The sequence below is a fragment of the Dinghuibacter sp. genome, assembly GCF_035492835.1.
Lineage (GTDB): Bacteria > Bacteroidota > Bacteroidia > Chitinophagales > Chitinophagaceae > Dinghuibacter.
Window position 1 is genome coordinate 1 of the sequence record NZ_DATJIY010000145.1, and the last position, 45,450, is coordinate 45,450.

The window sequence follows — 45,450 nt, forward strand, 5'->3', positions numbered from 1 at the left end:
GGGACCGGAAGCGAAATACGTGGTCAGGAACTGCCGGATATTGTCCTGCCATCCGGCCGTCATCGATATGCGATCCGCGAAAACGATGCCCTGGCGGGTACACTCGACGGCGTACAGGGCTTTTGCTCCGGCAAAGAATGATCGCATGGATTCCTTATCGTTTGTGAATATATCGCCCCAGGTCGCCGCGGCATCGGCCGCCGGGTTTGCGGCGTCGCCCTTTTGCCCCGCGGCGCCGCTCCGCACTTTTTTCCGTAGCGTCTCGAGCTCCCACTGGACCTGTTGGTACCGGGGGTCTTTCTTTTCCCCGTAATAAACGAGGGCCCGCTCGAGGAGGAGTATCCGGTGATGGAGGCTGTCGGGACGGGCCAGTTGGTCCTGCTGCCGCACCTCCTGGAGCAGCAGCTGGGCTTTGCTGCTCTCCATGAATTCCAGGATCGACTGTCGGTATTTTGGCTGCCCGGTAGCCCTCCAGGCGTCCCAGGCCAGTTCTATCGCCGTTTCGCGGCGTGCGCGGCTTTCGGTGACGGCCCTTTCCCGCGCCGGGCCCGATATGAATTCGTTGCGCAGCTCCTTTTCAGCGGAGAAACTAAGGCGGTAACAGCGCAATGCCTCGTCAACGGAGTCCCTTGCCGCAAAGACGCGACCCAGGCTGAAAAGGACGTCAACGAGGGTGTTTTCCGCGTACAGGTCGCTGTCCTGCAATGACGCCAGGGGCTTTCCCCCCACCAGGACCGCCAAACAGCTGTCCAGCCAGGGCTGTGCGGTTAGCCCTGTTTCACGGCGGACCCGCGCCGGCGGCGACGTTTTAGGGTAGGCCCGCGCTGGCGGCGACGTTTCCAGGTAAAGATCCCCCAACCTCAAATACAACTTCGCCCTTTCCCGCCGGCGCATCAGGCTCCGAAGACCCCATGCCCGCCGGTAATAAGAAAGCGCGAGCGCCGGTTCGTCCAGGTATATGTCGCCCGCCTGCTGGTAAGCCACCGGCAACCACTGGCGCGCATCGCTCTGCGATAAAAGCCCGAGACCCTCCTGGATAATCGACCGCGCGTCGGCGACCCGTCCCAAAGCCTTGTAGGCATCCGCCTCCTGGGACAGCAGCAACCCGCGAACCGAGGGCCGCGCGGCCATGGCCAGGCCCTTACGGCAATAATCCAGTGACTGTTCCGGATTACCCCGGTTGCCTTCCGCAGCCGCCAGGTTGCTGTACGTCCCCGCGATCTCTTCGTTATTCCCCAGGGCCAGGGCGATCGAGAGCGCCTTTTGGTGGATAAAGAGCGCCTGCTCATAATCGCCGAGCCGCGTATAGTTGTTACCGAGGGGTTTCAGGATATTCTCGAGCACCAGCGAATCATCCTGGATGTCCTGGTGTCCGCGGGCCCATTGGAACGCCGACGTATACGCGTCGGTAGACCGGACGATATCGCCCGCCTGTAGCAACGCGTAGCCTTCGTTGACCAGCATGTCCTGCCAGGCCTGCGCCTCGTCGTCCCCGCGCGGCGGACGCCACGCGTCCGCCACCGCCCGGAGCAGCACCGGGTAACGGGTGGACGGCGCTGCCGCCACCCATTGGAGTTGTGCGTAAATCCAGCCGGACAGGTCGTCCTTTTGCCGGTACGTTGACAGGTGTAAAGCGGTGGCGCCCGCGGGCACCGTGTCCTGCGCCCGGACGGGGCCGGACGCCAGCAGGCACAGAAGGAGCGGGAACCATTTTTGCATGGCTGAAATTACGCCGGGCGGCGCACATTACGCGTGGCCGCCCGGCAACGCGGGGCGGCTCGCCGACGTCGGGCGCCCCCGCTCACAACTTGAACCCCGCGTATAAATAGAACCTGTCAGACAAATTCCCCCGTAACGGCCGCAGATACCGGAGACCCACGACCGGTCCGGTCCTGACACGTCCCACCTGTATGTCCACGAAGGGTTCGGCGTCCCAGCTCCCGATCCAGTGCGTCGAGCTCCTGACGCTGGTCGCGGAAGTCATAAGGGATAATGGCGGCAGCTGCGTCTGGAAGTACACTTTGTTGGTGGTCGTGACCTGTTCCGTGAGGCTGATGCGCGCCGTGGCGCCTATCCCGACGCCGATCCAGTTATTCAGGTTATACCGGAAATGGATCGGCGTCGCTTCCAGCGAATTTCGTTTGGTCACCGTCTGGGTCTGCCGGCCGGTAATCACGTACAGCGACCCCAATATGCTGGTGTCCTTGTTGACCTGGACGAGCACGCCGGCGTCCTTTTCCTGCTCCAGGGCCGTCACGCTGGCCTCCGCCTGGAAATAAGGCCGGTACGGCGAAAACGGAGCCAACACGTACCCGATTTGAACGGGCCCGCTGGTCGAATAACCGCCCTGGCTGGGCAGGTAGTTGTAGCCCACCATGATACCCGGCGACAACCCCTTTATGAATCGCGCCGTCGCCGGGTTGGTCACCAGCGGCGGGCTGCCGTCGAATGCAATCGCCGCGTTAGTCCGGAAGGGGATCTTCTTAGGCTTGCGCTTGAACCGGATCGTAAACTCCACAAACCCCTTCGTCGAATCGGGGTCGCTGACGATCCCCTGCTGGAGCCCCGGCAGGTAGATATTATGCAGTACAAAATAGATGCTGTCCGCCCTCCGGAAAGTATCCAGGCAACTGTGCCCCCGGTACGTCGAGTCGCACCAGGGACAATACGGACTTAGCGCCCGGAGCTGGATGCTCTGCCCGTTCAATTCCGAAGGGATGCGCACGCCGATCGAAACCTGGTGGGTGGGCCCTTTACCCGTATTCTGAAAACTCACCCGGTAACGCAATTCCTTTTTATCACCCATGAACCGGTAGTTGATTCGGTGATGGATGAGCTGCATCCGGTTGGGGTCGTGGGAAGAGACGATCGGCACGTCGAGCTCGCAGACCTCCGGAGGCGCCCCAGGCTGGTCCGGGACCAGCATGGCGATCAGGGATACGGTGGTGTTCGTATCCTTGATCATTTCCGGGAGGGTGGTCATTTCCACGAAAAGGAATTTCTCCGGGTCCTGGCCGGTCGCCGGGAAGTGTAGTACCGTGTGCTGGCTGAACTGGCTTTGCAGGGTGTGCAGGATGGACAGGGTCTCTCCGGCGGCGCCGTCGGACACATCCAACCCGGCGCGCGGGCCGCCATAAGCCACGTCCCCACCGCCGGCCCAGGGTAACCCTGCGAGCAACGCCTCCATCGTGGATGGCGTCTCGCCGTGGTACGTCCGCTCGTCCGCCAGCGCAAACCCCTTCCGCACGAATTGCCGTTCGTTATAAAAAAGGACGATCGACCCCGCCTGCTGATTCCGGTAGCCAATCAGGGCCACGAAATTTTCCCCCGGTTTTGGATTGCGGTTAAGCTTCATCCCGATGTTCCCTTCCCCGTGAAAGAAGTGTGACGCCCATACGCCGGTCCCCTTCCGGCGGACCCTGACGGGACGCGGCCGGGTGGTGGGCGCCTTGCCGTCGTCGTAGTTGTTGGTGGCAAAAAGCCGCACCTGGTAAACCCCCGTGTCCTTGTAAGACAGCACCGGCGATCTGTCGAAACTGAAGCGTCCGTCCCCCAGCTCCCAGAAATAGCTATAGTAAGCCGCGGGGGCCCCCGCCAGTTGGCGCAACGGCCTCAGACCCGCCGAAAAACGCACGCTATCCCCCACTTCCTCCGTATGGATAGTGGGCGGTAGGGTATCCTGCGCTTTACAGACGACGGTCGCGGACAGCATCAGGAATAAGGCCAGGGCTTTACACATACTTATATATAGGGCGGTGCATGCTTTTGTTACCCCCTTTCCCCGGTTTTTTCGATATTCGCTGGAAACAACCTATCCTGGATGCACGCAGATCAGCGCTATCTCGAAGGGTTACTACACAACGACGGCCGGGTGATAGAGGAAATATACCGCCGTTTTGCCCCCGGCATCAAGCGTCATATTCTCCTAAACAAAGGCAGCGAAGCCGACGCGGCGGATATTTTCCAGGAATCCCTGATCGACATCTATAATCAGACCAAATATAAAGGACTTGTCCTTACCTGCCCTTTCGAGCCTTTCCTCCTCCTGGTGTGCCGGAGGAAATGGCTCAATGAACAAAAAAAGAGGGCCCACATCCGGGTAACAAAATCCACAGACGATGTATTTGACTACGGAGAAGACGTATTCAAGACTGCGGAAGAGGCGCTCCGACAGGAGGACCGGGTACGGGTTTTTATGGTCCAATTCGAACGGTTGGGGGAAAAATGCCGTGAAATCCTATCGCTGAGCCTTAGCGGAGAACACCAGGAAAAAATCGCGGCTGCCCTGGGCGTCACCTATGGCTACCTGCGGAAGAAGAAATCGGAATGCATGGCTACCCTATTATCATTTATACAGGAACATTATGGCGACCCACGATAAAGAAACGATCATCCGATATGTGGAGAACGAGCTGTCCGGGGCCGAAAGACAGCAGTTCGAAGCGGACCTCCGGACGGACCCCGGTCTGGCGGCCGAGACCGACTTGTACCGGGAATTGAGGGATACTCTTACGCAGCGGCTGGCGCCGGACCCCGCGGCGGAGGGGCTGCGCAGGACCCTTACGGAGATGAATCGGGAATATTTTGCGCCGCCGCGCCTGAGCCCGCACATCGGCCGGCGATACTGGATCGGCGCCGCCGTGGCCGCGGCCATCGCCATCGCCGTGGTGGTGTACCTGCCCACGTGGCGCAGCGGCGACCTCGGCGAACTGGGACGGACCCAAATGATCCCGACGGCCGAACGGGGCAACGACAGCGATACCCTGCTCCAGCAGGCTGCCGTTTATTTTAACGCCGGCCAATTCGACAAAGCGCTACCCATCCTGGATAAAGCCGTACAGGCTGACAGCGCGAGCCAGCTCGCGTTGTTTTACCGCGGCGTATCCGAGATGCATACCGGCGCGTTTGCCACCTCCCGAGCCGACCTGGAAAAGGTATTTGGAGGAACGTCCATCCTGCAATACGACGCCGCGTTCTATATCGCCCTGGGATACGCCCAGACCCATGATAAGGCGACCGCGCTCCTATGGCTCGGGAAAATCCCCGCCGACGCCCCCGTAGCCGCGCGGGCAAAAAAGCTCGCAGAAAAGCTGGCGAAAGGGGGGTAACAAAATTCCGGGTCCGTTGATATAGTAGTGTAATCATTACTAAACTATAAAAACGGACATTATGAAGACCTTTATTTTCAGCCTGATCGCCGGCACATCCCTTTTGATTGCCGATCATTCCAACGCCCAGATCCACATTGGCGGCGGCGCCGCTGCCCACCTGAGCTCCAGCGCCAGCGTAGCGACGCCCGGCATCAATAACGCCCTGAGGGCATCCACCGCCGCAGCCAGCGCGTCCGTAAGGAGCGCCGCCCATACCAGCGTACAGGCCGCCGCCACGGGGCAGCAGGCCGCCGTTAAGACGGCTAACGCAGGCGCGCACATAGCGGGCAATACGGCCGCCGCGACCGCGTCTACTTCGGGCGCACAATCGGTGACCGTCGGTAAGACCTCCGCATCCGCTAATCAATCGCTCACGGCATCTCGCAATAAGGTAAGTGGCAATGTCGGTATCACCGCCGGCAAACAGTGATTCGTTGCAACCTATGAAGCCTGTTTTTGACCTATGAGGACGCTCGTTTTAACGCGGCCGCTGTAAGGCGGCCGCCTTTTTAAAACCTCGTTACTATGTTACATCGCTTATTCTACCTCAGCCTCTTTATCGCGATAACCGGATCATGCATCGCCCAGGTCGGGGACTCGACGCGCCAGGCCGCCAAAGATACCGTGGCGCGGAAAAAGACCCACCTGGTCCTCGGGTTCACCTACAACTCCGACATGAATTACTATGGCCGTACCGACAGCCTCGTGACCGCCGGCGTCTGCCCTTTTATCGGCATTTCCTTCAAGGATGGGCTGTACCTGAACTCCACCTTTGTATTCATCCGGAACACGGCGGAGTCCCGGTACGCTGCCACGCTCCTGGAAGGCGGGTATGGTTTTGAAAATAAAAAAGAGACCTGGGCGGGTAACATTTCCGTTACCCAGTTCTTCTACCAGTCCGGCACCGGGCTTGTCGCCTCCGTGATAAAACAAGACGCCGCGGCGAGCATCACACACCTGAACAAAATCGTCGACATCACCCTGGGCGCCGACGTCAAGTTCAGCAATTCCACGGATCCGGGCGCCCAGGCGGGGTTGGACCACATCATCCGGTTCACCCGTTTGCTTGACAAAAAAGACGTCCTGGTCCTCGATCCCTCCGCCTATGTCTACGCCGGCACGCAGCACTTCATACAGACTTTCTACCAGCAACAGCACTTCCTCCTGTTTCCCACGGGGGAGACCCAGCAGACCCAGAACGTCGATCAGTTCAACGTCCTCGCCTATGAGTTCAGCATGCCGGTCGTATACGCGTATAGGAAATTCAACCTGATCGTCACCCCCGCCTACATCCTTCCCCAAAATGTGTCCGGACCCGGGGTAGCGGGGCCAAGCCTTTTTTATGTGACCGCTACCGCGAAATTTACTTTGTAAACCTGGTGTACCGGCTTTTCACCAAAAGATTATCATACACCTCCGTCTCCTCATGCCGGAACGAAAGCTCACTACATTCCCCGAATAATGGTAGCCCGGAACCCAGAACGATCGGCACGCGGGTGATGATCATTTCATCGATCAGGTCCTCTTTCAAAAAGGATTGGATCGTTAATCCTCCGTCGACATAAATGTTCCGCAACCCGCGGGCCTCCAATTCCGCCAGGGCCTCGCGGGGTGTCGCATTAATCAGCTCGGCGCCGCCGGCCAGCGGCGTCTCCAGGGTCCGGCTGAGCACAAACACCGGCTTGGTATACGGCCACGGGCTGAATCCCAGGACCACCTCGTACGTCCCGCGTCCGATCAGGTGGGCGTCGATCCCGGCGATGAATTCGGAATAGCCATAGTCGCTGCCCGTGGGATTGGGAATATTGTCGAGCCAATCGATCCCCCCGTCCTTGCGGGCGATAAAACCGTCGAGGCTGGTGGCGATATAGACGAAGTTGGCCATGGCAAGCGATTTATGCGAATGTATCGAACCGACTGAGGTTTAACAAAAACTTTTCATGTCACCGACTATCTTCAGCAGCAAATCCCCTCATAATGCTGCGAAACCACCTGCTCGTCGCCTGGCGTAACCTCGTAAAACGGGCGAGTTTTTCGGCGATTAATATTCTCGGCCTCGCCATCGGGATCGCGGTTTGCCTGTTGATCTATCTCTATGTACACTATGAGCTGACGTACGATCGGTACAACGAAAAGGCAGACCGGATCGCCCGGTTGACGGTCGTGCTGCACACCCCCGAATCCGACATGAAGATCGCCGCCTGTCCGATGATAGTAGGGGATGTATTGAAACGGGATTTCCCGGAGGTAGAGGATGTAGCCCGGTTTGGGTTCGAGGGCGGGATCGTGAAACGGGGCACGACCGTTTTCAATGAACCACACTGGTACACCGCGGACCAGAGCGCTATCAACGTTTTTACTTTCAAATTCCTCGCAGGCAATGCGGTAACGGCGCTTACCCAACCGAACAGCCTGGTGCTCACCCACAGTATGGCCATCAAATACTTCGGAAGGGACAACGTCATTGGCCAGGTGTTGACCGTTAACAAATCACAACGCGCCATAACCGGCGTCGTCGAAGACCGGCCGGCGAATTCCGACCTGCCGATCGATGCCCTTATGTCGGCGGACCTTTCCAAAGGCAGCACCTGGGTGGACCTGGACGAATCGATGTCTTACAGCTTTGTACTCTTCAGGCATACCCCTGACCTGGTGGCCTTTACCCGGAAGCTGCGGCAGATGTCCAAACGCCTGGCGCAGCCCGAGTTCGACAAGCAGGGCGCCACGGCCTATCACCTTTGGTTCACGCCGGAGCTGCTCAAGGACGTGCACTACAGCGAGGACAAGATGGGGGATACTCCCAAAGGCAACCGCTCCTTCAATACGATATTTTCGCTGCTCGCCATATTTGTTTTGCTCATAGCCTTGCTGAACTACATCAACCTTTCTACGGCCAAAGCCACGGAACGGGCCAAAGAAGTGGGTATTCGAAAAGTCAATGGGGCCGGGCGGGGGCAACTCGTCCGGCAATTTTTGTTCGAGTCGCTGTTGCTGGTATCCTTCGCCTGGTCGATAGCGCTGGGGCTGGCGGCGCTGGGTCTTCCTTTGATGAACAAGCTGCTGGACATCCGGCTCCCGTTACATTGGGCGGGTAACCCCTGGTTGGCGGCGAGTGTTTTCCTGGCGACCGTTTTCCTCGCGGGTACCTATCCCGCGCTGGTGCTTTCGTCGTTCAAACCGGCGCTGGTGCTAAAGGGAAGCATAACGACGGGACGAAACAAGCTGTTGCTCCGAAAAATCATCACGGTCGCCCAGTTTACGATCACCGCGGTATTGATCACCGGTGCACTGGCCATTTTCTGCCAGGTCCGTTATCTTGCCCACAAGGACCTTGGGTTTGACAAGACACGGCTCATCAATATCGTCCTGCCGGACTCAGCGCCCAGTGAGCCCATACCCGGCTTCCTGCAAGCGTTGCGGGTACAGTCCAATATAGCAGGGGTATCGGCGGGCGCAACGTTCCGGTCGGAAGATGTTCAACCCATGGCGACAACCTTTGCGGAAAAGAACGGCGGGGGAAGGGAAGAGTTTGTCAGCGACTATTTTTTTATCGACACCACTTTTATATCGCTGGTGCATATCCCTTTGATACAGGGACGGAACTTTTCAGCGGGCATGCATACCGACAGCGCCCAAAGCTTTATCGTCAACCAGGCTTTCGTTCGTAAAATGGGTTGGAGGAATCCGATCGGCAAAACCCTGGAGGGTTTCAACCACAAAGGACCCGTGGTCGGCGTCGTCGGTGATTTTTACTACCGTTCGCTACACAACGCGCTGCAGCCGCTGGCGATCGTGTTGAATACGACACCGCCCTCCAACATCCTGGTAAAGGCCACGGCCGCTTCGCTCCCGGCCATCAAATCGATCTGGAAGACCTATTTCCCGGATATACCGATCAACTACGGCTTCCTGGACGAACAATACGACGCCCAGTATAAAAAAGACAAACAAACCATGGCGTTGTTTAACGTCTTCACCCTGCTGGCGATCGGCATCTCCTGTCTGGGTCTGTATGGCCTCGTATCGCTGGTGCTCGCGCAGCGCACCCGGGAGATAGGCATCCGGAAGGTCCTGGGCGCGCCACTGCCGGATTTGGTGGTACTGCTGACGAAGGGCTTCCTGTCGCTGGTGGCGCTTTCTTCCCTGATCGCCATCCCCATTGCCGTCTATGCCCTGCACCGCTGGCTGGAGACCTATCCCTACCACATACCGCTGGCATGGTGGATGTTTGTAGCTCCGCTGTTATCGACGGCGTTGATCGCTGTTCTCACCACCGGCTACCGGGTCCTTAGGGCGGCGACGGCCAACCCCGTCATCAGCCTGCGCACCGACTAACCGTTACATCGTCCGTGTTATCGTCCTTCTCCCCAGCGAATCCGCCGGCCCAAACACCTCGTCCAATTTTTTGTTGTAGTCGGCACGGGTTATACGCTTGCTCCCGGTGGGCGGCGCCAGGTCCCTGGCAGAAGGCGCCGGGCGCCACTCCACCGCCGTATAGACGACGGCGCCGTTGTCCTGGTCGATCATCAGGATCAGCCCCGGCAGGTCGCAGAAATGATCCGGGCCGGCCGGAACGGGCATATCGACCGCATACCAGGCCTCGACCACCACGCCCCGCTTCCCCGTGGCGGTAGCCTTTTTACAGGGGTGGCCCAGGATGGTCTTTGTATCGTCGGTGAGTTTCCAGACATAGGAGTGGATGGTGTCGGCAATGACGTAAGACTTCTCATCCAATATTGTCTCTTCGAGCAGGCTGTTGTTCCCGAAGTTGTGGAACAGGACGCCTCCGTCTCCCGGTCCGTTGAACCGGATGACGACCCCGTGTCCGCCACCGCCGTCAAAAGGATCGGGGGCTTCGTCCTTCGGCACCGCCTTGTACGCCGAAACACTGTCGCGGAAATCGAGCTCGTACCTCGCCGTCTGGAACTGCGGTACCATGGCCCGCATCTGGTCGTTTTGCAGGTGCCGGTAGACGTCCATTTTCCTTTCGAATATGACGACGCCCTGACGGGTTTGGGCAAGCGCGGCAGCGCCGCAGGCCAGCAGGATGTTTAATAGTAGTACATGCTTCATATTGCTAAAGCTACCCTGGCGGCCCGTTAAGCAAGCTTGCTTTAATGTTAATTAAGGTTAATCCGGCGGCCGGCAGGCGCCGCTTTGTATATTTGGCGTTGAACTTTACGGATGACCCCTCCTTCCAAACTCCGGCTCTCGGCCCTGCTGATGGTCTGCACTACGCTCCTGATCGCGGCCTTCCAGACATACTGGATCGGCCGGCTCTACCACCAGGAGCGGGACGGGTTACAACGCAGCGCCGATGTCGCCTTCCGGGACGCGCTCTACAACCTGCAGATGCAGCGGTTTCACGCCGACACCATGCTCTTCAGGACCAACGTACCCGACAACCTTTTTACGTTCAACATCCTGGACAGCATAAGGGATCGCATGCAAGACTCCCTGCTCCGGGAGGTCAACGGCAACAAAAAGCTGATGATCACCATCCGGACGGATATACGCAGGGATTCGCCGGTTTGGGGCATCGACACGGTATTGCCGGCCGCGGCACACGTCGCCGTGGCGAAAGCGTTGCCCAATATCCAGATCCATCGCCTCCCCAGCGTACCCATCGATCTGCGCCAGCTCGACTCCGCCTACGACCATGAACTCCGCAAAAGCCATATACGTATCGCCTATACGATCCGGAAGACGGATAGGGCGGATACCGCCGGGCCCACCGGCCTGCTCACCACCAACACCGTTTATCTCGGTATTTCGCGGAAAAGCGGCTACCAGGCCACCCTCCTGGACCCGGGCAGCTATCTCTTTGGACGACTGGCCATCCCGGTACTCGTCAGCGCGCTCCTGTTGGGAATCACCATCCTCACGTTCGTGTTCATCTACCGGAACATGGTCGAGCAACGACGTTTGTCCGTTCTCAAAAACGAGTTCATCAGCAACATAACCCATGAATTGAAAACACCCATCGCCACCGTGAACGTGGCGGTAGAGGCCCTGCTGGCCTTCAACGCCCTCGAAGACCCCGAGCGCACCAGGGAGTACCTGGACATCTCGGTCCAGGAATTGAGGCGCCTGTCGTTGCTGGTCGATAAGGTGCTACGGCTTTCGATCCTGGAGAACCGGGACGTGGACCTGGCCTTCGAGCCGGTAGACTTGGGACGCCTGACGCCCGCCGTAATCAACGGTTTCCGGCTTCAGGCCGAAAAGGCCGGCGCCACCCTCCGGCTGCACCAGGAAGCCGTGGACCTCCGGGTGAATGCCGATCCCTTCCACCTGACCAGCGTCCTAATCAACCTGCTCGACAACGCGCTAAAATATGGGGGCCGGACCATCGAAGTCCGGCTGGAGCGCGCCGGCGACAAGGCGATCGTTTCGGTGACGGATTATGGCCGGGGCATCCCCAAGGCCTATAAGGAAAAGATATTCGAGAAGTTCTTCCGCGTGCCCAGCGGGGATCACCACGACGTCAAGGGTTATGGACTCGGGTTGAGCTATGTCCGCCAGATCGTGCAGCGCCATGGCGGGTCCATCGCCGTGGAAAGCGAGCCGGGCAAGGGCAGCACCTTCACCCTACAACTACCAGCCGCATGACGCGTATAAAAATCCTATACGCCGAGGACGAGCCCTTTTTGGGGAAGATCGTCAAGGAAACCCTCGAAGAAAAGGGTTTCGACGTCATCATGGAGACAGATGGCGCGGCGGTGCCCCTGGTTTTTCAGCGGACCCGGCCGGACGTCTGCGTCCTGGACGTGATGATGCCCCGGCTGAGCGGTTTCGAGGCGGCCGAGGCCATCCGTGCGCTCAACCGGGATGTGCCCATCATTTTCCTTACGGCCAAAACCCAGACCGAAGACCTCGTAACCGGTTTCAGGAAGGGGGGCAACGACTATATCCGGAAGCCCTTTAGCATGGAGGAGCTGATCGTCCGGATCGAAAACGCGCTCCGCGGCCGGCCGGCGCCCTCCACCCCCGAAAGCCTGCCAATAGGGCGGTATGTATTCGATACGCATAGGCAGGAGCTGTTGCCCGGAGGGCCCGGGGATTCCGCGGGTTCCGCGCGTAAGCTCTCCTTCCGCGAAAGCGAGCTGCTCAAGTACCTCTGGAACCACCGCGGCCAGGTCATCGACAGGGAAGACATCCTGCGGGCCATCTGGGGCAACGACTCCTTCCTGAACAGCCGCAACCTGGACGTATATATCACCAAGCTCCGGAGCTATATCAAGGACGACGACGCCGTCGAAATCCTGACCATCAAAGGCGTGGGTTATCGCTTCGTCCTCCCGCGATATTAACCTTCATTAACCTTTCATCTACCTTGGTAAACACGGGTCGCGCGGGGGCGGGGGTACATTTGGCTCATGCGCAAGATGCTACTGCTGGCGGGTCTGCTTCCTCTGACCGCCGCTGCCCAACACGTCTCCGGTCGCGTCGTCGACACGCTTGACCGGCACGGTCTTCCCTTTGCCACCGTCTCCCTCGTCTCAGCCGTAGACTCCACGCTGGTCACCTTCGCCGTCGCGGACTCCACCGGTCGGTTTAACTTGACCGCCATCGGTCGCGGGCCCTTTCTGCTTTCGGCTTCCTATGCCGGTTACGCGCCCCTGTGGAAGCGCCTGTCCTCCGGTGAACAAACCCTTTGCCTGACGAGCCTCAGCCATCTCCGCGACATCACCATCAATGCCCCCCGTCCCCCGGTAGAGATCAACAATGACACCCTCGAGTTCAACACCGAGAACTTCAAGACCCAACCCAACGCCGTGGTGGAGGACCTGCTCCGGAAAATGCCCGGGGTCACCGTCGAAAGCGACGGGACCGTCAAGGTGAACGGCCAAACCGTCCGGCGCGTCCTGGTCAACGGAAAGGAATTCTTTACAGGGGACATAAAAATGGCGACCAAGAACCTCAGCGCCGACGCCGTAGACAAGGTCCAGGTATTCGACCGGAAGAGCGACCAGGCTTCCTTCACCGGAATCGACGACGGCAACAGCGAAAAAACCATCAACCTGAAATTGAAAAAAGACCGCAACAACGCCCTCTTTGGAAAGATCACCGGCGGGGCGGGGGACCAGGGACGGTACGACGCCCAGGCGAACGTCAACCGGTTCAGCGGGGACAAACAACTCTCGTTCCTTGGCATGGGCAACAATACGAACCGGCAGGGGTTTTCGCTGATGGACGTGCTCAACTTCACAGGCCAGCTTTCCAGGGGATTGCGTAACGGCGGGGGCGCCATCCAGATATCCACCGGCACGGGCGGGAACAGCGGGAGCGGTCTGCCCGTGACGGGTCTCGGCCAGAGCCAACAGGGCGTCGCTGCTACTTTGGCGGGCGGCGTGAACTACAATAATACCTGGAACGGGGGGAAGACGTCGGTCAGTACCAGCTACGCCGCTAGCCATGTCCGCTTGGCCACCGATCAGGCGACCTACAGCCAAAATCTGTTTCCGGGGAATGAATACAATACCGTCGACACCACCCACACCATCAACGACGTCACCCAACACCGGTTCAACCTGGCCCTCGACCAGCAGGTCGATAGCTCATTCTCGTTACGGTTCACGCCGGTGCTCACCTGGCAGGACAACCACAAGGACCAGAACGAACGCTACAACAGCCTCGACATGGACGGCCAGCCGCTCAATAACGGCTACAACCACACGAGTCCAAACAGCGACGCCTTTGACGCGGAAGGGACCCTGCTGCTGCGCAAACGGTTGCGCAAAAAGGGACGCACTTTTTCCGCGAACATCGACCTTGCTTACAACCACAGCACCCTTTCAGGCAAACAACTCTCCGGCGATACGTTATACACATCCGGTCAACCGCCACTGGACTCCGCCATCGATCAGGCGACCAGCCGGAACGCACATACCTATAGTATAGGAGGCAATGTCACCTATACGGAACCGGTAGGCAAACGATCGCTCGCGAGCCTGAGTGGATTTGTCAACACCAATGTCGGCCACAGCGTCAAACAGACATATAATAATGACGTCGTTTTCGACTCCCTGCTCAGCAACGACTTCACCAGTCGCTATACCTATTCCGGCGGGACCCTGAACTTCAGGGGCAATCGCCGGCACGCCAGCTTCACCCTGGGCGCCACCCTCCAAACCGCCGGGCTTAACGCCCTGGACAACACCAGCGGACGGGATATCCGGCAATCCTTTACCGACCTGCTGCCCAGTGGCCTGTTTCAATACCAGTTCACCCAAACCAGGAACCTCCGGCTGGAGTACAACACCTATACCACTCAACCCACCATTGCCCAGCTCCAGCCCGTACCCGACCTGACCGATCCCCTGGCGGTGACCACCGGAAACCCGTCCTTGAAACGGTCGTACACGCATAGCGTCAGCCTCAACATGGTCTCCGCGAGTCCCGCCCAGAGGCGGAACCTGTTCGCCTTCTTGACGTTCTCCGAAACCCTGAACGCCATGGTGCAGAGCGACTCGGTCACCCCATACGGTACCCGCATCAGCCGGCCGGTAAATGCCCCCGGCTCAACGGCCCTGACGGCAGACGTCGACTATGGGTGGCCGTTGCGCAAACTACTATCACAGGTAGACGCGGGCAGCGGCCTGACCTACAGCCAGGGTCTGTCGTATATAAACGGCAACCGCAATAGGATCACCAGCCTGAACCTGGGCCCGAACCTGTCCTACAGCTTCAACCCCAACAAGCGAAACAGTGTAACCTTAAGTGCTAACGTTTCACTAAACATAGCCCAATATTCCCTGGAGCCCGCCCTCAACACGGATTACATACGTCAGAATTATGGAGTCGATCTGATCGACGACCTGCCCCTGGGTATATCCCTCCACAACAATTTCAATTACATTGTGAACACCGGCCGCATTGGAAGTTACAACATCAACATACCGCTGTGGAATAGCTCCGTATCAAAATACGTATTCAAGAATGACCGCGGGGAGCTGCGGCTCAGCCTCATGGACGCCCTCGGCCGGAACACCGGCATCACCCGAAATGTAGACCAGACGGCCATTCAGGACGAACGATACAACGTCCTGCAACGCTATATCCTCCTTTCCTTTACATATAGTCTGAACAAATCGGGGCTGAAGACTGGCGGTGGTACGAACGTCCGTGTGCGCACTTTCGGTCACTAGTAGACGCAGTTTTACTCCATCAAGACGCGCGCCAATCATCCATAAAACATACACCACCTTCGCACAACTTTTTGCTGCGTCCTGTGGAAAAGTTCATCGACCGGAAATTGGTTGAGGTTGATATTCCGATTTTTTAAAATCGTAATATCGATTATAACCTAACAGCTACCCCTGGGGTCATTTGCATCCAGGGCCGCTACTCTGAAACCAAAAACCAAGTCCGATGAAAAAAGGCGTCCTTGTCGAGGTCTGTTCGTTCCTCCTTATCCTGCTTTTCGTGTATGCCGCGTCCAGCAAGCTTTTCGGGTTCGAAAAATTCCATGGCCAACTGTATCTCTATCCCCTTGTAAAACACTTCCCCTTATTAACCGCCATCAGCGTTATCAGCGCTGAACTGATAATCTCAGCCCTGCTCCTTTTTCCTGCCACCCGGCTGTGGGGCTTCGCCGGCTCCGCCATCCTGCTGGTCTCCTTCACCGTTTACCTCTCAGCTTCAATAATGTCACATAAACACCTCCCGTGTTCGTGCGGCGGCGTTATCCAGTACATGTCCTGGAAGCAGCACATCGTATTCAATCTAGGCTTCCTCGCGCTGTCGCTAGCGGGCGGCGCGTCTATCATAAACAACAGGAGTAGCCGAAAACCTGTAGAATCGAGTAGGCAACAAAATCAAAATCCAACCGTAAAATTATTTCAAGCATGAAAAAAATTGGCTTTGGCATTTTAGCCGTGGCATTGGCCGTCGCAGGATCGGCGTTTACTGCGCCGAAGAAGGATTTAAACAATGTTTACTATTTCCCGCTTAACAATCTAGGTCAACCGCAAAGCATTTCCACGCTTCCGCAGACTGAGAACCCTTTTAGCTGCCCAGGTCGGGCCACGCCCTGCTCTGCAGGATACGCCACCTACGTGCAAAACCCCGATAATTCTTATTCTGCAACCGGCACTATGGTAAGCGGAACAGAAGAATATGTAGGTGATTAATATTTGTTGGTGCCGCTCCCCGCCAAGGGAGCGGCACCCGCCCAATCATTGGGGATTTTGAATCCATGTAGGATTCGCGGACATGACATTGTCCGGTATCGGGTAAGTATATCTATTGCTGTTGGGTAATAACGTATAAGGAAAACCTTCGCACGTGCGATGTAAGGTCACTTCGAATGTCGGCTCAAAATTTAGCCGCCTAAGGTCCATCCATCGGATGCCCCTCATAACCAGTTCCTTCCTCCTCTCGGAAAGCGCCAAAGCCAGGACATCCTTGACAGACGTCACCACCGGGGAAATATATTTGTGATACCTGTAACGCTTAGACAACAGCGTGCGCAAGTCATTCATGGCGGTGCCCGTGTCGTTATTTCTTGCCGCACATTCTGCATGCATCAGATAGACTTCGTCAGTGGCAATACCTCCATATGGATTAAAAGAGCCGTCATAACTCTTTTGGAGATAGCCGGGATTCCCGCCATAAAAAATCTTCGGTCGCAAATCACCATTGGCGGTATCATAACTTCTGAATAGACTTGAATCTACAAAACCGAATAAAGTTGGACCTGAACGGAGCAATAAACAATCGAACAAATTTTCCGGGTTTGAGCGCTGAACGGTTTGATTTGCCGAGTCCAATGTGTAGAAATCCATTAAGGTGCTATTCTCACCAAGCGAGGCTTCTGCATACGTGTAGGCAGAGTCATATTTTCTCATAGACATAAACACCCGAGCAAGCAGGGCATATGCGGCGGGCCGGCAAGGGCGCGTCGGATAACTGGCCTGAACTGGAAGCAAGCTCAAGTATTGTTCCAGGTCTTGAATGATTTGTTTATATGTATCGGCAACTGTCGATCGGTGCAATGATTCGTTGATGTCGGCTGACATGCGGAGTGGTATACCATATGTCTTGTCAAGCACCGAATCCTGATAAGGGGGCGAAAAAATTTGCGCAAGGTTGTAAAAGAAAAATGCCCGGTAAAAATGCGCACTGCCCATTAAATTGTTCCATTCCGTCTGTTGCGCGGCGGGTACGTTCATACCACTGATTCCGGTTATGACTTCGTTGGCATAAAGTATAGCGGTATATGGCTTGTCCCAGTCGGCGATGTCAGCACCGGGATATGGATTCACGGCCCAAATATATTCCAGCTCCTCTTGCTCATTAAACTGCTTGTAATAATTAGAATCTGAGATATAATAGTCTGTCGTAGCTATTTCTCCCAAGCTTGGCGCCACCCCCTGATTCAATTCGCCATTCATCGCATTGTCGTTGTCTAAAATCGCTTGAAAGTCCTGGAGTGTCGTGGGCACTACGAGGGATTGATCGGGTTTCTGAGAAAGAAAATCCGATTTGCTGCAGCCTGCTAGCCATGCGGAAAGTAGGACCGCGGTGCCCAAGTTTCTAATCATCTGCTTTACAATCATGCTAAAAATTGAATGATGTCCCAATTGATAGAGATGCCGCAGTCAGCGTATTATTGTTGTAGTAAGGGTCTATATTATATTTGTTCGCTCGCCAGATAATACCCAGATTGGAGGCATAGACATAAAATTGAAGATGCTCGAAGGGCAACCGCCGCCATTGGCTTTTCCCCAAATCATAGCTTAATCGAATATCTTCAAGTCGTATATTATCCGCCCTGTTTACCAAGACACTGGAAAATGCATAAAATACATCCCGGTTTCCCTGGTATTGCGGCGCCGACGCGGAAGGCACATATGTCCGCTTTTCATCCCCTGGCTTCTGCCAGCGGAGGCTATAGTCCGAACTTCCCAAATTAGTTTGATATAGATTTACATAGTTAATCGAGGTGCGCCTAAAATAATAGTCGAACTTGTAACTAACATTCACGGATAAAGACACGCCCTTATAACTGACATCATTCCTTAATGAGCCGAAAAATACCGGTTCGGCCGATCCATTGTACACCATATCGCTCAGCGCCGTTTGCGACGTTATTGTCGCATAGTCCTCAGAAGTGTGTGCTGCAATGTAACCTTGGGGATTGCCGACAGAATCCAGTCCTTTCCAGCGATAGCTGAAGTAGGCAAAGACGGGTTTCCCCAATACTGGGTTAATGTTGGTAGACGCCTCGTTCACATAATTGATCCCCACCGCCGGTGCCGGCATGTCGAACTTCGTAACATGGGTGGTAGAATAACTGAAGACCAATGTAGAATACCATTTGATCCCGTCAGTCAAATTACGTGATGTTAGTCGAAGATCAATGCCTTTGCCCTTCATCGAGGCTACATTACCGTAAAATGTGGATACACCGAGGGTCGGATCGACCGGAGCCTGGGCCATAAGGTCGTTGTCATGTTTTACATACCATTCGATGCTACCGTCAATTGTTCGGTTCCTGGTCGAAAAATCAATACCGATATTCATGGTGCCAATGCGTTCCCAACGGAGCTTTTCATTGGGGGGATTGTTGATCGAACCCCTGGTGATCGGGTTGGTCAACGAAGGAAAGTTAGTAATAGTCGTTAAGGCAGAAGCCAACCTGCTTATGTTGCCATTGTAACCATATGACGCCCTTAACTTTAGAAACGGAAGCCAACCGGCACGGTAAAACGGCTCCCGGCTAACGAACCAACCGGCTCCGGCTGACCAAAGGGGTGTGCCCTTTTCATTGGTATTAACCCCAAATAGGTTTGCCTCGTCCTTTCGGGCGCCAGCAGAAAAGGTAAGTCGATTGCTATAGGTATAAGAAGCGTTAGCGTAGTAAGACAGAAAATCGTCCTCAGTCTGTGAAACACCAACTGGGTTTTGTATCGTGGCGTAAGTGTTTAATCCAAATTGTTTGTATGACGTGTTGAAATCCATGTTGCTAACATATGACTCGGAATTCGGATCGTACCCGTAGTTTCGATGAGCATTACCGGAAGTGACAACACGCCTGATCTCCCATCCCGCAAGGAAGTCTAAGTGGTGTACTTTCCAGGTGTTGTTGTAATTGATTTGAGCTCTGCCTTGTTGGCTGGTCAATGCCTGGCTACTTAGGTCAAGGATACCGCCAATGGGGATCGGGTAAACGAGCGTGTTGTTTGAGCCTAACTGCGTGAATAGGTTTATGAGGTTTCGGACAGTGTAAGAGGAGTCGTTCGAGTAAATGTTTTGATCCATCAATTGGTTTTCAAATTGATACCTCAATTCCACATTCAGCGACTTGGAAAACTTATACTGAATCGCTCCGTCTAACAAATAGTCACGGGTTGTCGTTGTGTTTTTTACATTATACAAATCTGCCACCGGTTCATATTCCCACGGGAGCAAGCCCGAGGCCTCCGCCGTTTGTATGAATTGTTGGGAATAATCAAGGTATACTGGAAGTGGGTTGCCCTTCGTATCCACAAGATGAGTATATGTTGGCATCGCCTGGCGACTCCTGCTTGGAAAACTTTGATTGGGATTATTGCCTTTCTGATTTATATTTTCGACATAATTGACTACAGCGTCGACCTTTAATTTTGGGGAGATCTTAAAAGTATTCTTGGAACGGAGGGTTACACGATCATCCTTGTCTGTAACTACGTTAGGCACGTCATGATCCCATCCAGCCGATAAATAATAATTGATATTCTCTGTATTGCCACTCACGTTAACAGAATGCTGCTGGTTAACGCTCGTCTGGTAGAAATATTTCTTCTCGTCGTTACGCACATCGTGTGAACGCATCGAATTAAAAATCGCATTAGTATCCGCCGCACTAATGGCGCCTGATTTTAATTGGTCGAGAATATATGCAGCCTGAGGCAATGGATAGTAGGTTGGCGCCCCGGAATTGTAATACCCCTGCCAATACAACTGCTGCTCGAGGTTGACCGCGTCCGCGCTCGAAATCCAATCCAAATTAAACAACCCCGGCCTCCCCTGGACCGTAACGGAAGAGTTCACGGAAACGAGCGGCCGCGACGTCTTCCCGCTTTTAGTGGTGATCACGATCACCCCGTTGCCGGCGCGGGCGCCCCATATGGAGGCGGAGGCGGCGTCTTTGAGGATGGTGATGCTTTCGACGTCGTTGGGGTTTATGTTGGACAGGCTACCGTCGTAGGGGAAGTTGTCGACGACGACCAGTGGGGCGGCGTTGGCGAAGAGGGTGCCGCGGCCGCGGATCAGCATGGCGTCGTCGGCGGCGGCGTCGCCGTGGTTGACGAGCAGGCCGGGCGTGAGGTTTTCGATGCGATCCAGGATGTTGGTGGTGACGGAGCGGTCGATGAGCTCATGGTTGATGAAGTCGAAGCTGCCGGTCTGTCGTTCCTGCGCCAGGGTCTGGTAGCCGGTGGACAGCTCGACGGACACGTTGCTCATCGACTGCATGACCGGCTTCATGGTGAGGACGACGGTGGCGATGCCTTTGGTTTTGACCAGCTGGCGGCCGTAGCCAACGTGGGTGACCAGAAGGACGGCGTCGCCGGGAACGGCGGGGAGGGAGAACCGGCCGTCGGCGTCGGTGGCGGTTGCCCCCGCCGAGCCGTAAAGGGAAATCGACACGCCTTCAAAGGGATCTCCCTTTTCGTCCATGACCCTGCCGCTGATGACCCGCGGGCCATCGCTCAGATCGGGCGGGGAAACGGTGAGGGGAACCGGGATGATGAGGACGGTCTTGTCTTCGACGGCCACCTTGTAGGTCAGTGGCTGGTCCTTGAAACAGCATTGCAGGACCTCGTCGATCGTGGCGTCCCTGATCGTGAAGGTCACGGGATGAGCCGCCGCCACGTAGCGGGAAACATAGCTGAAGTGATAACCTGTTTTCTTTTCAACCTCCTTTAGCACCTGTTTTAGAGGGGTATGGAAAAAAGACAGACTGATCGACTGGGTGTATCCCTTGCCCGACATCACTAAGCAGCATAAAAGAAGGAATGCTTGCAACAGTTTCATAGCCCATAATGTCAACCCCGGCGAAGGAGAACCCTCGCCCCCTTGCTTAGGGTGCGACGGTGACCGTCCGGCCGTCCAGCGTTAAATGACCGGCCTTGATGATTTCGAGGCGGTGCAGTAAGCTGTCCAGGGAGATCTCACGGGAGGCGTTGACCAACATGGTGTCAGAGAAAACCGCGCCCGGTTTTAGGGCAATGTCCACGTTATACCACCGGCCGATTTCCCGGGCGATCTCATCCAGGGTGCCGTTAATATAAAAATATCCTTGCTTCCATGCAACCGCCTTTTCCACGTCAGGGTCGGAAATTTGGGAAAAGCGGCCGGGAAGGGATACCACGACCTGGCCCGGTGTAAGCGCCAGGGTTTTGCCTTGGGCTTCGACCTGGACGGCGCCGTTAACGAGGCCGACGGTGACTTTGGCCTCGTCGGAGTAGGCTTTGACGTCGAAAACGGTGCCCAGAACGACGGTTTCGGTGCCCCTGGCCACCACGTGGAAGGGCAGGTTTTTGTCGTGGGCGACCTCGAAGTATCCTTCACCGTCCAGCTGGACCTTCCGTATGGCATCACTTTCCCCCATCCGGGAGAAATAGCTCAGCCGGCTGCCGGCATTCAGCCACACCTGGGAACCGTCGGGGAGGACCACATGAAAACGTTGTCCCTTGGTCGTGGTGAGGGTATTGGTGAGCGTCGAGGCTCCTTTGGCAGCAACATACGTGAGAGTGCCGTCCGGCGTTACACCGATGGAATTGCCGGCCTCCGTAGCCACCACGCCCCTGGCGCCGGCATCAAGCGGCAGCGAGCGACCGTCCGACAATTGGAGCGTGGCCCCATACCGGGCGGGAGGCACCGCAGCCGCCAATGTGTCAACGGGAGCATGTACGGGTTTGGGCTGGAGCATAAAATAGCCCGCAACCGCCAACAGGACCGCGGCCGCGGCGCCCGATATATAATAATAGACGGGATTGATCCTTCGGGTTGGGGACAACTGGATACGCCTTAGGAGTTCTTCATAGGCCTCCTTGGTTTCGATCGAGGCCCGTTCGTAGGCCTCCATCTGTTCCTGGATAAAGGCAGGGTCCTTCAGCCGCTCTTCGAGACTGGCGGCGGGGTTTCCGGGAATCGGCCCTTCGGCCATCGGGGGATCTTGTTTTTCCGACATAAACAGCTGCTGTTCTTCTAGGAACGTGTTACTCCAAAAATCGTTGTACGCCAGTCCATCGTATTTTTTATCTACGTATTTTTCTTACGTACTTATACATACGGAAGAGCCTCTCGTTGCCATCCAGTCCTGCGCCATAGACAACTTGCCGGTGTGGTGGCAAGCGCGTAAATGTACCTGAAGGATGCATACGTAAGGGGCCCGACGGTGGATTTCTTAAGTGGCCGGATTACTATAGCGCACGGGAATATTTATCATACTTGTCCAGGAGCGCCAAGCCGCACCTTTTGCCCCGTCCGCGCCGCATGGTAGATCGCGTCGATGATGGCGAGGTCCCTGACCGCTTCCTGCCCGTCGACCGGTACGACGGGTTGCTTCCCCTCCAGGAGTATCTGCGCCATCTCATCCATTTGCACGGTCTGGTGCGTCACGACGGGCGCCTGCAGCTCCCCTTGGTTCGTCCTTCCCTGGATCGGCCCGTAACCCGTGGCCGGGAACAGCTCCGCAAAACCCTTTTCCCCATCCAGGAAAAAGCGGTCCAGGTTGTTCAAATTATACGTGGACAGGCAAGACGCTACCGCACCACCGGGAAATCCCAGCTGGAATTGAATGGTTTCGTCTATGCCCTCCTTGAATTTGACGGGGTCCGTTTTGGTTTCCTGGGCGGTCACCCAGACGGGCTCTTCCCCGATCATGTACCGGGAGCCGTTGATCGAATAAATACCGATGTCCATCATCGCGCCGCCCCCGGATAGCTGGGGGTTTAACCGCCATTGCGTGGGGTCTCCTATGATGAACCCGCTGAGGCCCTGGAAAAAACGGATGCTTCCAAACGCCCCCTCCTTCCGCATTCGGATCACCTCGAGCGTGTGGGGTTCGAAATGCATACGATAACCCACGAGCAGCCGCACACCGGCCGCTTTGCAGGCGTCCACCATCGATTGGCCCTGGCGGGCGTTTACCGCCATCGGTTTTTCACATATGACGTGCTTGCCGGCTTTTGCCACGCGGAGCACCGCGTCGTGGTGGAGTGCGTTGGGCGTGATCACGTACACCGCGTCGATGTCCGGGTTGTCCTTGATCGCGTCGTACGTCTCGTAGTTGTAGCAATTTTTTTCGGGAATGCCATAGGTCGTCTGCCATTGCCTGATCTTGGCGGGTGTGCCGCTGATGACACCGACCAGCTTGGCGCGCGTACAACCGCGCATGGCCTCGGCTACCCGGGTGCCGTAGCTGCCAAGACCCATGATGGCGACGCGGAGGACGGGTCCGTCGGGGGTTTTAGGATCGGGAGACAATTCCTCCGCCCACCCCATACGGGGCAGCACGGAAAGCGCCAGCACCGAACCAGTGATCTGGTGCAGGAAAGAACGACGGGTGGTCATGATAGGGGTTTACCCTGAATGTAGACAATTTACCGGAATGTATACCGGGCCGCCATGCCAAAGTTCCCCACATAAAAATCGTCGTAATAATCATAGGGTTTGATAATGCCGACGGTCGGCCGGATGTCGGCGGATACGTCCAACGGGATCTTCGAGAACTTGTAGTCGACGCCCCCGGTAGGAAACACCCCCAGCCCAAAACCCCTGTAGTCGGAGTAGCTCGAAAACGTGTTGAAAGCGGTTACGCCCGCGCCCACGAACCAACGGAGACCCGGTACCGGTTTGATGTCGAAGTGGTACTGATAGCTCAGTGAGGCCGACACGTTGAACCAATTGTAGCCGATGACGCCGTAGTCGCGAAACCCTACATTGAGCTCCAGCGCCCCGGGGCTTTCTCCCAGGAAGGTCTTGAACGACGCCGAAACCAGGTCATAATAACCGTCGCCGATCCGGAGACCCAAGGCACTTTTGTAGGTGTCCTGGGCCTTCACGGAAGCGGCGGAAAGGAGAAACATCAGAGCGATAACGAAGTGCGGTATTTTCCTCATTGGGTGTGTTTGTTTTGTTAAAACTAGGGGCTCCTTCCCAGGGCAGGGGGAGTAACCGACGAACGACGCGATAAAATCGCTTACCAGCCTGTTATAAATATGTTATAACCGCACGCGGGATGTTGCTTTTGCCTCCGGCAGCGTTCTAAGAGGTATAATTAAAATGTACGGTTATGAAGAAGCTCATGATGATTCTACTCGCAGCTGGAATGGTATCGGTGGCTTCCGCCCAGCACGTTCATGTGGGCGGCGGGTATGGCGGGTATAGAGGTGGTTACGTCGTAAGAGGCTATGCGCCGGCCGTCGGATTTGGCTTTTACCCCGGTATGTATTGGGGCTATGGCTATCCTTACTGGAACTATCCCTATGGTTACCCCTACGGGCGCGTCCCGACCAAGCTCGAAATGCAGGTTTCCGATATCAAAGCGGATTACGCCGACCGGATCGCTTCGGTAAAGGCTGACAATACCTTGTCCGGTAAAGAAAGGAGACAGCAGATCCGTGACCTGAAGCACCAGCGGGACGATGCCGTTGCTAACACGGTTCGCAACTACTGGAAGACACCCGCCCCCGGTGCCCAGGCCCCTGTCCAGGCACAACCTCAGGCTCAGCCTCAGGTACAGCCTAACTCCTAGATCGGACCTTAAAACACCTAAAGTAAAAGGGCTTCCCGTGTAGAGGAAGCCCTTTTTATGTCAAGGCCGCAACGCGACGCCATCGTCGACGCGGCCGTGTCTATTTTTTACCAAACCAATACGCGTACCCGATCATCGCCGTGGCCGCGCCCGTATTATTCTTCCCGTTGGCGGAGCCCTTCTGGATATTGAGGAAGCCGTAATTGCCGCCACCCTCGACAAAGATGTCGTTCGTGCCAAAAGCATAGCTCAACCCGACGTTCCCCTCGATCCCGAAGTTGAAGGTGTGGATCTGGTCCTTGATGTCTGTGGTGCCGTCGAACGATTGCGGACCGGGGGAGATCTGTTGCTGCATTTCGGGGTCGAGATAGACGTTGCTGTTGCCGCTGGTCACCTGTTTCGCGGAAACATTGAAGCCTGCAAAGGGGCCGGCGTCGACGTATACGCGCCAGGGTGAGGTCTTGCCGAAGTTCCAGCCGAACTTGGCCAGGATGGGGACCATCAGGTAGTTCAGCTTGGCTTCGCTATTGTACGTCGCATAGAGATACGGGGGGAGCTGCGGATTCTGCTGGTAATACTCGGCGGGTGTCGTCAGGGCCTGGTACCCGTTCTTCTTGCCGCCCTGGGACGAATACTCGATCATTACCTCCAGGGAAAACAATTTTGAAACCTTGTACTCGCCGAAAACCCCGAAGTCGGGTCCCAGCCGGGAGGAGTACCCGCTGTTGAGCGGTGTTTCGGCGCTGCCTCCGGCAGACAGGTTCGGGATACTGAGACCGCCGCGGGCGCCAAGGGAAAAATTTTGTGCATTGGAAATATAACCGGTCAATAGAATGCCACCAAGGAGGAAGCAACGAATAGGAATTTTCATTTGAGCGCAGTTAAGTGAATAATGCACAAATGTAACGGTATCTCAGAAATCCACGGTATACCGATAATTCTGGTCCAGGGCGCTTTCCCCGAAAATGCCGATAAAAACCTTCATCATCCATTCCCCCAAACGCTCCTGGAGCGGGCTGACGGCCTTTTTGCGGTCGCGCTTGCGGCGGCCCTGGGCTATGATCTTGTCCACCCGGGGACGGCGGGCCCGTTCGAACTGGTCGAAAACGCCCGAGTAGCTTTCCTGACAATCGCGGAAAAGCCGCGCCAGGTAAAGAGCGTCCTCGAGCGCCAGCGATGCGCCCTGACCCGAGCTGGAAGGGACCGCGTGGGCGGCGTCCCCGATCAGGAGGACCTTTCCGGAGTGCCAGCTGGGCAAACGGTCCAGGCTAAGGTCATTCAGACGGAAGGCGCGCCCGGTCTCCCGGATGAGGTCGCTTACGGGGGAGGGATAGCCGGCAAAGCGCTCCAACATATCCGGGCAAACCGCTTCGGCCGGCAATTCCCCGACCGCCGCGTCTCCCAGCGGACGGTCCGCCTCGATGGTGCTCCACCACATCATTTGTCCATCTCCCGCACCCGTGTAGCCAAAGAAACCGGCGGAGCCGGGTATATAGGTAAGGCTGTGCTGCTCGACGCTCGTCACCGCCGGCACCGCGTCCGTCGGGACAAAACCACCCACGCCTATGAAGCCGGAGAATGCCGGTTGGGGCGTGTCCGGGAAGACAAGCGCCCTCGTACGGGAATGGATGCCGTCGGCTCCGATCAATACCGCGCCCGCGGCGCTCGAGCCGTCGCTGAAGTGCGCCACGATCTGCAACCCTTCGTCGGTGAGGCCGCTCAATTTTTTGCCATAGTGTATCTCAACGCCCTTTTCGCGGATCTCGTCCGTCAGGACTTCATAAACGGCGGCCCTGGTAAGGCTCACACCCGGTTGCTGGTACCGGTTGGGTTTGCCGTTGCGCATATGGGCGATAACCTTTCCCTTGACGCTGCGGAACCAATGGTCGTTGACCACCGAGCCGCGGGCGATGACACGGTCGGCCAGACCCAGCGTACCCAATATCTGCATGCCATTGGGCGCGATGTTAAAACCGGCGCCGCTGCCTTGTTTGTATTCCCGGGCCTCGTATACCGCGCAGGGGATGCCCGCTTTTTTTAGCGAAAGCGCCAGCGCGAGGCCGCCGATGCCGCCACCTATGACCAGGACTTTCGAAGAAGAATGGTAGTGTCTCATAATAGCTCGATTGTACGGGCAAAAGTAGCGGCGCGTCGTACCCGGGACAATGTCTATTAGGCGGATAAACGGGTAGGATCGGTGAGTGACGGCTTTTCGCCGGCGAGGCCGCCCGCCGTCGGCGCCGCGCGTATCTATCGCCCGAGTTGCCCCAGGAACGTCTCCAGCGCCTCGTTGAACGTCACCGGTGTCTCCATATTAGGCAGGTGGCCCGCCCCGGGAATGGTGACCAGCCGTGCGCCGGGGATGCGTGCCCGCATGGCTTCCATGACCGCCGGGGGCGTAAAATGGTCTTCCGCTCCGACGACGAGGAGCGTGGGCACGGCGATCGACGCCAGCGCCGCCGTGTGGTCCCTGCGCTCCGCCCGGCCGCGGTGGGCGGCGATGGCGGCCTCCGCGCGGGTGCCCGCCATCATGGCAAAGAGCGGGTCGTATACCACCCTGTTCTTAATCGAGGCGGGCGCAATGTACTCGTGTATGTGCTCCTCGGTGTATTGACGCATCCCGATGCGCCCGATGAGGGCGATCAGGTCCATCCGCCGCTGGTAGGTTTCGGGCGTCTCGCCGCGCGCGTCCGAGTCGGCAATGACAAGCGCCCGTACGCGCGCGGGGAACAACCGGTAGAAGTCCAGGGCGACCTGCCCCCCCATCGACAAACCGCAAACGACCGCCTTGTCGACGGCCAGCGCATCCAGGAGGTACGCGATGTCCAGCGCCATTTCGTCCAGCATGGTCCGGTATCCCTCACCCCCCGACTGACCGTAGCCCCGCAGGTCGGGCAGGATCAGCCGGTAGCGTTCCGCCAACGGCGCCTGGGCGTCCCACATCCTATGGTCGAAGGGGTGCCCATGGATAAAAACGATGGGGTCACCGCCGCCTATGTCTTTGTAGGCGATACGGGCGGCGCGGAGGGTCAGGAAAGGCATGCGGCTGATTTTGCGTGCAAATTAGGCCACAAATCGCAAGCAAAACAGATGCAGAGTTCGCAAAAATTAACAGAACAGATTCGCCGCACGGCGTTGCGGCCGAGCGACCAAACGCCGCGCGGGTCGCAGGGCGCGGCCGCCGGGCGACCCGCTAGTACACCTTTATCACCTCCCCGGTCCTCCGGCCCAGCACGCTCTTCGCGTATGCCTGTACCAGCCTGTCCATCGCCACCGGCGTATGTCCCGGAAAGTAAGGGAAGTACCCCGGAGAGTCTTCCACGACGCCGGGACTAATCACATTGACCCGCACCCCGCTGGCCAGTTCTATGGCCGCTGCCCGGGCAAAAGCCTCCAGACCGCCGTTGACGGCGCTCAGGTTGGCGCCCATCGGGACCGGATCGTCGGCCAGGATGCCACCGGTCAGTGTGAACGAACCCTTTGGCCGGACATAGTGCTGGCCGATCAATACCAGGTTGACCTGACCCAGGAGCTTGCTTTCGAGCCCGATCCGGAAGTGTGCGCCGGTCATTTCATCGAGCGGTCCGAAGTGACCTTCCCCCGCGGCGCAGATCAGCGCATCGAACGGTCCAACCTTTTTGTACATGGCTTCGATCGACGCGGAATCGGTAATGTTCGCCTGTACGTCCCCGCTCTTGGACCCGACCCTGACGACCTCGTGGTCCTTTTCAAAATAAGCCGTGATCCTTTTACCCAGGGTGCCGGAGGCACCTACGATGATGATTTTCATATATTTCGTTGCTTGAATACTTCTTTGGCCACCCGGAAGGCATTGCTGACGTTGACGCCCCCGGCGTAAAATAGCATTTGAAGGATGGTTTCCACGATTTCTTCCTTGCCGGCGCCCATGGTCAGGGCTGCGTCGATGTGCGCGTGGAGCTGGGGGGCGGCGGTTCCGCCCAGCGTCACGCACGACGCTATCAGCAGCAGCTCCCGCGTCTTCAGGTCCATACCGGGCCTGTTCATGATACCGTCGAGCGCCCACTCCAGGGTCATGTCGACGAAGTCGGGACAAACGTCGTTTAGCTCGTTTACCATCCGCTCTCCGAGGTGTCCGCCGTGTAACCTTTCCAGAAGGTCGCGGCCATTTTCATAACTCGTTTTCATAACACAAAGATGATCCATTACTGGATAAAAGGCAAGTAGTTACCGAAAAGTATAGTATTGACAAAAATGTCGTAATTTGGACCAGCCGCGTTTGCGGAGCGAAAAATTTTCGCATTCACAGGAAAAGAAATTTATGGAAAGAACGAGGTATCACGCCGCGACGGACTGCCCTATCACCGCCACCATCGACGTCATTGGCGGCAAATGGAAGCCGATCCTGATCTACTTGTTGCTGGAGGGTCCGCTGCGCTTTGGGGAGCTGCACCGGATTGTGCCGGGTATCGCGCTAAAGGTGCTGTCGCGCCAGCTGAAGGAGCTGGAGGAGGACGGTATCGTATCCAGGACCGTATACGCGGAGGTCCCGCCCCGCGTGGAATACGCGTTGACGGAAAAAGGGGAAAGCCTCAGGGAAATAATGCTGCAGCTCTCGCAGTGGAGCAGCGAGCGCCTGTTAAAGCAGCGCGCGGCCGCCGCCACGGCCTGACTGCCGCAATGGCCACCACGGGGGCCGAAGACTACTTGAACGTCACGGGATGCCCCTTCGGGTCCTTTAAAAACCCTTCCTTACATTCTTTGGAACAAAACCCGATAACCTTCCCATTCCAATGGATCGTATCCTCCATGCCCGCACTGGCCGGCATCCCGCAAAAGGGGTCTTTGGTGTTGTCAAGCATCGAAACCGGGTAGGTTTTTGTCGTATCCTGTGTCGGGGCGGGCCCAACCGAGGCGGCGGCCGCCGGGGCGCTATCCTGAGTATGACAGGCGGCCAGCCCGAGGGCCAGCAAGCCAGCGATAAACAATTGCTTCATAACGGCCCCAAAGGTACGGCAAATTATTCCGTTCGCAGGCTGTCGACCGGGTTGGCCAGCGCCGCGCGGATCGCCTGGTAGCTGACCGTCGCCAGCGCAATCAGCACCGCCCCCGCGCCAACCGCCGGAAATATCCACCAGTGCAGCGCCGTCCGGTACGAATAATCCGAGAGCCAACGGATCATGATCCAACCCGCCAGCGGTAACGCCACGAGACAGGAAATGCCGACGAGTAAAAGGAAATCGCGCGACAATAGCCCCGTCAAACCGGCCACCGAGGCGCCCAGCACCTTGCGGATACCGATCTCTTTTGTCCGGCGTTCGGCCGTAAAAGCCGCCAGGCCGAAGAGGCCCAGACAGGAGATCACTATGGCGAGCACCGCAAAGACCGCCGACAAACGACCGGTCATCTCTTCCGTTTTGAACTGTGCCGCGACGTCGTCGTCGAGGAATGTATACTCGAAGGGATAGGCGGGATCGAAACTTCGGACCACCTTACCCACCTTAGCCAGGCTGGCGGAAAGCTCACCCGGTCTGAGCGCGATGTTCAACGTCAGGTCCGTAGTGGTTTTCGGGTCGTAGTAAAAGATCAGCGGACCCCAGGAATGGTTGAAATCGTTGTAGATAAAATCCTTGAAGATACCCACCACGGTAATCTTCCAGTTCCCCGAAACGATCTGCGCTCCGACGTGTCCTTCTTTCCCCATCTGGGCCGCCATGGACTCATTGATCAGCACATTCGCGGTGTCCTGTCCGGTGGCATAGAAGTTCCTCCCCGACTTGAGCTGTACGTGCATGGTGGGCAGGTAGTCGGCATCCACCGCTTCCGCGCTCACCAGCGGGTTTTTGGTGGGGTCTTTACCCTGCCACGTATAGTCGTCGCCGTTGCTCCATATCGCCGTGATGGGGAAACCGCTGGCGGCCACGCTGGTGACCGCGCCCGTGTGCATCAACGCGTTTTTGAGCGCCTGGACGTGCGTAGCGCCGCCCGGTTTCAGGTTCAGATAGATCAGGTTGTCCTTTTTGTAGCCCATGTCCATGCGGTTCACATAGCGGACTTGGCTGTAGATCACGATCGTACAGACGATCAGCAAAATGGACACCGTGAACTGGGTAACCACCAGCCCTTTGCGGATAAACAAATTGCCCGCGGCGTTTTTTAACCGGAGCCCCTTGAATACCGTCACCGGGTTAAAAGAGGAAAGATAGAACGCCGGATAGCTCCCCGCCACCAGACCCGTCAGCAACCCGATGGCCACCAGCGCCGCCAGATGCCGGGGGTCGCGCAGCCGGAGCGACAGGTGTTCGTGCACCAGCTGGTTAAACCAGGGCAGTGCAAGGCTTAAAAGAAAAACCGACAACAGGACCGACAGAAAGGACAGCACCATCGCTTCACCGATAAACTGTCCGATCAGTTTCCGCCGGCGGGCGCCCATCGTTTTGCGGACACCTATTTCCCGGGCGCGTTGCTCGGAGCGGGCCGTGGCCAGGTTCATAAAGTTGATACACGCGATGAGCAGGATGATCCAGGCGATCAGCGTGAAAAGGCGCACATAGGTGATCTTTCCGCCGTCTTCCTTATCCCCTGTCCACTTGGCGTGCAGGTTCCAGTCCTTCATCGGCCAGAGAAAACACTCGGTCGTCATATCCGGTTTTTTGGTGGCCAGGTAGTGTTTGAGCGTCCGGTTTATGGCCGCCACGTCCGCGCCCGGCTCCAGCTCCACGTATGTTTCGGCGCCGTTGGCGCCCCAATAGGTCGACCACGGCTGTGCGTCCGAATAGACCTTGTAGGGGATCAGCCAGTCAAAGCGAAAACTGCAGTTCGCCGGGAGGTCGGTGAAAACGCCGGTTACGGTATACTCCTGTTTGTTGTCGACCTTCAACGCCCTCCCGACCGGGTTGACGTCGCCAAAAAAACGTCTGGCCATCGACGCGCTGATCACCACCGAATGCACCTCCCGGAAGGCGGACGGCCGGTCGCCATATACGAACGCCAGGTCGATCATCGAAAACAACGACGAGTCGGCGTATTTCCCCTGTTCGTTGATCCCTTTATCCCCCAGCGAAAACAACAGCCGGAACTGTTCTCCCAACAGCGTCCGCGCGGTATTGCGGATACCCGGGACCTCCTTTTTCACCGCCTCCGCCAGCGGTATCGGCTCGGCCTGGAAAACCTCGCGCTTGCCCTCGTACGTCTGCACCTCGAGGATCCTGTACAACCGGTCGTACTTCGGGAACATCCGGTTGTAGGAATATTCGTTCTCCACCCATAAAAAGATGAGGCTGGCGCAGGTGATCCCAATGGCCAGACCGGTGATGTTGAGCCACCCAAAGGTTCTGTTCCGTTTGACCAGGGAGCGAAGCGTGATCGTTAGCATGTAGCCGGGGTTTCAGGAGGGTGTGCAAAAAAACTGCCACGCCGTTAACTATTGTTTATGAATGTTTTATGCGATCTGCACCGTTCGCTTTCGATACACCGCGTTTGCGGTAGCGTACATACAGCGTCAGCCCCAACGCGACGACCACGATCTGCATCGCCGCCCAGAACATGGTGCTCGTGTCCTTTACCGGTTTACCGGCCCATCCCAGGAACTCGTGTTTGTGGAGCAGGGCGAAGCTATACGCCTCGGCCCGGTCCATGTCGTCTACCCGCACCGACAACCGGCCGCTCGACGTCTCCACGTAGTAGCGGTCGCTGGCATATGCCACCTTCCAGACGGGCAGGCGCTTGTCGGTGAAGTTGTACTCTCCCTCGAATCTGGTCAGGCAACGCGTGTCCTTTATGGCCGACAACGGCCGTCCGCTGAACTGCGCCGCCAGCGCCCTGGCATAACGGCGCTCTCCATCCGGGAGTGCCGCGCCGTCCGCGTCGGCAATGTACACGACCGGCGGTTGCGCGGCCGACATATCACGCATCAGGTCCTTCCGTGCGGAAGCGATTGGGCGTTGTTCCGCCCTGGCGAGCCGCCAATAACCCGCGCCACCGATGGCCACGAGGCTGACGTCCGTCGCCCGGGTCCAATCGGCCGGCCCCAAACGCAACGCGGCGGTGGCAAAGCGGTCACGCGCAAAGAACCTGTCCCGATCGTCGGGCCGCAACTGTACCAGCGCATGGTATGCCCCGCTGAACGTGAACATGAGCGTGAAGAGCGACACCACGATCGCCGTATACCGGTGGAGGCGCCTGGACCGCACATAGCGGTTACCCGGTACCGGTTTGCTCTTTGTCGCGAAGAATATCCAGATACCCAGTACCGTCGTGACAAAGGCCGCGCCCAACAGCAGAGCCTCCGCCACCAACCGGCCCCGACCCAGGAAGCTGAGCCATTGATAGGTATGGATGTATTCGAAAACCCGGTTGAAGGCCGCCCGCCGGTTGTCCACCGCCAGCGCAAAACGGTCCTGCGCGGTCTCGACATAGACGCGGATGCCGTCCGCGCGGCCAAAGGATACCTTGTAGACCGGCAGCAGCCGGTTGACCGGGTTGTAGCCCTCGTCGAACGCGGTGAGCCGCACCTCGTCAGTGACTGGGCTGCCGGCCGCGTTCAACACGGCGTAGGTGGCGGCGGTACAGCAATCCGGCAACGGCGCGGAGGGAGCCGCCGCCCTGCCGGGCGTTCCCTCCAGAAAAGCCCGGGCCAGGTACTGCGCATAGAGCCAGTCGCCCTTCGGTAGCATCTGACCCGTCCGCGCGCTGACATACGACGGCACGTCAAGCTCGCCCCGCCGGACCTGGTAGAACCAGCTGGTATCCATGTGCACCAGCCGCAGGTGGGATATGGTGTCGATTCCGGCCATGCGCAGCGCGACCGACGGCGGGAGCGGGCAACGGCCCACGTCGATCGTTTCAGCCGGCAGCCCCTGGGTCGCGACGCGGGGTCGCATATTGGTCATGATGGGATGCAAAAATCCGCTGCCCGCCGATAAGACGACGGGAAGGGCGATGATCAGCGAGAGTCGCCGGTGCCAGCGATATAGTCGTTTCATACCGGGTATTTTATTTTCCAAAGTGATAACTCAGACCGAACGTCACCGCCCTGGGGTCGCCGAGCTGATAGGTATACGAGGCCTTGCCGCCGGAGACGGACACCTGGGAAATGGTGGAATAGTATTCGTCGAATACATTCAGCGCGTTCACCCAGAGCTCGACATGGCTGATCGCGTAACCTGCGCGGAGGTTGGCCACGTTGAACCCGCCGTAAGCATACTGCTGGAGGTTATCCATATAGTATTTCCCCACGCGTTGCCATTCCGCGGAGATACGGAAACCCTTCAGGTAATGGGGCTTGTAAGTGACCTGGGCGCTGCCGAAGAAATGCGGCGCGTCGGCCATTTCCCTGCCGCTGTAGTCCACCCCGGAGGAGACGTAGTCGACGAAGGTATGTTTGGCATTCGAGCCCGATAAACGGATCAGCCAGTCGTCGCAGGGACGATACGTCAACCCGTACTCCAGCCCGCGGTGCCGGGTCCGGCCGGCGTTTTCCGACTGGGAAATGCCGTTAGGCAGCTTTACGTTGATGATCTCGTCGGCGCCGTTCATGAGGTAGGCGCTCCAGTCGATGTACAAGCGGTTCTTTACCAGCGACAGCCAGCCCCCGATCTCGTAGCTGTGGAACGTCTGTGGTTGCAGATAGGTACTGTTGCTCGTCTTTCCGAATACGTCCGTGATTTGCGGCGGCACATAGCCCTCGCTGTAGTTCCCATAGAACCCGATTCCTTTTACGTTATAGGTGAACCCGATCTTTGGCGCCACTTTCCCGTAGTTGGTGACCGTCGACGGCCCGCCGGTGACCTTGGAGCCCTGGAGGTAGTTGATAAAGTCGTATTGGAAGGCGTCGTACCTGAGGGCGGCGACTATCCTCAGACCGCGCGCCGGGCTGAATTCGTAGTCCGCATAACTCCCGAAGTCCGTCACCAGCGTCTTAAAGTTGGCGATCACCGAATCGGGGTCTGAGTAGCCAACATAGTTTGTCAACCCCTGGTCGTTTTTTTGCTTTTTTACCCAGATAAAGCTCTCGTTGAACGTCTGTGGGTTCAGTTCGGTGCTGAGGCCCACCACCAGTTTGCTGTCCAGGAATTTGAACCGTTGGATGTGCTGTACCGTAAGTCCGTATGACTTGAAGGCGTTGTCGTTGATGTTCCCGATGGCCGTGTCCGCGCTAATGGCGCCGTTCCCGGAGGTATAGCTGCCGATCTGGTAACTGGGGTTCTGGATGACCGAGTTGTTGCGGTACATGAACGTCGCCGTCGTCGTGCTGTGGTCGTTCCAGCTATGGCTTATGGTAGACCGACCCCGGAAAGCATATACTTTCCTGTAGGTGAAAAAGGTCTGGGCGGAATAATTCTTTGTCGCGAAGTGCGTGCTGTCCAGCGAACCGTACATATCGCTGAAATAGTCCACGTAGGTGACGCTGCTGGTCCAGGTCGTGCGGTCATCGATGTGATAGTCGAGCCGGTAGGTCGACGCCGACTTGTGGAAGTCGCTGTACTGGATAGGACCATCGTGCTGCTCCGCGTAATACCCGCTGGCGATGAAGCCAACCTTTCCGATGGTCGTACCTACCTGGGCGTCCACGCGGCGATACCCCTGGTTATTGGCCTGTACGCCTATCGTCCCGTCGGTATAGGCCGGGGGCGCCTGGGTAATCAGGTTGACGACGCCGCCGATAGCCTCGGCCCCGTAAAGCGAAGACGCGGGCCCCTTGATCACCTCGATGCTTTTGGCGGCCGCCATATTCATTTCGATCAGCGCGTTGTGGTTGAAGACCGCGGACGTGCGGATGGGCACGCCGTCCTCGAGGTAGAGGAAGAGGTTGTTCGTGCTCATGGGCTGGCGGATCGACATCTCGTGCTGCTCGTTGCCGAGGTTGATCATATTGACGCCACTGACCTGGTTGAGCAGGAAATCCAGCCGCTGCGCCTTCGTGTCCTGGATGGCCTGTTTGCCTATCTGCGCGATGGCGATGGGCGACTCGATGCGCTTTTGCAGCGTCCGGTTCCCGGACACGACGACGTCCTGGAGGCGATTCTCGTTGGGGATCAGTTGGATGTCCATGGCGCGGCCGGTCGCCCTTACGGTTTGCGGCCGGTGACCCGTGGCCGTGACGACCAGCTCGGACGCGGCGTCCGCGCTGAGCGCAAAGACGCCCGAGGCGTCCGTCGTTACGCCTTCCGTCGTGCCCTTCACCATTACTGAAGCGCCCTCGACGGGCTCCTTCGTTACGGCGTCGACGATTTTACCCGTGACGGTGTGGGTTTGCGCGTGGAGGGGTAAATATATAAGTAGCAGTAGTATCGAAGAATACAATGTTTTCATATCAAAGTATGTACACGCAAGCGCACTGGCTGGCGCCAGCGCCGCGCGTCGTTGGGAATGCAGATGGGCACGCTCGTGCCTGTGGAAGGTGGGAAGCTTCGCCTACGCCGGCGGATGGAAGATTCCGGTGGCCTGGTCGATGGGTGCGCCGTCGTCAAAGGGATGGAAGACCGCTTTTGTCACGGCGAAAACGGGTGTAAAATGCGCCCGCGAGGTCTCCTGGAAAAAGAGCACCTCCTTATTGTTGGTTTCCCGTTCGGGATTATTCTTGTCTTGTTTGTCCTGGTTGGCCAACCGCTTCCGGAGGAGACACCGGCCGCAGCAGTGCATCATCGGCTTGTCGCGGTTTTCACAAAGGTTCCTGGCGATATAATCCTGGTTGGCGTAGAAGTCGACGACAATGACCGCCCTGCTGAAGGTCGAGGCCGCAAAGGCCAGCAGCAAAAAGAAGGCAGTACATTTTTGCAGCATCTATGCTGAATTTTCGCAAAGGTAAGTAGATTAGTGCTCCATAACCATCGACATGACACTGAAATTTTCATTTCCCGTAAATGCCTTGCTCTCAGGAGCCTTGCTGTTGGCGTCCTGCCACCAGGCCGACACCGCCTTCGACGCGCAGGCCGGCCTGGACTCGTTCAACAAGGACAGCCTCGCCCGGCACATACAAGTCCTGGCCTCCGACTCCCTGAAGGGTCGCAAGCCATTCTCGGCCGCCGAACCCAAGGTCCTCGACTACATCAGCAGCAACTTCCAGCGCCTCGGTCTCGAGCCCGGCAACGGCAGCAGCTATCTCCAGGACGTGCCGCTGGTGGAGATTACGCCCATGGGCGACCCCACGATGACCGTACGCTCCTCGAAAACGTCCTTCGACCTGCACAACATCGACGACTACGTTTTCGCCACGCAAAACACGGACTCCCTGATCAGTCTTTACAATACCCCCGTGGTCTTCGCCGGTTTTGGCATCGTCGCCCCGGAGTACGGCTGGAACGACTACGCCGGCCTGGACGTCAAGGGCAAAACCGTGCTCGTCATGGTCAACGACCCCGGCTTCTATGACAGCACGCTGTTCAAGGGTCACCGGATGACCTATTACGGCCGCTGGACATACAAGTATGAGGAGGCGGCCCGCCAGGGCGCCAAGGCATGTATCATCATCCACAATACCGCCGCAGCTTCGTATCCCTTCCATGTCGTACAAAACAGCCGGGGTTCCTCCAATCTGTATCTCGACGAGCGCGGCAGCCAAACCTACCATTGCGCCATCGACGGCTGGGTGACCGGCCCTTCCGCCGCCAAGATGCTGGCCGCCGCCGGACAGGACTCGACCTTGCTTGAAAAAGCCCACCATAAAGGATTTAAGGGCATGCCCCTGGACCTGAATCTCACCACCCGCATCCACGTCAGGTCGGTGTACAATACCTCCAAGAACGTCATCGCCAAAATCACGGGGACAAAACACCCGGACGAATACATCATCTATACCGCCCACTGGGACCACCTCGGCGTCGGTAAACCCGACGAAAAAGGCGACTCGATCTATAACGGCGCCCTCGACAACGCCAGCGGCACCGCGGCCCTCATCGAAATGGCCCGCGCCTTCAAGGGCCTCAATACGCCCCCGGAAAGGACCATCGTCTTCCTGTCCGTGACCGCCGAGGAGCAGGGCCTGCTGGGTTCGGCATACTATGCCCGGCACCCCGTCTATCCCCTCAGCAAAACGATCGCCAACCTGAACATGGATGTGATCAGCCCCAACGGCAAGACCCACGACGTCACGATTACCGGCGCCGGCCAGTCCGACCTGGAAGACCTGCTCGCCGAGGAAGCCAAACGCCAGGGACGCTCTATCGCCCCCGAAAAGAACCCCGAAGCCGGCGGCTACTTCCGCTCCGACCACTTCAACTTCGCCAAGGCCGGCGTCCCCGCCCTCGACGCTTCCCCCGGTGACGACCTCGTCAACGGCGGCACCGCCGAAGGCCACCGGCTCGACAGCCTCTACACCGCCAACCACTACCACCAACCCTCCGACGAGTACGACCCCTCCTGGACCTTCGAAGGCGGGCTCGAGCACGTGGAGCTCCTCTTCCAGATCGGGAAGCGGCTGGCCTATTCTTCGGTCTGGCCCCGATGGAAAGAGGGCTCCGAGTTCAAGGCGGTAAGGGAGAAAAGCCTGGATACGACGGCTACAAAGTAGACCTGATCAGGGTAGTTTAACCGTATTGTTGGAACGGTTGGCGTCCGGGAGACCGGCATCCGGATCGATCGTGACTGAAGAGACCTTTGCGGTCGTTGGAATCACCACCGTAACGCGATCCTGCTGGAGCCAGGTTTCCACAAAAAAATTGATGCGCGCCTTCAACCCATCCACACACGTCGCTTCGAGCACGGAAGGGAACGCCATACGATCCAGGTTGGACACGACGACGGAGACGCCCCCGTCGACGGCATGGGCGTCGGAGACGGCCAGGTCCAGCGTCCAGTTGTGGTAGAACCATTCCCGCCAGAACCAGGCCAGGTCCTCGCCGGAGGCATTCTCCATCGAGCGGAAGAAGTCGGATGGCTGCGGGTGTTTGTAGGCCCAATGCCGGATGTAGCTCCGGAACGCGTAGTCGAAGCGGTCGTGCCCGAGGATTTGCTCCCGCAGCAGGACCAGCCCGAAGGCGGGTTTGAAGTAGGTGAGGGGATGGCGGTACTTTTCAGGGATGGCGTCGGCCGGCGTAAGGATCACCGGCGCGGAAGCATCCTTTAGAAAAGGTACTATCTCATCGGCGGGGTTACCGCCACCCTCGGCGTATTCGGCGTCGCGTTTTGGGGCGTATTCGCCCTTGTTGAAGTTGTCGGAGGCGTAGACGTCGATAAAGGTATTAAAGCCTTCGTCCATCCAGCCAAAACGGCGCTCGTCACTGCCGACGATCATCGGGAACCAGTTGTGGCCGATTTCGTGGGCCGTGACCCAGTAGAGCTCCTTGCCCTTGTCGGTGATACCGTCAAAAACGATCCCCGGGTATTCCATGCCCCCGGCGATACCGGCTTCATTGACGGCCACCGGGTAGGGATAGACGAACCACTTTTCGGAGAAGTACTCCATGGAGCGCTTCAGGTACTCGGTAGCCCGTCCCCAGGCGCCTTCGCCCGCGCTTTCCACAGGATAGACCGACATCGCCATGCTGTGCTTGCCCTCGGGGAGATTGACCGCGGCGGCGTCCCAAATGTAAGCGCGGGACGCGCCAAAGGCCACGTCGCGGGTGTTGGTCATCTTGAATTTCCAGGTCAGCGTGCCGCTATGCACCGGCCGGGAAGAAGGGTCCCCGATTTCGGCGGCGGAGCGGATCATGACGGTCTGGTCGCTGTGTCGGGCCTTTTCCCAGCGCGCGACCTGCGCGGGCGTCAGGACCTCGGCCGGGTTCTGCAGCGCACCGGAACCGGCTACGATCATGTCCCAGGGAACGGTCACGCTGTAGTCGATGTCGCCATATTCCAGGTAGAATTCCCCGCTACCCAGGAACGGGAGGTTGTTCCAGCCCCGTGAATCGTCGTAGACGCTCATGCGGGGATACCACTGGGCAATCTCGAAGATCGTCCCGTTGCGGGTCGCCACATAGTCGGTGCGTCCTCCAAAAGCGCCGGGGATCGTATAAGTGTAACGGATGTGGATGGATACCTTGCCTTTTGACGCGAGCGGTTTATGCAGGCGGATTTGCATCCGGGTGTCCGTGATGATATAGTCGGCTTTTGTGCTTGTTGTGCCGTCTTGCAGCGTTACCGCTTCAAAAGAATATCCCGTCGTATGGTCAGCGGGCGACGGATGCGCCGCCGTCGCGAAGTTCGAGCGCGCGTCCGGTTTGTAGGTATTTTGCTCTACCTGTAGCCATAGACAGTCGAGGGCGTCCGGACTGTTGTTGGTATACTCGATGGTTTCGACGCCCGTGAGGGTCCTGGCCAGCGTGTCGATCGTCGCCTGCAGGTGGTAGTCCGCCCGGTTCTGCCAGTAGGCGGGACCGGGGGCGCCGTTAGCGCTGTGTTCGGCGTTACCGCGTTCGGTGTAGAACCGGGGTCCGAATAGGTCCGAGGGTTTATACTGGGCAGCCGCCTGCAACGTGGCCGAGGCGGCAAAGACAGCGAGGAGGATTTTTCTCATGCCGTCAAAAATAACGCAAAAGCGCGCACACCGCCGGCCGTTCCTCCAAAAGACGCCGCCGATCGCGCCACCGCACGTTATTGCTGCTGCCCCGCAAACGTCCCCTCGAGAATTCCTTCCGGCGGCTCCGCGGTAACTGGCTGGTGGATGTTGTTGACCTCTTCGAAAACCTTACCGTCTTCATACCCTATGGAGACCATTACGGACAACGTCTGTCGCGCGGGTCCCTTGAAGGCCCCGCGGACGGGGCTGCAGTCGTTGAAGTTGCGGCCGACCGACAGCATGACGTGTTTGTTCGTCACCCATACGTTGTTGGTGGGATCGATCCCGGCCCAGCCATAGCCGGGTATCCAGGCCTCCACCCAGGCGTGCGTGGCGCCCTCGCCGCGCATGCCGTTCTTGTTGGGGCAGATGTAGCCGCTTACATACCGGCAGGGGATATGGGCGTTGCGGAGGATCTGGAGCATGAGGTGGGCGAAGTCCTGGCAGACGCCCGCGCCCTTTTGCAGGATTTCATCCACGGTGGTCTCCACGTCGGTGATGCCCTTGATGTATTTGAAGTTCTTGAAGATGTATTCGCTGCACGCTTCGACCATCGCGGCCACGCTCCGTCCGGGAAGGAGCGTTCCGGTAATGGAGGCGATCTGTGTTTCGGAGCCGATGGCGTCCGCGTGCGCCAGCTCGAGCAACAACAGTTGATCCGCCATCTCCTGCTCCAGTTGCTCGAAGGTCGAGTGAAAATTGATGGTGATTTGCGAAGGGGCGGTCGTACGCACCAGGAGGCGGCTTTCGATGGCCAGTACCTGGTGGGGCGGCAGGACGTTGAACACGCCCGTTTTGTTCCCCCAATAGTCGGTGAACACGTGTACTTCCGGGTGCGTGGTGATCACCAGGTCGTGCTGCAGCACCTCCTGCGTGGGGCAGGGGTAGGGATATATCCTTATCTCGTTTAAGCTTTCCCTGACTGGCCTGTCGTAGTCGTAGCGGGTAACGTGCACTATCCTGAATGTTGGCATGGCTTAGCTATAAGAGAAAAAATGCTGACTCAATCGTTTACTGAATTGCAGGAGGTCCTGTCGCAATTCGGCAAAGAACTCCTGCAAAGTACGGCCATTTATATTTTCCAGGTCCATATACCGCACCCGCGCGTGGATGCGTCCGAAGTGCCTGACCAGGGCCTCGCTGTCGGCGGAGCGGTTTTCCTTTACCACGTTGCGGAGGTGCCGTTCCAGCCGGGTCAGCGAATACAGCAACGAGTGCGGGAAGTGCTCGTTGAACAACACCTGGTGGAGTACGTTGAGCGTATAGTGCGGGCTGCGGTAGGTCTTCAGGTAGAGCTCATACCCGGACAACGACAACAGCAGGTAGCGCCACTGGACGATGTCCCGGGTATCGCTCAGGTCGTATTGGATCAGCTCGAATTGTTTGTTGGTCAGGGCCAGCGCTTCCAGGCTGCGTTCCAGGTACTTGCCCAGGTTCATGAAGCTCCAGCCGACGCCGCGGGGCATGGTGATATCCGTGATGCCGGTGTACAACACGCAATGCCGCGAGAATTGTTCCATGACGTTCAGTGCGCCATAGCTCGACAGCTGGTCTTCGAACCCCCTCCCTTCGGCCAGGTGGTAGATGGAGTTGACCGCCTCCCATACCTCTTTGGTGATGTGATCCTGGACGCCCCTGGCGTTTTCCCTGGCCCGGGAGACGATCACCCGGAGCGAATTGGTGTTTGTCGTATCGGTCAGGATCTTTTTGAGGACGGCTTCGGTGTCGTTACCGAGGGTTGCCGCCTCCTGTGGCGTCGCCCTGGTAAAGAGTTCCAGCATCGGTTGCCAGGTCATCGTCCCGTTTACGTCCTTGTCCATGGAGAGGGTGTAATGCGTCGCTGCTACGCGGAGGAGGCCGTCAGCCCTTTCCATATAGCGGTTCAACCAGAATAATGCGTCTGCGATTCTACTGAGCATGCGTTCGAATGATTTACGCGCCGCGCGGCGCGGCTTAGTCTATTACCCATGTGTCCTTGCTTCCCCCGCCTTGCGAGCTGTTCACCACCAGCGACCCTTCCTTGAGGGCCACCCGTGTAAGCCCCCCGGGCACGATCTTCACCCCCTGCGGCCCATACAATGCGTACGGTCGGAGGTCCACATGCCGGGGCCGGAAGGCGCCGTCGATAAAACAGGGCACCGTCGACAGCGGTATGATGGGTTGCGCGATAAAATTCCGGAAGTCCTTTTCGATGCTCAACCGGGCTTTGTCCCACTCGGCCCCGGTGACCGTGTTGCCCATGATCATCCCGTACCCACCCGACTGGTTGGTGCGTTTGATCACCATGTTCCGGATGTTGTCAAAGACATAGGCCCGGGCCTCCGGGTCACTAAGCTGGTAGGTGGGGACATTCGGAAGGATCGGCTCCTCGTTCAGGTAGTATTTGATCATGTCGGGAACGTAGGCATACACCGCTTTGTCGTCGGCCACGCCGTTGCCGAGCGCATTGACGATGGCGACGTTCCCCTTGCGGTAGGCGCTCATCAAGCCGGGTACGCCGAGCGCGCTGTCCGGCCGGAAAACCAGCGGATCCAGGAATTCGTCGTCGATCCGCCGGTAGATGACGTGGACGCGCTCCAGGCCGTTGGTCGTTTTCATATATACCTTGTGGTTGTCCACCGTGAGGTCGCGCCCTTCCACCAGCGAGATACCCATCTGCCGGGCCAGGAAGGTATGTTCATAATACGCGGAGTTGAATACGCCGGGCGTAAGCAGGACCACGGTCGGGTCCGACACCTGGCTGGGGGCCAGCTGCAGGAGGATTTCGTGGAGCAGCAACGGATAGTTGCTCACCCGCCTCACCTGGCTGTCGCTGAGGAGGTGGGGAAAAATGCGTTTTGTCACCTCCCGGTTCTCCAGCATATAACTGACGCCGGAAGGCGTGCGCAGGTTGTCTTCGAGCACGTAAAAACGACCGTCTTTCCCCCGTATGAGGTCGATCCCGGATATATGGATATAGATATCGTGGGGCACGCTGATCCCAAAGGCCTCCCGGGTGTAGTGCGGACACGAGGCGATGAGCGCCGCGGGGATAACCCGGTCGTGGATGATCTGCTGGTTGCTGTAGATGTCTTTGAGGAAAAGATTGAGGGCTTTCAGCCGTTGTTGTATACCCTGTTCGATCAGGTCCCATTCCCTGCCGGGGATGATACGCGGTATGACGTCGAAGGGGAAGATGCGTTCGATACCCTGGTCGTCGCTATAGACCGTAAAGGTGATCCCCTGATTCATAAAGAGCTCCGCCGCCATCCGGTCCTTTTGCAGGAGCGAGCTCACCTCCAGCTGACCGAGAGAATGAAACACCCTTTTGTAGTGGTCGCGGATGGCACCGACACCGCACATTTCATCCCAGATCCCTTCCGGACAGTGGTATTCTTGAAGCAAGTTGTCCAATCTCATACGTTTCAGCGGTCAATTTCATATGAATTTAATGAAAATAACTACTAAAAATTCATATGTCCTTCTTCATCAATATATCCCGCTGCGGATCTTTACCTAGTTTAAAAATGTGGTCCCCGAACGCCAGGAAGCCATTCCGCTCATAAAACCGGATAGCATGCGGGTTATGTTCCCAGACGCCCAGCCAAATGGTACCGAATCCGTTTTCTTTCGCGTACGCGATGTTGTGCCGCATCATGGCAGTGCCGGCCTTTTTGTCCTGGTGTCCTTTGTCGACATAGATGCGTTCGATCTCCAGCGCGTTTAGCCCCGCCAGTTCGGGCGGCTCATGCCCCACGCGGACTTTTGAGAACCCGATGGGTTCGGTGTTGTGATATATTATAAAGAAAACGGCGCCCGCCTCTTCCATCTCCCGCTCCAGCACCTCGTCCCGGAACTGCTCATCGAGGAACATGGTCATGTTCTCTTCGGTATTGAAGTCGCGGAAGGCCTCGTAAAAAGTCCGCCGGCCCATCGCTACGAGCAGGGGGATATCGCCGGTGCCGGCTTCTCGTATCCGTAGGGGAATATCGTTGTACTCAATTGACAAAATATGACGACCTTGGGAAGTAAATATAAAAACACCGCATGTACCGGACAATAGTTTTTGCAGGAATGGCTTTGTTGATGGGCGCTTGCAGTTCCATCCCTCTTGTGCAGAAGAATGCGCGGGAAGCCCACCTTTTCGAGTCGAAGGATTTTACGGCCGCGGTGTTTACCAACAACATCGAAGGACCTGCGGTGTACCACGACAGCCTGTTCGTGGTGAACCTGGACCAGGACGGGACCATCGCCTACGTGGACACCGGCGGCAAGGCGCAGGTCTACCTCACCCTGCCCCAGGGCAGCACGGGTAACGCCATCCGGTTCGACCCCAAGGGGAATATGTACATAGCCGATTTCACCGGGCACAACGTGCTGATGGTGGACCGTAGCAAAAAGGTCAGCGTGCTCTGCCATAACCCCCAGTTCAACCAACCCAACGACCTCTGCCGCAGCCATTACGGCTACATCATCGCGTCCGATCCGAACTGGAAGGATACCACCGGCCAGCTATGGCGGGTCGAGCCGGACGGCAAGTTCTACCTGCTAGCCCAGAACATGGGCACCACCAACGGCGTATGCCTGAGCCCCGACGAAAAGACGCTCTACGTCAACGAAAGCGTCCAGAAAAAGGTGTGGGCCTACGACATCGATACGATGGGCAACATCAACAACAAACGCCTCTTCACCTCCTTCACCGACTACGGCCTCGACGGCATGCATTGCGACAAAAAGGGCAACCTCTACGTCTGCCGCCATGGCAAGGGCATGATCGCCATTTTCAACCCCGAAGGCGAGCTCATCCGCGAGGTGCCGCTGAACGGCAAGTTGTGCAGCAATTTGATTTTCGGCGGCCGCGACGGCAAGACCGTCTACGTCACCCTCCAGGACCGCCATAACATGGAGCGCTTCCGCACGGACACGCCGGGGGCCGAGTGGCCGTAGCGCCTTCGCTTCGTCACCTCGTCACCGCGCCGTCCGTCCGCATCGCCGCATCTTACAGCGCCTTTATGCCATTGCCAACGCGCCTAGGCGCCCGGAGCGGCGCGGGATTCCTCTTTTTTCCCGTTTTTGCCAAATGTTTGGCAAAAACGGGA

General features: G+C 57.6%; 38 protein-coding genes. 14 read left to right on the plus strand and 24 right to left on the minus strand.

Annotated elements, in window-relative coordinates; translation table 11 throughout:
- A partial coding sequence (locus tag VL547_RS13310; protein ID WP_325578528.1) for a tetratricopeptide repeat protein occupies nt 1–1,719 on the minus strand: 1,719 nt, incomplete at its 3' end.
- A gap of 82 nt (nt 1,720–1,801) precedes the next feature.
- Nucleotides 1,802–3,739 (minus strand): PKD domain-containing protein, encoded by a 1,938-nt coding sequence (locus VL547_RS13315; RefSeq protein WP_325578530.1) that lies wholly within the window; start codon nt 3,737–3,739, stop codon nt 1,802–1,804.
- 81 nt (nt 3,740–3,820) lie between these two features.
- Between VL547_RS13315 and VL547_RS13320 the strand changes: the two genes are divergently transcribed.
- The 4 genes from VL547_RS13320 (at nt 3,821) to VL547_RS13335 (ending at nt 6,524) form a co-directional block, all read left to right on the plus strand.
- Entirely contained in the window at nt 3,821–4,381 is a 561-nt protein-coding gene (locus VL547_RS13320) for a sigma-70 family RNA polymerase sigma factor (RefSeq protein WP_325578532.1), read from the plus strand.
- Nucleotides 4,365–5,108 carry a hypothetical protein gene (locus VL547_RS13325; protein ID WP_325578534.1) on the plus strand — a complete coding sequence of 248 codons (744 nt, stop codon included), beginning with the start codon at nt 4,365–4,367 and terminating at the stop codon, nt 5,106–5,108. The genes VL547_RS13320 and VL547_RS13325 overlap by 17 nt, the downstream gene beginning before the upstream one ends.
- A 61-nt stretch (nt 5,109–5,169) precedes the next feature.
- Nucleotides 5,170–5,580 (plus strand): hypothetical protein, encoded by a 411-nt coding sequence (locus VL547_RS13330; protein ID WP_325578536.1) that lies wholly within the window; start codon nt 5,170–5,172, stop codon nt 5,578–5,580.
- A gap of 95 nt (nt 5,581–5,675) precedes the next feature.
- A complete protein-coding gene (locus tag VL547_RS13335) occupies nt 5,676–6,524 on the plus strand; it encodes a hypothetical protein (RefSeq protein WP_325578538.1) in 849 nt (282 codons plus the stop codon).
- On the opposite strand, the gene VL547_RS13340 is transcribed toward VL547_RS13335, so the two are convergent.
- Nucleotides 6,514–7,035: a dihydrofolate reductase family protein gene (locus VL547_RS13340; RefSeq protein WP_325578540.1), complete on the minus strand. Its 522-nt coding sequence runs from the start codon at nt 7,033–7,035 to the stop codon at nt 6,514–6,516. The two genes, VL547_RS13335 and VL547_RS13340, sit on opposite strands and share 11 nt — an antisense overlap.
- A 92-nt stretch (nt 7,036–7,127) precedes the next feature.
- Here VL547_RS13340 and VL547_RS13345 point away from each other — a divergent pair, with 92 nt between their 5' ends.
- Nucleotides 7,128–9,485, plus strand: a complete 2,358-nt coding sequence (locus VL547_RS13345; RefSeq protein ID WP_325578542.1) for an ABC transporter permease — start codon at nt 7,128–7,130, stop codon at nt 9,483–9,485.
- 3 nt (nt 9,486–9,488) lie between these two features.
- Here the strand turns inward: VL547_RS13345 and VL547_RS13350 are convergent, their stop codons facing one another.
- Nucleotides 9,489–10,223: a GLPGLI family protein gene (locus VL547_RS13350; protein ID WP_325578544.1), complete on the minus strand. Its 735-nt coding sequence runs from the start codon at nt 10,221–10,223 to the stop codon at nt 9,489–9,491.
- 111 nt (nt 10,224–10,334) lie between these two features.
- Here VL547_RS13350 and VL547_RS13355 point away from each other — a divergent pair, with 111 nt between their 5' ends.
- The 5 genes from VL547_RS13355 (at nt 10,335) to VL547_RS13375 (ending at nt 16,282) form a co-directional block, all read left to right on the plus strand.
- Nucleotides 10,335–11,759, plus strand: coding sequence for a HAMP domain-containing sensor histidine kinase (locus VL547_RS13355; RefSeq protein WP_325578546.1), 1,425 nt, complete (start codon nt 10,335–10,337; stop codon nt 11,757–11,759).
- Nucleotides 11,756–12,460 (plus strand): response regulator transcription factor, encoded by a 705-nt coding sequence (locus VL547_RS13360; RefSeq protein ID WP_325578548.1) that lies wholly within the window; start codon nt 11,756–11,758, stop codon nt 12,458–12,460. Before VL547_RS13355 ends, VL547_RS13360 begins: the two co-directional genes overlap by 4 nt.
- Nucleotides 12,461–12,526: 66 nt before the next feature.
- Nucleotides 12,527–15,298 carry an outer membrane beta-barrel protein gene (locus VL547_RS13365; protein WP_325578550.1) on the plus strand — a complete coding sequence of 924 codons (2,772 nt, stop codon included), beginning with the start codon at nt 12,527–12,529 and terminating at the stop codon, nt 15,296–15,298.
- A 223-nt stretch (nt 15,299–15,521) separates the two neighbouring features.
- A complete protein-coding gene (locus VL547_RS13370) occupies nt 15,522–16,001 on the plus strand; it encodes a MauE/DoxX family redox-associated membrane protein (protein WP_325578552.1) in 480 nt (159 codons plus the stop codon).
- On the plus strand, nt 15,998–16,282 hold the full coding sequence (locus VL547_RS13375) for a hypothetical protein (RefSeq protein WP_325578554.1): 285 nt from the start codon (nt 15,998–16,000) through the stop codon (nt 16,280–16,282). Before VL547_RS13370 ends, VL547_RS13375 begins: the two co-directional genes overlap by 4 nt.
- Nucleotides 16,283–16,327: 45 nt before the next feature.
- Here the strand turns inward: VL547_RS13375 and VL547_RS13380 are convergent, their stop codons facing one another.
- The 5 genes from VL547_RS13380 to VL547_RS13400 form a co-directional block, all read right to left on the minus strand.
- Entirely contained in the window at nt 16,328–17,710 is a 1,383-nt protein-coding gene (locus VL547_RS13380; RefSeq protein ID WP_325578556.1) for a RagB/SusD family nutrient uptake outer membrane protein, read from the minus strand.
- Between the two features lies 1 nt (nt 17,711).
- Nucleotides 17,712–21,170, minus strand: a complete 3,459-nt coding sequence (locus VL547_RS13385; RefSeq protein WP_325578558.1) for a SusC/RagA family TonB-linked outer membrane protein — start codon at nt 21,168–21,170, stop codon at nt 17,712–17,714.
- A gap of 46 nt (nt 21,171–21,216) precedes the next feature.
- A complete protein-coding gene (locus VL547_RS13390) occupies nt 21,217–22,329 on the minus strand; it encodes a FecR family protein (protein ID WP_325578561.1) in 1,113 nt (370 codons plus the stop codon).
- Nucleotides 22,330–22,583: 254 nt separating this feature from the next.
- A complete protein-coding gene (locus VL547_RS13395; protein WP_325578563.1) occupies nt 22,584–23,714 on the minus strand; it encodes a Gfo/Idh/MocA family oxidoreductase in 1,131 nt (376 codons plus the stop codon).
- A 29-nt stretch (nt 23,715–23,743) separates the two neighbouring features.
- Complete coding sequence (locus VL547_RS13400; RefSeq protein WP_325578565.1) at nt 23,744–24,262, minus strand: hypothetical protein; 519 nt, start codon at nt 24,260–24,262, stop codon at nt 23,744–23,746.
- A 173-nt stretch (nt 24,263–24,435) separates the two neighbouring features.
- Here VL547_RS13400 and VL547_RS13405 point away from each other — a divergent pair, with 173 nt between their 5' ends.
- Complete coding sequence (locus VL547_RS13405) at nt 24,436–24,897, plus strand: hypothetical protein (RefSeq protein ID WP_325578567.1); 462 nt, start codon at nt 24,436–24,438, stop codon at nt 24,895–24,897.
- 100 nt (nt 24,898–24,997) lie between these two features.
- Here VL547_RS13405 and VL547_RS13410 read toward each other — a convergent pair whose 3' ends face one another.
- From VL547_RS13410 to VL547_RS13430, 5 genes are all read right to left on the minus strand, one after another.
- The gene (locus VL547_RS13410) at nt 24,998–25,768 is read right to left on the minus strand and encodes a porin family protein (protein WP_325578569.1); all 771 of its coding nucleotides are present in this window, start codon (nt 25,766–25,768) and stop codon (nt 24,998–25,000) included.
- A 42-nt stretch (nt 25,769–25,810) separates the two neighbouring features.
- Nucleotides 25,811–27,013: an NAD(P)/FAD-dependent oxidoreductase gene (locus VL547_RS13415; protein ID WP_325578571.1), complete on the minus strand. Its 1,203-nt coding sequence runs from the start codon at nt 27,011–27,013 to the stop codon at nt 25,811–25,813.
- 134 nt (nt 27,014–27,147) lie between these two features.
- Nucleotides 27,148–27,939, minus strand: a complete 792-nt coding sequence (locus VL547_RS13420) for an alpha/beta fold hydrolase (RefSeq protein WP_325578573.1) — start codon at nt 27,937–27,939, stop codon at nt 27,148–27,150.
- Nucleotides 27,940–28,090: 151 nt separating this feature from the next.
- The gene (locus VL547_RS13425; RefSeq protein WP_325578575.1) at nt 28,091–28,687 is read right to left on the minus strand and encodes a short chain dehydrogenase; all 597 of its coding nucleotides are present in this window, start codon (nt 28,685–28,687) and stop codon (nt 28,091–28,093) included.
- Nucleotides 28,684–29,064 carry a carboxymuconolactone decarboxylase family protein gene (locus VL547_RS13430; RefSeq protein WP_325578577.1) on the minus strand — a complete coding sequence of 127 codons (381 nt, stop codon included), beginning with the start codon at nt 29,062–29,064 and terminating at the stop codon, nt 28,684–28,686. The genes VL547_RS13425 and VL547_RS13430 overlap by 4 nt, the downstream gene beginning before the upstream one ends.
- Nucleotides 29,065–29,197: 133 nt before the next feature.
- On the opposite strand from VL547_RS13430, the gene VL547_RS13435 reads away from it, so the two are divergent.
- Entirely contained in the window at nt 29,198–29,548 is a 351-nt protein-coding gene (locus VL547_RS13435; protein ID WP_325578579.1) for a helix-turn-helix domain-containing protein, read from the plus strand.
- Nucleotides 29,549–29,579: 31 nt separating this feature from the next.
- On the opposite strand, the gene VL547_RS13440 is transcribed toward VL547_RS13435, so the two are convergent.
- From VL547_RS13440 to VL547_RS13460, 5 genes are all read right to left on the minus strand, one after another.
- Complete coding sequence (locus VL547_RS13440) at nt 29,580–29,873, minus strand: hypothetical protein (RefSeq protein ID WP_325578581.1); 294 nt, start codon at nt 29,871–29,873, stop codon at nt 29,580–29,582.
- A gap of 23 nt (nt 29,874–29,896) precedes the next feature.
- A complete protein-coding gene (locus VL547_RS13445) occupies nt 29,897–32,251 on the minus strand; it encodes an ABC transporter permease (protein WP_325578583.1) in 2,355 nt (784 codons plus the stop codon).
- A 55-nt stretch (nt 32,252–32,306) separates the two neighbouring features.
- Nucleotides 32,307–33,860, minus strand: coding sequence for a PepSY domain-containing protein (locus VL547_RS13450; RefSeq protein WP_325578585.1), 1,554 nt, complete (start codon nt 33,858–33,860; stop codon nt 32,307–32,309).
- A gap of 10 nt (nt 33,861–33,870) precedes the next feature.
- The gene (locus VL547_RS13455; protein ID WP_325578587.1) at nt 33,871–36,189 is read right to left on the minus strand and encodes a TonB-dependent receptor; all 2,319 of its coding nucleotides are present in this window, start codon (nt 36,187–36,189) and stop codon (nt 33,871–33,873) included.
- A 102-nt stretch (nt 36,190–36,291) separates the two neighbouring features.
- A complete protein-coding gene (locus VL547_RS13460) occupies nt 36,292–36,660 on the minus strand; it encodes a hypothetical protein (protein ID WP_325578589.1) in 369 nt (122 codons plus the stop codon).
- Between the two features lie 52 nt (nt 36,661–36,712).
- On the opposite strand from VL547_RS13460, the gene VL547_RS13465 reads away from it, so the two are divergent.
- Nucleotides 36,713–38,386, plus strand: a complete 1,674-nt coding sequence (locus tag VL547_RS13465; RefSeq protein WP_325578591.1) for a M28 family metallopeptidase — start codon at nt 36,713–36,715, stop codon at nt 38,384–38,386.
- Between the two features lie 6 nt (nt 38,387–38,392).
- Here the strand turns inward: VL547_RS13465 and VL547_RS13470 are convergent, their stop codons facing one another.
- The 5 genes from VL547_RS13470 to VL547_RS13490 all read right to left on the minus strand — a co-directional run bounded on the left by VL547_RS13470 (nt 38,393) and on the right by VL547_RS13490 (nt 44,360).
- Nucleotides 38,393–40,330 carry a M1 family metallopeptidase gene (locus tag VL547_RS13470; protein WP_325578593.1) on the minus strand — a complete coding sequence of 646 codons (1,938 nt, stop codon included), beginning with the start codon at nt 40,328–40,330 and terminating at the stop codon, nt 38,393–38,395.
- Nucleotides 40,331–40,407: 77 nt separating this feature from the next.
- Nucleotides 40,408–41,346: a transglutaminase family protein gene (locus tag VL547_RS13475; RefSeq protein WP_325578595.1), complete on the minus strand. Its 939-nt coding sequence runs from the start codon at nt 41,344–41,346 to the stop codon at nt 40,408–40,410.
- A gap of 3 nt (nt 41,347–41,349) precedes the next feature.
- Nucleotides 41,350–42,291, minus strand: coding sequence for an alpha-E domain-containing protein (locus tag VL547_RS13480; protein WP_325578597.1), 942 nt, complete (start codon nt 42,289–42,291; stop codon nt 41,350–41,352).
- A gap of 34 nt (nt 42,292–42,325) precedes the next feature.
- Nucleotides 42,326–43,771, minus strand: a complete 1,446-nt coding sequence (locus VL547_RS13485; RefSeq protein ID WP_325578599.1) for a circularly permuted type 2 ATP-grasp protein — start codon at nt 43,769–43,771, stop codon at nt 42,326–42,328.
- A gap of 52 nt (nt 43,772–43,823) precedes the next feature.
- Nucleotides 43,824–44,360: a GNAT family N-acetyltransferase gene (locus VL547_RS13490; protein WP_325578601.1), complete on the minus strand. Its 537-nt coding sequence runs from the start codon at nt 44,358–44,360 to the stop codon at nt 43,824–43,826.
- A 38-nt stretch (nt 44,361–44,398) separates the two neighbouring features.
- Between VL547_RS13490 and VL547_RS13495 the strand changes: the two genes are divergently transcribed.
- Nucleotides 44,399–45,298, plus strand: coding sequence for an SMP-30/gluconolactonase/LRE family protein (locus tag VL547_RS13495; RefSeq protein ID WP_325578603.1), 900 nt, complete (start codon nt 44,399–44,401; stop codon nt 45,296–45,298).
- The last annotated feature ends 152 nt before the right edge of the window (nt 45,299–45,450 follow it).

What these genes read in the sequence shown, in the direction of transcription:
- VL547_RS13315 (WP_325578530.1), bottom strand. Translation starts at nt 3,739, where the DNA reads ATGTGTAAAGCCCTGGCCTTATTCCTGATGCTGTCCGCGACCGTCGTC.
- VL547_RS13320 (WP_325578532.1), top strand. Translation starts at nt 3,821, where the DNA reads ATGCACGCAGATCAGCGCTATCTCGAAGGGTTACTACACAACGACGGC.
- VL547_RS13325 (WP_325578534.1), top strand. Translation starts at nt 4,365, where the DNA reads ATGGCGACCCACGATAAAGAAACGATCATCCGATATGTGGAGAACGAG.
- VL547_RS13330 (WP_325578536.1), top strand. Translation starts at nt 5,170, where the DNA reads ATGAAGACCTTTATTTTCAGCCTGATCGCCGGCACATCCCTTTTGATT.
- VL547_RS13335 (WP_325578538.1), top strand. Translation starts at nt 5,676, where the DNA reads ATGTTACATCGCTTATTCTACCTCAGCCTCTTTATCGCGATAACCGGA.
- VL547_RS13340 (WP_325578540.1), bottom strand. Translation starts at nt 7,035, where the DNA reads ATGGCCAACTTCGTCTATATCGCCACCAGCCTCGACGGTTTTATCGCC.
- VL547_RS13345 (WP_325578542.1), top strand. Translation starts at nt 7,128, where the DNA reads ATGCTGCGAAACCACCTGCTCGTCGCCTGGCGTAACCTCGTAAAACGG.
- VL547_RS13350 (WP_325578544.1), bottom strand. Translation starts at nt 10,223, where the DNA reads ATGAAGCATGTACTACTATTAAACATCCTGCTGGCCTGCGGCGCTGCC.
- VL547_RS13355 (WP_325578546.1), top strand. Translation starts at nt 10,335, where the DNA reads ATGACCCCTCCTTCCAAACTCCGGCTCTCGGCCCTGCTGATGGTCTGC.
- VL547_RS13360 (WP_325578548.1), top strand. Translation starts at nt 11,756, where the DNA reads ATGACGCGTATAAAAATCCTATACGCCGAGGACGAGCCCTTTTTGGGG.
- VL547_RS13365 (WP_325578550.1), top strand. Translation starts at nt 12,527, where the DNA reads ATGCGCAAGATGCTACTGCTGGCGGGTCTGCTTCCTCTGACCGCCGCT.
- VL547_RS13370 (WP_325578552.1), top strand. Translation starts at nt 15,522, where the DNA reads ATGAAAAAAGGCGTCCTTGTCGAGGTCTGTTCGTTCCTCCTTATCCTG.
- VL547_RS13375 (WP_325578554.1), top strand. Translation starts at nt 15,998, where the DNA reads ATGAAAAAAATTGGCTTTGGCATTTTAGCCGTGGCATTGGCCGTCGCA.
- VL547_RS13380 (WP_325578556.1), bottom strand. Translation starts at nt 17,710, where the DNA reads ATGATTGTAAAGCAGATGATTAGAAACTTGGGCACCGCGGTCCTACTT.
- VL547_RS13385 (WP_325578558.1), bottom strand. Translation starts at nt 21,170, where the DNA reads ATGAAACTGTTGCAAGCATTCCTTCTTTTATGCTGCTTAGTGATGTCG.
- VL547_RS13390 (WP_325578561.1), bottom strand. Translation starts at nt 22,329, where the DNA reads ATGTCGGAAAAACAAGATCCCCCGATGGCCGAAGGGCCGATTCCCGGA.
- VL547_RS13395 (WP_325578563.1), bottom strand. Translation starts at nt 23,714, where the DNA reads ATGACCACCCGTCGTTCTTTCCTGCACCAGATCACTGGTTCGGTGCTG.
- VL547_RS13400 (WP_325578565.1), bottom strand. Translation starts at nt 24,262, where the DNA reads ATGAGGAAAATACCGCACTTCGTTATCGCTCTGATGTTTCTCCTTTCC.
- VL547_RS13405 (WP_325578567.1), top strand. Translation starts at nt 24,436, where the DNA reads ATGAAGAAGCTCATGATGATTCTACTCGCAGCTGGAATGGTATCGGTG.
- VL547_RS13410 (WP_325578569.1), bottom strand. Translation starts at nt 25,768, where the DNA reads ATGAAAATTCCTATTCGTTGCTTCCTCCTTGGTGGCATTCTATTGACC.
- VL547_RS13415 (WP_325578571.1), bottom strand. Translation starts at nt 27,013, where the DNA reads ATGAGACACTACCATTCTTCTTCGAAAGTCCTGGTCATAGGTGGCGGC.
- VL547_RS13420 (WP_325578573.1), bottom strand. Translation starts at nt 27,939, where the DNA reads ATGCCTTTCCTGACCCTCCGCGCCGCCCGTATCGCCTACAAAGACATA.
- VL547_RS13425 (WP_325578575.1), bottom strand. Translation starts at nt 28,687, where the DNA reads ATGAAAATCATCATCGTAGGTGCCTCCGGCACCCTGGGTAAAAGGATC.
- VL547_RS13430 (WP_325578577.1), bottom strand. Translation starts at nt 29,064, where the DNA reads ATGAAAACGAGTTATGAAAATGGCCGCGACCTTCTGGAAAGGTTACAC.
- VL547_RS13435 (WP_325578579.1), top strand. Translation starts at nt 29,198, where the DNA reads ATGGAAAGAACGAGGTATCACGCCGCGACGGACTGCCCTATCACCGCC.
- VL547_RS13440 (WP_325578581.1), bottom strand. Translation starts at nt 29,873, where the DNA reads ATGAAGCAATTGTTTATCGCTGGCTTGCTGGCCCTCGGGCTGGCCGCC.
- VL547_RS13445 (WP_325578583.1), bottom strand. Translation starts at nt 32,251, where the DNA reads ATGCTAACGATCACGCTTCGCTCCCTGGTCAAACGGAACAGAACCTTT.
- VL547_RS13450 (WP_325578585.1), bottom strand. Translation starts at nt 33,860, where the DNA reads ATGAAACGACTATATCGCTGGCACCGGCGACTCTCGCTGATCATCGCC.
- VL547_RS13455 (WP_325578587.1), bottom strand. Translation starts at nt 36,189, where the DNA reads ATGAAAACATTGTATTCTTCGATACTACTGCTACTTATATATTTACCC.
- VL547_RS13460 (WP_325578589.1), bottom strand. Translation starts at nt 36,660, where the DNA reads ATGCTGCAAAAATGTACTGCCTTCTTTTTGCTGCTGGCCTTTGCGGCC.
- VL547_RS13465 (WP_325578591.1), top strand. Translation starts at nt 36,713, where the DNA reads ATGACACTGAAATTTTCATTTCCCGTAAATGCCTTGCTCTCAGGAGCC.
- VL547_RS13470 (WP_325578593.1), bottom strand. Translation starts at nt 40,330, where the DNA reads ATGAGAAAAATCCTCCTCGCTGTCTTTGCCGCCTCGGCCACGTTGCAG.
- VL547_RS13475 (WP_325578595.1), bottom strand. Translation starts at nt 41,346, where the DNA reads ATGCCAACATTCAGGATAGTGCACGTTACCCGCTACGACTACGACAGG.
- VL547_RS13480 (WP_325578597.1), bottom strand. Translation starts at nt 42,291, where the DNA reads ATGCTCAGTAGAATCGCAGACGCATTATTCTGGTTGAACCGCTATATG.
- VL547_RS13485 (WP_325578599.1), bottom strand. Translation starts at nt 43,771, where the DNA reads ATGAGATTGGACAACTTGCTTCAAGAATACCACTGTCCGGAAGGGATC.
- VL547_RS13495 (WP_325578603.1), top strand. Translation starts at nt 44,399, where the DNA reads ATGTACCGGACAATAGTTTTTGCAGGAATGGCTTTGTTGATGGGCGCT.